At 45.6% G+C, this 50777-nt stretch carries 43 protein-coding genes and 1 pseudogene; 19 read left to right on the top strand and 25 right to left on the bottom strand.

Annotated features, from left to right (window positions below):
• Nucleotides 1–369 precede the first annotated feature (369 nt).
• Nucleotides 370–1389, top strand: a complete 1020-nt coding sequence (locus tag K9J17_16230; GenBank protein ID MCF8278276.1) for a hypothetical protein — start codon at nucleotides 370–372, stop codon at nucleotides 1387–1389.
• Between the two features lie 421 nt (nucleotides 1390–1810).
• Nucleotides 1811–2497 carry a hypothetical protein gene (locus tag K9J17_16225; GenBank protein MCF8278275.1) on the top strand — a complete coding sequence of 229 codons (687 nt, stop codon included), beginning with the start codon at nucleotides 1811–1813 and terminating at the stop codon, nucleotides 2495–2497.
• Between the two features lie 85 nt (nucleotides 2498–2582).
• On the opposite strand, the gene K9J17_16220 is transcribed toward K9J17_16225, so the two are convergent.
• The 11 genes and pseudogenes from K9J17_16220 to K9J17_16170 form a co-directional block, all read right to left on the bottom strand.
• Nucleotides 2583–3023 (bottom strand): GNAT family N-acetyltransferase, encoded by a 441-nt coding sequence (locus tag K9J17_16220; protein ID MCF8278274.1) that lies wholly within the window; start codon nucleotides 3021–3023, stop codon nucleotides 2583–2585.
• Nucleotides 3020–3423, bottom strand: a pseudogene (locus K9J17_16215) (GNAT family N-acetyltransferase). Before K9J17_16215 ends, K9J17_16220 begins: the two are co-directional and overlap by 4 nt.
• A gap of 54 nt (nucleotides 3424–3477) precedes the next feature.
• On the bottom strand, nucleotides 3478–4248 hold the full coding sequence (locus tag K9J17_16210; GenBank protein ID MCF8278273.1) for an alpha/beta hydrolase: 771 nt from the start codon (nucleotides 4246–4248) through the stop codon (nucleotides 3478–3480).
• A 105-nt stretch (nucleotides 4249–4353) separates the two neighbouring features.
• Nucleotides 4354–5829 (bottom strand): type I restriction-modification system subunit M, encoded by a 1476-nt coding sequence (locus tag K9J17_16205; GenBank protein MCF8278272.1) that lies wholly within the window; start codon nucleotides 5827–5829, stop codon nucleotides 4354–4356.
• Entirely contained in the window at nucleotides 5826–7352 is a 1527-nt protein-coding gene (locus K9J17_16200; GenBank protein ID MCF8278271.1) for a restriction endonuclease subunit S, read from the bottom strand. The genes K9J17_16205 and K9J17_16200 overlap by 4 nt, the downstream gene beginning before the upstream one ends.
• Entirely contained in the window at nucleotides 7349–8764 is a 1416-nt protein-coding gene (locus tag K9J17_16195; protein ID MCF8278270.1) for a putative DNA binding domain-containing protein, read from the bottom strand. Before K9J17_16195 ends, K9J17_16200 begins: the two co-directional genes overlap by 4 nt.
• 35 nt (nucleotides 8765–8799) lie before the next feature.
• Nucleotides 8800–9546, bottom strand: coding sequence for a phage Gp37/Gp68 family protein (locus K9J17_16190; protein ID MCF8278269.1), 747 nt, complete (start codon nucleotides 9544–9546; stop codon nucleotides 8800–8802).
• Nucleotides 9547–9551: 5 nt separating this feature from the next.
• Entirely contained in the window at nucleotides 9552–10685 is a 1134-nt protein-coding gene (tcmP, locus tag K9J17_16185) for a three-Cys-motif partner protein TcmP (GenBank protein ID MCF8278268.1), read from the bottom strand.
• Between the two features lie 26 nt (nucleotides 10686–10711).
• Entirely contained in the window at nucleotides 10712–13441 is a 2730-nt protein-coding gene (locus tag K9J17_16180; protein MCF8278267.1) for a DEAD/DEAH box helicase family protein, read from the bottom strand.
• A gap of 276 nt (nucleotides 13442–13717) precedes the next feature.
• The gene (locus K9J17_16175; protein ID MCF8278266.1) at nucleotides 13718–13933 is read right to left on the bottom strand and encodes a hypothetical protein; all 216 of its coding nucleotides are present in this window, start codon (nucleotides 13931–13933) and stop codon (nucleotides 13718–13720) included.
• 20 nt (nucleotides 13934–13953) lie between these two features.
• Nucleotides 13954–14358, bottom strand: a complete 405-nt coding sequence (locus K9J17_16170) for a hypothetical protein (GenBank protein MCF8278265.1) — start codon at nucleotides 14356–14358, stop codon at nucleotides 13954–13956.
• A 58-nt stretch (nucleotides 14359–14416) separates the two neighbouring features.
• Here K9J17_16170 and K9J17_16165 point away from each other — a divergent pair, with 58 nt between their 5' ends.
• From K9J17_16165 to K9J17_16145, 5 genes are all read left to right on the top strand, one after another.
• The gene (locus K9J17_16165) at nucleotides 14417–15376 is read left to right on the top strand and encodes a hypothetical protein (protein MCF8278264.1); all 960 of its coding nucleotides are present in this window, start codon (nucleotides 14417–14419) and stop codon (nucleotides 15374–15376) included.
• Nucleotides 15377–15454: 78 nt separating this feature from the next.
• A complete protein-coding gene (locus K9J17_16160; protein ID MCF8278263.1) occupies nucleotides 15455–15631 on the top strand; it encodes a hypothetical protein in 177 nt (58 codons plus the stop codon).
• A complete protein-coding gene (locus tag K9J17_16155; GenBank protein MCF8278262.1) occupies nucleotides 15591–17168 on the top strand; it encodes a recombinase family protein in 1578 nt (525 codons plus the stop codon). Before K9J17_16160 ends, K9J17_16155 begins: the two co-directional genes overlap by 41 nt.
• A gap of 272 nt (nucleotides 17169–17440) precedes the next feature.
• Nucleotides 17441–18400, top strand: a complete 960-nt coding sequence (locus tag K9J17_16150) for a hypothetical protein (protein ID MCF8278261.1) — start codon at nucleotides 17441–17443, stop codon at nucleotides 18398–18400.
• Nucleotides 18401–18585: 185 nt separating this feature from the next.
• On the top strand, nucleotides 18586–19545 hold the full coding sequence (locus K9J17_16145; protein MCF8278260.1) for a fatty acid desaturase: 960 nt from the start codon (nucleotides 18586–18588) through the stop codon (nucleotides 19543–19545).
• Here K9J17_16145 and K9J17_16140 read toward each other — a convergent pair whose 3' ends face one another.
• Nucleotides 19546–20238, bottom strand: a complete 693-nt coding sequence (locus K9J17_16140; GenBank protein ID MCF8278259.1) for a sel1 repeat family protein — start codon at nucleotides 20236–20238, stop codon at nucleotides 19546–19548. It abuts the gene before it with no gap.
• A 179-nt stretch (nucleotides 20239–20417) separates the two neighbouring features.
• Between K9J17_16140 and K9J17_16135 the strand changes: the two genes are divergently transcribed.
• The gene (locus tag K9J17_16135; GenBank protein ID MCF8278258.1) at nucleotides 20418–21041 is read left to right on the top strand and encodes a YceI family protein; all 624 of its coding nucleotides are present in this window, start codon (nucleotides 20418–20420) and stop codon (nucleotides 21039–21041) included.
• Nucleotides 21042–21128: 87 nt separating this feature from the next.
• Here the strand turns inward: K9J17_16135 and K9J17_16130 are convergent, their stop codons facing one another.
• The 3 genes from K9J17_16130 to K9J17_16120 all read right to left on the bottom strand — a co-directional run bounded on the left by K9J17_16130 (nucleotide 21129) and on the right by K9J17_16120 (nucleotide 27132).
• On the bottom strand, nucleotides 21129–22787 hold the full coding sequence (locus K9J17_16130) for a hypothetical protein (protein MCF8278257.1): 1659 nt from the start codon (nucleotides 22785–22787) through the stop codon (nucleotides 21129–21131).
• A 156-nt stretch (nucleotides 22788–22943) separates the two neighbouring features.
• Nucleotides 22944–25943 carry a tetratricopeptide repeat protein gene (locus K9J17_16125; protein MCF8278256.1) on the bottom strand — a complete coding sequence of 1000 codons (3000 nt, stop codon included), beginning with the start codon at nucleotides 25941–25943 and terminating at the stop codon, nucleotides 22944–22946.
• A 427-nt stretch (nucleotides 25944–26370) separates the two neighbouring features.
• On the bottom strand, nucleotides 26371–27132 hold the full coding sequence (locus K9J17_16120) for a DUF1295 domain-containing protein (protein MCF8278255.1): 762 nt from the start codon (nucleotides 27130–27132) through the stop codon (nucleotides 26371–26373).
• Nucleotides 27133–27448: 316 nt separating this feature from the next.
• On the opposite strand from K9J17_16120, the gene K9J17_16115 reads away from it, so the two are divergent.
• The 3 genes from K9J17_16115 (at nucleotide 27449) to K9J17_16105 (ending at nucleotide 31509) form a co-directional block, all read left to right on the top strand.
• On the top strand, nucleotides 27449–29137 hold the full coding sequence (locus tag K9J17_16115; protein ID MCF8278254.1) for an acyl-CoA dehydrogenase family protein: 1689 nt from the start codon (nucleotides 27449–27451) through the stop codon (nucleotides 29135–29137).
• Nucleotides 29138–29410: 273 nt separating this feature from the next.
• Entirely contained in the window at nucleotides 29411–30703 is a 1293-nt protein-coding gene (locus tag K9J17_16110) for a carboxypeptidase regulatory-like domain-containing protein (GenBank protein MCF8278253.1), read from the top strand.
• 104 nt (nucleotides 30704–30807) lie between these two features.
• Complete coding sequence (locus K9J17_16105; GenBank protein MCF8278252.1) at nucleotides 30808–31509, top strand: carboxypeptidase-like regulatory domain-containing protein; 702 nt, start codon at nucleotides 30808–30810, stop codon at nucleotides 31507–31509.
• Nucleotides 31510–31588: 79 nt separating this feature from the next.
• Here the strand turns inward: K9J17_16105 and K9J17_16100 are convergent, their stop codons facing one another.
• The 10 genes from K9J17_16100 to K9J17_16055 all read right to left on the bottom strand — a co-directional run bounded on the left by K9J17_16100 (nucleotide 31589) and on the right by K9J17_16055 (nucleotide 41910).
• On the bottom strand, nucleotides 31589–33148 hold the full coding sequence (locus tag K9J17_16100; GenBank protein ID MCF8278251.1) for an acyl-CoA dehydrogenase family protein: 1560 nt from the start codon (nucleotides 33146–33148) through the stop codon (nucleotides 31589–31591).
• Between the two features lie 147 nt (nucleotides 33149–33295).
• On the bottom strand, nucleotides 33296–33493 hold the full coding sequence (locus K9J17_16095; GenBank protein ID MCF8278250.1) for a hypothetical protein: 198 nt from the start codon (nucleotides 33491–33493) through the stop codon (nucleotides 33296–33298).
• A gap of 44 nt (nucleotides 33494–33537) precedes the next feature.
• On the bottom strand, nucleotides 33538–34689 hold the full coding sequence (locus K9J17_16090) for an acyl-CoA dehydrogenase family protein (protein ID MCF8278249.1): 1152 nt from the start codon (nucleotides 34687–34689) through the stop codon (nucleotides 33538–33540).
• A 106-nt stretch (nucleotides 34690–34795) separates the two neighbouring features.
• Nucleotides 34796–35251: a YciI family protein gene (locus K9J17_16085; protein MCF8278248.1), complete on the bottom strand. Its 456-nt coding sequence runs from the start codon at nucleotides 35249–35251 to the stop codon at nucleotides 34796–34798.
• Between the two features lie 23 nt (nucleotides 35252–35274).
• On the bottom strand, nucleotides 35275–36135 hold the full coding sequence (locus tag K9J17_16080) for a 3-keto-5-aminohexanoate cleavage protein (GenBank protein MCF8278247.1): 861 nt from the start codon (nucleotides 36133–36135) through the stop codon (nucleotides 35275–35277).
• 325 nt (nucleotides 36136–36460) lie between these two features.
• Entirely contained in the window at nucleotides 36461–37279 is an 819-nt protein-coding gene (locus K9J17_16075) for an enoyl-CoA hydratase/isomerase family protein (GenBank protein MCF8278246.1), read from the bottom strand.
• 9 nt (nucleotides 37280–37288) lie between these two features.
• Nucleotides 37289–37537 carry a hypothetical protein gene (locus tag K9J17_16070; GenBank protein ID MCF8278245.1) on the bottom strand — a complete coding sequence of 83 codons (249 nt, stop codon included), beginning with the start codon at nucleotides 37535–37537 and terminating at the stop codon, nucleotides 37289–37291.
• Nucleotides 37534–39534, bottom strand: a complete 2001-nt coding sequence (locus tag K9J17_16065) for an ATP-grasp domain-containing protein (protein MCF8278244.1) — start codon at nucleotides 39532–39534, stop codon at nucleotides 37534–37536. The genes K9J17_16070 and K9J17_16065 overlap by 4 nt, the downstream gene beginning before the upstream one ends.
• 146 nt (nucleotides 39535–39680) lie before the next feature.
• Complete coding sequence (locus K9J17_16060) at nucleotides 39681–41279, bottom strand: acyl-CoA carboxylase subunit beta (protein ID MCF8278243.1); 1599 nt, start codon at nucleotides 41277–41279, stop codon at nucleotides 39681–39683.
• Between the two features lies 1 nt (nucleotide 41280).
• A complete protein-coding gene (locus tag K9J17_16055) occupies nucleotides 41281–41910 on the bottom strand; it encodes a TetR/AcrR family transcriptional regulator (GenBank protein MCF8278242.1) in 630 nt (209 codons plus the stop codon).
• 386 nt (nucleotides 41911–42296) lie between these two features.
• Here K9J17_16055 and K9J17_16050 point away from each other — a divergent pair, with 386 nt between their 5' ends.
• From K9J17_16050 to K9J17_16015, 8 genes are all read left to right on the top strand, one after another.
• Nucleotides 42297–42824 (top strand): carboxypeptidase-like regulatory domain-containing protein, encoded by a 528-nt coding sequence (locus tag K9J17_16050; protein ID MCF8278241.1) that lies wholly within the window; start codon nucleotides 42297–42299, stop codon nucleotides 42822–42824.
• A 119-nt stretch (nucleotides 42825–42943) separates the two neighbouring features.
• On the top strand, nucleotides 42944–45229 hold the full coding sequence (locus tag K9J17_16045; protein MCF8278240.1) for a von Willebrand factor type A domain-containing protein: 2286 nt from the start codon (nucleotides 42944–42946) through the stop codon (nucleotides 45227–45229).
• Between the two features lie 101 nt (nucleotides 45230–45330).
• Nucleotides 45331–46137, top strand: coding sequence for a hypothetical protein (locus K9J17_16040; GenBank protein MCF8278239.1), 807 nt, complete (start codon nucleotides 45331–45333; stop codon nucleotides 46135–46137).
• Nucleotides 46138–46325: 188 nt separating this feature from the next.
• Nucleotides 46326–46892, top strand: coding sequence for a tetratricopeptide repeat protein (locus tag K9J17_16035; protein ID MCF8278238.1), 567 nt, complete (start codon nucleotides 46326–46328; stop codon nucleotides 46890–46892).
• A 79-nt stretch (nucleotides 46893–46971) separates the two neighbouring features.
• Nucleotides 46972–47688 carry a tetratricopeptide repeat protein gene (locus K9J17_16030; GenBank protein MCF8278237.1) on the top strand — a complete coding sequence of 239 codons (717 nt, stop codon included), beginning with the start codon at nucleotides 46972–46974 and terminating at the stop codon, nucleotides 47686–47688.
• Nucleotides 47689–47695: 7 nt separating this feature from the next.
• Entirely contained in the window at nucleotides 47696–48247 is a 552-nt protein-coding gene (locus K9J17_16025; protein ID MCF8278236.1) for a tetratricopeptide repeat protein, read from the top strand.
• A 5-nt stretch (nucleotides 48248–48252) separates the two neighbouring features.
• Nucleotides 48253–49191, top strand: a complete 939-nt coding sequence (locus K9J17_16020; GenBank protein ID MCF8278235.1) for a tetratricopeptide repeat protein — start codon at nucleotides 48253–48255, stop codon at nucleotides 49189–49191.
• Between the two features lie 22 nt (nucleotides 49192–49213).
• Complete coding sequence (locus tag K9J17_16015) at nucleotides 49214–50497, top strand: replication-associated recombination protein A (protein MCF8278234.1); 1284 nt, start codon at nucleotides 49214–49216, stop codon at nucleotides 50495–50497.
• The last annotated feature ends 280 nt before the right edge of the window (nucleotides 50498–50777 follow it).

Genomic DNA, 50777 nt, shown 5'->3' with positions numbered 1-50777 from the left:
AAAGAAATACAAGAAACCCGAAGTCAAAAAAGTAAGCATCGACAACGAGATCAGCATGGTGATGATGTCCTTCGGCCCGAGTGGCGACCCTGAAGCATCGGTCATCAAAAAGTTGAACCCGCTGAGGTGGTGGAGGTAGTATAGCATCCTCAAGATGAATTGAAAGACCGTCAACTCCTGATCGTCACAGAAAGTGAGCAGTACGCTTTTCTACTTTGGCGCTTTGACTTGAAACAATAGTTATATCAGTTAGTGGATTTTGGTTTACTTGTCCGCGGCTGTCCTGTTGGTGAGTTTGTGCTGAGAAAAGTTGAAATAAAGCAGCTAAAACGCTATTTTTTGTAGCTGTAAGATGTCATCTTAATTAGAATGAAAAAAATAGCACTTATGACAGCTATGCTCGTTTGGAGCAGCTTTAGTTTCAGCCAGTCCGGGACTATCATTCAAAGAAAAGCGATTTTATTTTCACTTGAGGAACAGAGTGACACGATTGATTTTATCGTTGTTGATACTGTTTTAACCCAAAAGAAACCCATTTTCTTATGGTGTCAAGGTTCTCTGCCGATACCCTTATTTTTTGAAATTGAAAATTATGGATATTATTTTTCTGGTGGAGGTGTTTCAAACTTCAACTATGGCAAAATTTCGGAAGATTTCCATTTGGTAATTATTTCAATGCCCAAAACACCTGTTTTGGCGAAAAAGGAACATTTAGATAATAGATACCAGTACGTATCAAGTCAGGAAAAGCCGAATGAGTTTCTGAATGAATATATGGAAGCAGACTATTTGGAGAATTATGTCAGACGAGCAAACTTTGTTTTGAGTTTTTTGAAAAAGCAGGATTGGGTAACGAGCGAAAAACTGGTCGTAGCAGGCCATTCTCAAGGCACCAAAATTGCAACGAAAATTGCAGTGCAAAATAAAGATGTTACTCATCTGGGTCTTTTTGCGGCAAACCCTTTTGGTAGAATAGACCAATACATACGTGAAGCAAGATTGGATGCGCACTTAGGAAAAATAACTTGGGAAGAGGCAGATTCTTTAATGAATGACAATTATGAGTTTTATAAGCAAGTCAATAATACCGACTCGTTAGAAAACAACCCAAGTTTACTATCATGGAAAACATTTTCTGAGACTTTCTATGATGATTGGTTGACATTGGATATCCCAATTTATTTGGCTTACGGAACAGAAGATAGAACTTCAGGTCTATGCGACATTGTACCTCTATTTTTTATTGAAAAAGGCAAGGACAACTTAACGCTGAGAAGACACCTCGGTTTAGAGCATAATTTTTTTGAACTGTTTGATGATGGAAGAACCAACCACGAAAAAGGGCATTGGGAAGAAGTAATGGGGGAGTTTAGGAAATGGATAAAATAAGAAGGTTAAACACTCTGAACTAAATCATAGTACATATCTGGATGCAAGCTTCATATGAAAATCGGTAAATCCATCTGAAGGTTCAGGAAATAAGAGCATTGTTTCGGTCTATCCAAAACCGACAGACGGGAATGTCACGATCAAACTAGATGATACCTTTGAGCAGCTTTCGTTGCAAGTAATTGATGCCCTTGGTCGTGTTGTTCTCTCTCAAGCGTTTTTCTCGGTTAACCGGATTGAAATGCATACGAATATGGCAGCTGTATGCTAATTTCTCCAATTGCAGGCAGCTGATGAAACGCTTGTCAGGATGAAGTTGATAAAGCGGTAATGAGGTGACATTTACCTATTCTTACTACAAAGAACTGAAAAACCACCTTGCAAAGCATTTGTTGAACGAAACACACGAACTAAAATGACGATGAACCGACTGTTTGCATTGCTTGGAGTATGCTTGAACTTGATTGGGATGCAATCATGCACAAAAGAAAGTGACCCACCTCAAACCACGGAATTCAACTTTACTGCACCCGATACTGTGGTTTTTGAGCATAGTGACACGAAAACACTTGAAGTCTCTGTGATGTCTGCTACTGCAATGGATTTTGTAGCAAATCTATCGTGCGATAATTCTTCATTTCAGTATGGTGGAGAAATTGTGATTGCTTCCAATCAGAGTGGAACATTTAATATCCAATTCAACCAATTCGGTGTCGCGCCAGCAAGTTATGATTGCAACTTAACCGTGTCGGTTGCAAACGAGAATAACCTACCACAATCGAAAAGCATTCAACTTAGATATGCGCCTAACTGCGCATACGATTTCAAAGACCATCAGAATGGTCAGATTACCTATCAGATAAACGGAAACCTACAAAATCGCTCAATCGACTGTAGCTACAATAACGAAGGACAGTTGGTGGTAGATGGACTTACAACCTATCAAGTGGTTCTGAATCTGAATTGTAGCGCTGGAACCGTGACCATGGATCCCATTACGAACATTGGGTCTTACATGACTGCCGATGGAACCATTCAAGGGTCAGTCATTCATCTGAACTTTTATAGCGATGGAGCACTGCACGCTGTAGGTAAAATCAGCATTTGAAATTCCTTGGTTCATAAGAACGAATAGGTCCCAGAATGAAGCAGTTATGTCTTCATTCTTATACCCTCTTCACCACTTTGTATTGTCATTGTTTCCTGCAATTGTATTCACAGTGATCAATAATTTGCCTTTCGTCCTTAGGGAAGATAAACGCGGAGTTTTGCTTTTTCCAACCTAATTTTTGATAAAACGCTTCCTTATCGGGGGCAGCAGTGAGCGTAACGAAATCATATCCCAGTAACCTGCTTTGCAATTCATTTACAATTGTCCTGCCAATTCCCTGAAATTGATAATCTGGGTGAACCACGATATCTACAAGTAACGCGTAGTATTTTCCGTCATCGACCGTTCGGCCAAATCCAATAATTTGATTCCCCTTCTTTACGAAACAAGTGACCGAACTTTTCCTGAATGAGTTTTCAACCTCATATTGAGATCTCATTCCCCAATTGACCAATTGAAAAAGTTCTGAAACGCTATCCCATCGGATCAAGGTCAGATCTGGGTTTACTTCAACGTTAATCATTTGAGGTGATTCTCATCCGTCAATAAAAAGCACTCATGGTGTTTGGTCATTCCGATATGAGGATAATAATTAACTGCTTTTGGTGCCGCCAATAGAATGATCGTTGCTGTGGGCGTTTCTTTTTGGTCAATCGTATCAACTCTTTACCGTCACCTTGTTTTTGATATTCATAATCTACCGCAAGGTCAGAAAGGTAAGTACTGTAAGCAAAATCAGTAACAGACCTTGCAACGCCAACTAATCTGTGCGCATGTCTTGCGGTAATAATAAGGTCGGCATTTTCAACCATTGCCTTGATTCTCTCAAAGTCATCTACAGGCTTTCTTTCTCCGAGTGTCGACTTTACGAGCAGTTCTTTAAACTCATTCGGTGAAATATTATTTTCGATTTGATACTTTATCAGATCTTCAAATTGTCGGTGGCTTTCACGTTGGTGCGGTGGTAGGGTATTAGTTCAGTGGGCTTCTAAAAATGATAGTACTAGTTTTTGTATTTGTCTTCTCTCATTTGCGTTTGCATGGTCATCCATGTGATCATGTATGGTGCTTTCCAATTTCACTAGTGTTATTCGGAATTGTTGCATTTCTTCTGCTGTAGGAAGCACTCCAGAATCTGCTGGTTGGTCGGATGACCGAATGGAGAATACTCGTAAACCTTCCATTCTGGGCAATGGCATTCTTCGATTGTCTAGGGTAATGATCGTTTCCACGATACCGGGGTATTTCTGTGGAAACAATGCCGTCATATCTGCTCCGTTCGAATGGCCCATAAGGACAATATTATCGTGGCCTTCAAACTTGTTTTTGAGATGATTAATCACGAACAGTATGTTTTCTACACCACGATCCCAAAATGGCCGTCTAACTTCCTGAGGATTCCCCTGCAAAGGCATCAGACTATCAGTCTGTAATTCGTGCTGAACACTTACTACCAAGTAGCCTTTCGAGGCTAAAAACTCCGTCAGGTAGGTATAAGCCAGATAATCTCCACCTAGATTTCTACCGTAGCCATGGCTGAAAACAATAACCTTATGGTCGTTTGTTTTGACCGATTCATTTGGATGATAAATTGCTACAGGAATTTTTCGATTTCGCTGTTGATCAAACAGCACTACCGTGTCCCCTGTGATTTCAGGTTCACCCTCTCGTAATACGGCAATCTTTTTTGACCCACAACTCGAGATCATAAGAGAAGCTATTGCCAGCGGTAGGAGTACTCTTATCATCTAAAAGGCAACTTATGTCGCTGCGTGCAAATGTCCATTTTTAGCCTTGCACAAAACGATATAAGGCTATGAAAATAGGGCTTTAACTCCTGCGTCTTTTCCGTCTCACTCCCCAACAATCCCAGCAACCTCTCTAAAGCTCTCCAAACCAGCTTCGATGTTCTCAATGATCTCGTTGGCCAATACATCTGGGTCTGGAAGGTTATCAAGGTCAGCCAAGCTCTTATCCTTTAGCCAGAAGATGTCAAGGTTGGTCTTATCGCGGGCGATGATGTCGGAATAAGAGAACTTGCGCCAACGGCCTTCCTCATTGTCTGCGCTGTAGGTTTCCTTGCGCTTGTTGCGATTCTCAGGATTGTAAAGCGTGATGAACTCCCGAAGGTCTTCGAGCTGAAGCGGTTTCTTTTTGAGTGTATGATGCACATTCGTGCGATAATCAAACACCCAAACTTCCTTTGTCCAAGGTTCTTTGGAAGCAGGTTTATTGTCGAAGAAAAGCACATTGGCCTTTACGCCATTGGCGTAGAAAATACCCGTGGGCAAACGGAGAATAGTATGCAGTTCCGTGGTTTTGAGCAGTTCCTTGCGGACGGTTTCACCTGCTCCACCTTCAAACAGCACGTTATCTGGTAATACGACAGCGGCCTCGCCATGGGCGGTGAGCATGGTGCGGATGTGTTGCAGAAAGTTCAACTGCTTGTTGCTTGTAGTGGCCCAAAAATCCTGACGATTGTAGCTCAGGTCTTGCTTTTCCTGCTCGCCTTCTTCGTTGGTGATGGTGAGGCTGCTTTTCTTACCGAAAGGCGGATTGGCCAAGACGTAATCAAAGCGCGTTCCTTCATCTGAAATGAGGGCATCGACAGGCGAAATGAATGAGGAACCATCTATTTCGCCAATGTTGTGCAAGAACATGTTCATCAGACACATTCTGCGGGTGCTGGCTACGATCTCGTTGCCATAGAAGGTCTTGTTCTTCAGAAAAGCCTTCTCCTCTTTATCCAATCGGTTGTTGTCTACAATATGGTCGTAGGCCGCAAGGAAGAAACCACCCGTTCCACAGGCAGGGTCGGCAATGCTTTTTAAAGGTTTGGGACGCACACATTCCACCATGGCGCGGATAAGCGCACGGGGCGTGAAGTATTGCCCCGCACCACTCTTGGTGTCTTCGGCATTCTTCTCTAATAGCCCTTCATAGATCTTGCCTTTGAGGTCGGCACCCATCATGCTCCATTGCTCGCGATCGATCATATCAATGATCTTGAGCAGCTTGGCAGGGTCTTGAATCTTGTTCTGTGCCTTGGTGTATATCTGCCCCAAGGTGCCCGATGCCTGACCCAACTCACGAAGCAAGGTGGTATATTGCAACTCCAACTCGGCACCACGCTTGCCTGTGAGGCTATCCCAATTGAATTCTTTGGGCACGTTGGTTTCGCGGTTGTAAGGTGGCTTGCTGAACTCATCGGCCATTTTGAGGAAGAGCAGAAAGGTAATCTGCTCCAAGTAATCGCCATAGCCAACGCCATCGTCACGCAGTACGCCAGCAAAGTTCCAGACTTTTGATATGATGGATGATTCGGTCATTTCTTTTTGGCTTTTTCTTGTTTAACCCTCCCCAAAAGCACCCCAGCAGGCTCCCAATCCTTTTCTTTTTTGCAGGCGGCCAGTTCTACTTCTGTTAGCAGCCGACCTTCAAATGCCTTTTTAAGGATGCTCTGCCGCAATGCTTCTGCCTTTAGCAGGCTTTGGGTTATGCTTTCCTCCAGTTTATCGCACACCGATAGGCGACTTTCTATTTCTTGGACGATCTGGTGTTGTTCAATTGTGCTGCACATTGGAACAAAAAGCAGCTTCAGTTGGGTGGTATTAACTCTTGGCCTTGTAGCTCCATGCACTTGATTAACAAGCAATGAGTAGCTGATACTTGAAGCCAAATAGTACTGGAGAAACCTGTTAGAAACTAGACTCCAAGGTTTGATTTGGACGCAGTCAGCCTTGTTGATTGCGAAATCAAAGACCTCAGGAAGAATGACCACCTTAGTCTCATCGGCAATGAAAGTTGAGAAGATAATCTCACCAGGATAGACCGTGTGCTGTGAAATAGACTCATACTTCGCTTGATTAACAAACGACCTTTTAGAATCATCGAACATGAGTGATTTGATGTTCTCTAATCGAACGACTCTAATTCCTGCATCAATGTAATCCTCTCCTTTGAGGTGTGAGCCAAATGGACCATCCGAAACTTTCGAGGTTAATTCATACAAATCAGACCACAACCAAGAAGTAGGTAAGTCAAATGGTTGATCAGGTAAATCATCTGAGGATGGTTTCTTTAGCTGCTTCGGCTTACTCGGCTTCTTCCCTTTCTCACTGTTCTTCTCCCAATCCTTTACGGCTTCTTTCCAATCGACCAACTGCTTTTGGTAATGCGCTTCGCGTTCTTCCTTTATCTGTTTCAGTAATTCATCCGCAGTAGGAAGGTCGTTCTGCTTGGCCCGCCACTCCTTGGTCAACTCTCCCTCAAACGCCTGTTTGAGCACCGCTTGCCGATACACCTTCAGTTGATGCTGTGCGGTTTTGAGGTTGGCTATGCCGTTGTCCAACTCGCTAAACAACTGCTCTATCTTGGAAACTATGGCGCGCTGCTCGGGGAGGGGTGGGAGTGGAAACGGTAACGCAGAAAATGAGCTGGTTGAGATTTCTTTAAACGTAGTCCCTCCAGCATTTTTTTCAGCTAACCATTTGATTGATTTAAAATAGTGGTAAACGAATTCGCTTATAACCACTTCTCTGGGAGCTAGACTTTTAAATCCTTGGTTTGTGGTCAACTCATTATGGGCTATGGCCACATATCCGATAGGAGCCCTGCAAGAAAACAAAACAGAGCCCTTGGGTATAAGTCTTGCCGAGGATTTTGCAAGTCCAAGCTTGGATATGCTCTTTTTCCCTTTCGATATATAGGTGTTTGTATAACCCGTCAAATCGGATGGGCTAATCCAACTAAAATCATCTCCCCAGTATTCAGGTATAGCCGTTTTCGGTGTTCCACCTGCTATAACGGTTCCAACATCTTTGATTTCAACCTCAACCCAATCTTCTCTCATTGCTTCACTTTCCAATGGCCGCGTGTGCCGCCAACGCGTTCTATGGCGCCTTTTTCTTTCAATGCATCAATGTGTTTTACAAGCGCAGATAAGTTGATACCTAGTTCTTTTGCAGTGTTCCGCAGTGAGCGTTGTGGTGCTTCTGCCAACATATTCAGCACATTTCTTTGAGCCTCTGTAAGTTCGGGTGTTTGGATTGGACCACCCATTGGACCACCTAATTGACCACCCATTGTACCACCTATTGTACCACCTATTGTACCACCTATTGTACCACCTATTGCACCACCATTTGTTCGGAGCATGGTAACGGCAAAGAAACCATCGGCATGAAAGTCGGCTTCGGGCAATTCGGCTGTCTTTAGTGCCGCTTTAATACGGTTGACGCCCGTGCCCAAGCGCTCAATGAGTTTGACACGGAGAAACAGGTCGGCCAGCAGCGGATTGCGCGCCATGCTATACTTGCCAAAGTCTTTCCATTGCAGTCCCTTGGGTAATCCGCCTGGGCTCGAAATAACCACCTTGTCCGCAAAAACCTCCACCATCACGCGTGCTCCTGCCTCTAAGTAACTGCGATGCGCTACGGCATTTACCAATGCTTCGCGCAATGCCACTTCGGGCAATTCCAACTTATCTGTCCGTTGCAATCCTTTGATCTCGGCAGCCACATTCAAATGCCGTTTCATGAATGCCATGGCAGATTCAACGGACGTTATCAGATCCTGATCAAAATCCTTTCGGTCAAGAATATCCACCTTTTCCGATCCAGCAAACGACACGCAGGTGATTGTTGCCTGCGGATGTATGAAGCCGGGACGCTCGGTAAAAAAGAGAATACCCGCATTATTGAAATAGGTCTTGTTGTCAATGGACTTGACTACCCCAAGACTATGAAGAATGTGCTCACGGTTTTGAAAAGCGTTCTTAATGCCCGACATGGCCAGAAAACGATCAATCAACCGTTCGGAAACGGTGCTTCGGTAATCCACGTCCTTTCTAACTACCTCATCAAACCTGATGCGCCCTTCCGATTCCATGAAATCACGAATCTGCTCCGTGGTCATTTTCTGTGCATTCGGCCCAACACGTAGATAAAAACCTTCGGTGGTTCTGTAAGGCTTTCGATCTCCTTCTGGAACATGCACGATCAGCACATTTCCATTCAACTCAAGGTCAATTCTTACGGGTGGATCGCAACTCTGCGCAGCGGTTTGTATCTGAGAACGCAGGTCGTTATCTGCATTTATTCCCGGAATCGTACCGTCATCATTAACCCCAAGCAAAACCTTGCCGCCACTGGCATTGGCAAACGACACGATCTCTTTTTTGAAATCAGAATTCAACCTACGCTTGAACTCGGTGAAGTATCCTTCACCTTGTGCAATCAGCTGTTGTAGTTCCTCTTGGGTCATTTGGACGCTAAAGTAGACACGTGAAAATGAAAGCTTCAGAGCAGACGATTGTCTGTGCCTAAATACTCGTTGATGGCTGGCATTTCATCCCAGTGTCGTCCCTCCAATTCTCTACCGTTGGCTTTCTTATTCGTTCCTCCCCATTGCTTGAAGAAGAATGCCACGTTAGCAGATTTGCACTGGTCCTTTATATCTAACACCCATTCTTCTTTCATCGGGCGCGGTTTTCTTCCGCTTTCGCCACCTACAATGACCCAATCAATGCCTTGAAGATTCATGTTGGGCAATGCCCCAATAAGCGGTTCGCACGAGAGGAACTTGGTTCTGGCTTTGGTTTGTCTTAGAAGGTCAATCCTGTCAGTCACTTTGCTGTTTTCCACCGAAACACCCATCCAGATGTTATGACTCCAATCTAACCAGCCTTCGCTATCGTAATAGCGTAAAAGGTCTGCACGTTTAGTGAGCACCTGAAAGACGTGTTGTGGGTTCTCTTTCATCACCTTAAACACTCGCTGAATGAATTCAATAGGCACGTCTTTGTGAAACAAATCACTCATGGAATTAACGAATACGACCTTCGATTTCTTCCACGTGTAAGGCGTTTCCAGTTCCTTTTCATGAATACGCACTTTGAAGTTGTCTTTGTATTTCTCAACTCCCATGGCTTGCAATCGCTTACTCATTACTTCTGCATAGCAGAATTTGCAGCCCTGTGAGACTTTATCGCAACCCGTAGTCGGGTTCCAAGTCATCTCAGTCCATTCTATGCTTGATTGTGCCATAACGTTTAGTTTTTCTGGACGATTATTTTGGACGGGTTCTTGTCCCAATCTTGATAATTCAAATAGAAGGCCCCCTTACGTGCTGGGCGACCATCAAGTTGTTCTGACTTAACCTTACCTGATATTTGCATATCCTTAAGAATATCCGCTGCATGTTTTGGCAAATAGCCATTACGTAAGGTAAACTCATAAAGCTCCGCATTGCTCCTTTGTCTTTCCGATAAGAATGTCTCCAAAAGATCAGTCAGCCTAGAGGTATTTGCCGAGTTTTCTGCAACACTAAATAGGTTGAAACCGCCATTAAACTGCCACCCACGTCCTTCTTCCTTGTCTACTTTCCACTTCGCATCCAGCATTTTTTCAAAGCCAAGCATATTACTCGTAAAGAAGAACAGACAGAAAAACTGATTTTTTTCTCTGGAAATCACGAAGCTATCTACATAATGGTCACTTCCAAGTTTGCTACGAAATCCATCCTTTACGGCATTGATAAAGTCCATTCCAGTAGAACTGCTATCTAAAGAATCAATGTCAAGGACTTCCGACAAGAAAGATTTCAAGCTCTCTGGGGTTTCGTTTTTAGCGAATCGATACATGAACTGAGTAGGAAGGAACAGCAAAACTTCGCTTTTGCCACCTTTTAGTAAAGACTGAATATCCTTTAATCTAATCTCCTTATACCCGTAAGGGTCTATGAATGCAAATCCGCGAGACGAACGTAGGTCGGAAAATTCAAGAGCTACTTTTTCAACCAAATCTCTGTAGTCTTCAGAAGAATATTGAATGGTAACTGAATCGTGAGTACTCAATCTTTTCGTTTCGATATTGTCTCTAAGCGCGTCAACTTTTTCACTGTTCAGGTCGTTAAAAACGCAATGAAACGTAGTGTCTCCTCTTCGATTATTGACTACGCGTTCAATTGCTTGGTTAATCTCATTCAAAAAGATTACTGGACTTCCGTTTCCTCCATCTTCATAGATACCTGGACCGCTGAAGAAATCATACAATCTTATATCAGTAATGAAAGACGCGTTAGACAATATGCTTAAGTAGGCTCCCATGTAATGTTGCAGTACCTGCAACTTTACCCCAGAATGTTCCATCAGGGTTTGCTGCGATACTTTTAATTCCTTTCCCATAGTTCCTGAATTACATCGTAATCTATTTACGCCACCAAAACTTCGTTCAATTCTTCAATAATGCCGTTCATATCCTCGCCAAACAATTGCCACATGCGGCCACGGCCGCCCTTGGCATCAAAGGGCGTGTAGTCGAGATCTTCCACATCTATATGAAAGCTGTTTACCACATGGTCTTTCAGCATCCGTAGCCAATCCATCTGTTCTTCTGAGAAGCGATTGTGCTGCCCCGCATTCTGTTTGAATATCCAGTTGCGGAAGTTCTCATCAATGGTGCTGTCAAAGCCTTTCAACTTGCCATCAATGCCGCACACTCTGCGGATGAGTGAAACCAATGCGGTAAGTTCATTCTCCGGCCGTTTGCTTTTCACCTCTTCCAGTTGCACGTAGGCATCCCACACATGGAAGGGCGCCAACAGCGGTCGGTCGGTCTGTAGGAGTTCAAACACCTCGCGTATCATCTTGTAGGTAATTGTTCTACGCTGGTAAGGCTGGTCGTAGAAAATGCTGAGCGCCTGGATTTCGTCCTTGTGGGCGGCCAAATATTCTTCAAAACCCTTTACTAGTCCTTGCGCCCGTTCGGTGGCACTTTTGTCCCATTCGCTACGCGTAACCGTGTCGATATTAACGTGGTCAATAATCTGTTCGTGCTGGATGCGCACCTTCTCGATATACTCGTTCAAAATCCCATTGAAGGAAGATGCCGCTTCGCGGGCCAGTTGTTGCTGCGCCTCATCGTAAGTTGCTGTTTCACCTTTCTGCACCAGTTCTTGTTTCCGTGTTTCAATGGCATCGGGATCAAAGGCATTCAATAGTTCCTTGGTCACCTGCTTCAGGTTCTTTCCACCAGAAACTTCCACCAATTTAACCTGCTCTTTTTCGGTCAGCTGTCTATCCAAACGGATAAGCCTATTGGCCAAGGATAGGAAGAGGTCTTCTTCTACCACACCCATGGTGACGGCACCAAGAAGGTCTTTCATAGGCACCGTGCGTTTGCGCTCCAACGGGCGACTGTCGGTCTTCTTGCTTTTAGTGGCACCAACCGCATCCACAATCACAAAATGGGTTTTGGCCGCAGCCGATTCGGACACGCGTTGCAGGTCGTCCGCATGGATAGACCGTGTGCCGCGTCCCTTCATCTGTTCGAAGTAGCCAAGGCTCTTTACGTCCCGCATAAAAAGCAACACTTCCAGCGGTTTCACATCCGTGCCCGTGGCAATCATATCCACCGTAACCACAATGCGCGGATAGTAAGTCGTACGGAAGCGGTTCAGTACGGATTTCGGGTCTTCATCTGCCTTGTAGGTCACCTTCTTGCAGAAGTCGTTGCCTTCGTTGAATTCTTCCCGCACGATTTTGATGATGTCATCCGCATGGCTGTCCGTCTTCGCGAAAATCAGCGTCTTCGGCACTTCATATTCTCCGTTGCTGTCAATCCGTTCGGGATAGATTTCCTGCATCAGCGCTCTTCGGTATTCCTTGATGATGTTTCGGATCTGACTCACGTTGACAACAACCTTGTCGAGGTCGTTCTTCTTGTAAGCCGTGTCCTCATCTTCCCGCTGCCAGCGTTTGCTACGCGAAAGCTTATCGCGTCTATCCACATACCAACCAGCTTGCACCACCGCTCCATTCTGCGAAATATCTGTTTCGATGATGTAGGTATCGAAAGGCACATTCACGCCATCCGTAACCGACTGCTCATAGGTGTATTCGCTCACCACATTCTCGTTGAAGAAACCGAAGGTGCGTTTGTCTGGAGTAGCCGTCAGGCCGATGAGCGAAGCATCGAAATAATCCAACACTTGTTTCCAAAGATTGTAAATGCTGCGGTGGCATTCATCAATGATGATGAAATCGAATTGCTCAATCGGCACTTTCTCATTGTACGCCACTGGGGCGGGCTGCTTATCGTCCACTTGCTGCTGCATCCACGAGCTCTCATTCGGATTCTCATTCTCCGCACTTTCATCCAATTCCTCTCCTTGCAGAATGGAATAGAGACGTTGAATAGTACTGATGCAGACCTGACTATCCGAAGCGATGTAGCTTGAACTCAATCGCTGCACATTATAGAGTTCCGTGAACTTGCGGTTATCGTCCGTAGGCTGGTACTTCATGAACTCCTGTTCGGCCTGTTCACCTAAGTTGCGTGTATCCACCAGGAACAACACACGCTTGGCGTTGGCATGTTTCAGCAAGCGATAGACGAACGTGGATGCTGTGAAGGTCTTTCCTGCTCCGGTTGCCATCTGAATCAGCGCCTTCGGACGATTGTCCTTAAACGACTTTTCGAGATTGGTAATCGCATCTATTTGAGCAGGGCGCAGCCCCGTGGTGTCCAGAGCTGGCATGTCCAACAGACGCCCACGAAGTGTCTTTTCCTGCCGGAGCCATTCGGCCATGGTTTCGGGCCTATGGAAACTGAAAACTCTTCGGGCTCTCGGCTTCGGGTCACGGTAGTCAGTAAACCGCGTGAGCACTCCCGTACTTTCGTACACAAAGGGTAGCGGCTCGTTATTCAGGTATTTCAATTTCGCCTTAGCATATCCAGTCGATTGCTCCTCAACTGTGGTCATTCTATGGCCTTCATCTTCTTTCTTTGCTTCGATTACACCAACTGCTTTACGGTCTACGAAAAGGGCATAATCAACAGGGCCGACATCCGTCTGATATTCACGAACCACCACGCCCAGACCAGCTGCAAGATTCACCTGCTTTTTGGACTGCACAACCCACCCAGCGCACCGCAGCATTTCATCGATGCGGTCGCGCGCAAGCTGCTCTGGATTTTGGTTGGGGTTGGTCACGGTCCGGGAAATAGGTTTCGGAGGTGAATTTAACAATGCAGATTGCTTGCGGCAATAGCATACCGTAAATTAGCTTCAATTCAAGAAAAGTTGTTGAATCAATTTAATTCGCTTGAAAAGGTTTATAAAACGATTTTAAACTGATACGACCACACCCGTGAGAACAAATCACCAAAAGATGGTTCGTGGTGGCTGACCATAAATCCTACGGTGAACGCATGGTCAGGCTGCGTCTGGTGAATCCTGATTCTTCGCGAATTGGCTCTTGTCATATTCATGTGTCGCCATCACCGCACAGACGATAATTGCTATGATAAGTACGGCCACAAGTAACCATAGGAAACCAGAGCCGCTCCGCGCGGTGGTTGCGGTGGTTGCGGTGGCCGCAGCTGCTGCGGCTATTGTCATTTCCATTGGGGTAATGATGGTGTATTCCATTTTGGTTTGTGATCTGGGGGTTAGTTTAATCTTTGAACTAGGTAGGTTTGTTTATCAGGGAGATAGCGATAAACGAACGCCCCTACTTGAAACCACCTAGTACCATCGCCTGACTGTATTGCTATGAATGGTCCTTTCTGATCGAAGCCAATAAGATCCAGCATTTCGCTAGTTACTTGTTTGGCCCCTTCGGTTGCGTGGTCTCGCATCAGTTCACGCAGAACTCGTTCATTTTTAATGAGGATGCTGCTGAGCTCTCTTTCGTGAGCCCTTAGTTCCGCGTTCGCATCATTGTGGTGTCGGTTTTTACAGGCGATTGAGCAAAAAACCTTGTTCTTTCTACCAATGAACTCTGCTCCGTCTACTGGGCAGATTTTTGAGAATCCTCTTTGGGCAGGTCGCCAATGTGATAAGTTGGTTTTCATTTTGGGTGTAATTTTAAACAAATTTAATAATTTTACCTTAAAGTAATAACACAACTAGATGAAGAACAGGAGCGACATCGATATTTACACTTGGAAATCTATCACGGAGCGGTTAAAAGACTCGGACGCGAACATTGGTGAGATTTTGATGCGACTAAGTGAGAAGCCATATCGGGCAACTGATACTGGTATTCATCCAAAGATTATGGCGGATTGGAAGCGGAATGACCTTCTGATGTCTGAACATATCGCAAATAAGATGCATTGGTTTTCCATTACTGAGTTTGCTTGGATCAAATTGATAGAGAAAATGCGAGCCTTCAATTTTCCCTTAAAGGCAATAAAATCGCTCCGAGATGATATGTTAGGCGGTAGTTCAGAGGAATTGGAGGACGTAATGAATCTAGAATTTCTCTTTCAAGCCATACTTAAATTGGAGGACGGCAAGAACCCTGAGAGAATCCGCGAATACTTGGCGCAGCCTGGAATTAAAGAGCAGCTTCTGGCGCAGATGCCAGCGGGTGTAAGAAGCGGTAATCGATTTGAAACCTTAGTCATGTTCTCACTGACCTTGCAGACCCCCATCTCCTTTCTGATGGATCATTCTGGGAAGGGAATCATTTTCAATCCACTTATGCTTGTAGACGGTTTATACGGTAAAGAGGAAACAGAACGGGTCTTTACAAGCTCTTATGTAAGCATCAGTCTTACGGAGGTTTTAGCCGAGGTACTTACGCTATCCGAGATGGAGATACTCCACAGTAAACTAATGCTTGTTTCGGATACAGAAGCCAATGTACTTCAGGCACTTCGCGAGGATGAATTGAGTTCGGTGATAATCCGATTTGACCAGAATCATGAGATGGATCTTATGGAAATCAAAAAAATGCAAAAGGTTGAACGGGAAACTCGCCTTCTCGAAATGATTTTGAAAAAAGGATATCAAGACATTACCGTCAAGACCCAACACGGAAAGGTGGTCTACTGTGAGAATACACGAAAAGTAAAACTTAAATGACGGTACTGAACACATCAGACCTATTGATACACGTATCTGGCTACTGGAAAAACAGAGCAAGATGCATCGTAATCGATAATGCTAACCTTAAAAGAATGTAGAAAGTTAATTGATCCGAAAGGGAAGAAATACACAGATGAAGAATTGAAAATGGTGCTGGAATTCCATCTGGAATTGGCAACCATCATTGTAAACGAACTTAAACGACAAGAATATGAGAAAGCGAGCAGCATTGATGTCGCGGGTATCCAGTGACGAACAAGCAAAAGGATTCAGCCTCGGTGTGCAATCTGAAGCACTTGAGAACTACTGCCTTCGCAACGATATAGAAATCGTTTACACGTTTAAAGAGGATCATTCGGCAAAGAATTTTGAACGACCAGCCTTCAACACTTTTCTTAATCACGTCAAGAAAAGTAAGGGCGCAATTGACGTCCTTCTATTTACAACTTGGGACCGGTTCTCCCGAAACATCTTGGATGCCTATACGATGATTGATCGTTTAAAAAGGCTCGGAATTATTCCACATGCCATTGAACAGCCAATTGACCCTACCATACCTGAGAACAAGGCAATTTTAGCCATGTTTTTGGTCATCCCGGAGATTGACAATGACAGAAGATCCATCAAAATTCGAGGTGGTATCCGCGCGGCTCTAAAAGCGGGTCGATGGTGCCGCATGGCTCCGTACGGTTATCGTAACACCCGTGATGAGAACAATCGACCTATTATCGTACCTAACCAGCATGCTCCACATATCCGTACGGCCTTCGAAATGGTCTCCAAAGGGATCACGCAACCCATTGCTCGGGAATACCTAAATACCAACGGTGTTCCTATCAAGAAAAGTAGGTTCTCAGAAATGCTCAAGAACCCCATGTACATGGGGAAGATCGAGGTTCCAGCCTTGGAGGATGAGCCTTATCAGTTGATAGAAGGTATGCACGAAGGAATCGTAAGTGAACAGCTGTTCTTCAAGGTGCAGCAAGTTTTAAAAGGTCACGCTCCGAAAAAGCGCATCGCGGTTGCGGTACGCGATGAAGTATTGCCCTTGCGAGGAATTCTACGCTGTTCCAGCTGCAAAGGAAAATTAACCGGAAGCCGTTCACGCTCCCGAAATGGTAATCGTCATGCGTACTATCATTGCAATCACTGCGGTACCGAGCGTTACAGGGCTGAGCGCGCAAATGACACGGTAAAGGAGGTGCTGAACGGCATGACATTTTCCAAACCGAATGCGGTGCTTCATCAGGAACTTGTTAAGCGATTACTTAACGGAAATGAACTGGAGCGCAAATCCAAAGCTGTACAATTGAAAGCAACCATCGCTAAGCAAAATGAGCGTATTGAACGATTGCAGGATAATTTGGCTGACGGTGTAATCACTTCAAACGACTTTACGGAAATGAAAAACAGGTTCTCCGAACTGATGCGCAATGCACTCGAAGAGCTTTCTTCTTCGCAGGGTGACAGTGCTGAAAAATCCGCCTTATTAAAGAAGGCTGTAAGCGTAATCTCTGGTCTTGGAGATTTCTATGGAAATGCAGATTCATTGGCCAAGGTTAAACTGCTTGGTTCGATATTTCCTGAAATGATCGAATTTGACGGAAATAAATGTCGAACCACTAAAATCAACGAGGCCCTCGCGCTGTGTCTCAGTATTGACGCGGGTTTCAGCGAAACAAAAAACCGGACACTCCCTGAAAAATTGGAAGTGTCCGGTTGGGTGGAGCCAACCGGAGTGGAACCAATTACATTTCTGAACCAATTACTGACAATTCAAAATCCTTGAAAAGGCTCGACATTTGTCCCGTTGGGGCTGCTATAGCCAGTTACAATTCTGAGAGGATCACAATTGTCAGTCTGTATTTTAGATGCCAAAATATTTTGCTCTCAAAAAGCGAGCAGCGATAGTTAAATTTGTGCTCAAATCACGTATGGATTCTGTACCCTATTTGTACCTTAGAACCGTAATTAGCTGGAAATCAGTATGCCCAAATTTCTGTATCGGAAAGTAACTTTCTTATCACGAATTCCATTACCTGAAAAACAACGGTATATTTTATGATCAATCTTCGCCAGGAATCAACTTTGACTTCATATGTTCTCATACCATTCGTAACTATACTGATACTCATTTCTTGTGAACGTCCGCAGGAACAAAAGCAGTTGCGAAGTTGGGAATCGAAAAAGCAAGAAATATTAGACAGTCTGACGAGATGTAATTCATTGAAAGATAGCCTATTTTGTCTTACAGGATTCGCATACCGCGATGCATTAAATGGTTCATCAGATGTTGCTCTACACAATGTCGATCCATCAGGCAAACATCCGAAATGGTCAGCTGAAAAGTGGTATCAACTTTTTTCAAAAGACAGCCTCACGGTTTATTGTGGAGGTAGTTCGAATTTCAACGCTTCGCTAATCCGAGAGTTCATGTCAGAAAGCGTTGTTCCTCATGGCTTTTCAATAGGAATTCCCTCCTCTAAAATCGGTCACTACATTTCTTTAATTCTGGTTAAAAATAAAAATTATCACAACCTATACTTAACAGATCCAATGTTCAATTCGTTCTACATCGATTTGAAAGGAGATTTGATTGACCTCAGAACTATGATTTATCTGGCGAGAAAATCTAGAACCGACCTATTCCAAATTACACAACGCATTCAGGACGCACAATATCTGCAAGACAATACTTCGTTGTCGGGTCAACACTCCATTTATGACATGGACTACCCTCATCGATTTATACGAAGTAATAGTAAAGAAAATAAATACATTCTGCTATGCCCTAGGACTTTATCTGATTATCTTGACGATGAATTTGCCTCGACCTACGTGGAAATAGCCAGGTTTCACAACAATCATAAACTTGACTTTAAGCAGCCTGAAGATTTTAAGAACTGCGTTCTATTCATCAAGGACATTTATGGCCCTGCATCAAAAGAAATAAAGGAAGAGGTTGATTACTTTCTTCACTCAGATATTTCAACGTTAGATAGCATTTTTGCAAACCTTTAACCGTGCTTTAGAACATCATCGCTGTTCTGCCAAGACTAATAATCATCTGAATCAGCAGATGTAATTAGCTACCATTCTTTTCCTCTAAATGACTTCATTAAGCGAAGAACAGGTCATAACATTTTAGAGTTTAGCGTGGCTTAACCATCCGTTCGAAATGTCTAATGGAATTCTATTTTTGTGCTATGAGCCAAGCAAGTCTCATTCGCTACAAAGAAGATTACCGAACGATAGGCACGGTGGTGGCTTATGGCGTCTTCTATCCCGTAAGTTGGTATCTGTGGGCTCAATTCGGATGGTTTGGCAAATTAATTCTCGTATTGGTGCATTGCAACTGGCAATTCTTCATTGCCACCATCATACACAACACCATTCATGTGCCCATTTTCCGAAGCATGGCTTGGAATAAAGCTTTTCAATTCCTGCTATCGGCAGTGAAAGGAAATCCTGTAAGTGGTTACGTTCCTGGGCATAACTTGAGTCATCATCAGCATCTTCAAACACCAAAAGATGCTGCTCGCACAACACGTGCGCGCTTCAAATGGAATTTCCTGAACCAACTGTTGTTCTTCTTCCTTCTTGCTAGAGACATCATGAAATCTGAGAAGGCATTCGTTCAGCGAATGAAGGATGTGAAACCGGGTTGGTCGTCACAATACAAGAAAGAGGCAATCTTGGTTGGGACAATTAAAGTAGTGGCGCTTATCGTTGATTGGCAACGGATGTTATTCTTGATTTTCATCCCCAACATGTATTCGCTTTGGGGCATTTTTGGCACCAACTACTGGCAACACGATGGTTGCGATGAAACGCATCCATACAATCACTCACGTTCATTTACAGGAAAGCTCTTCAATTGGATGGCGTTCAACAACGGATTTCACGGCATTCATCACATGTACATGGGTGTACATTGGAGCTTATATCCTGAATATCACGAGCGTTTGGTGAGGCCATACGTTCATCCGAATCTCGATCAAAAATCGCTGTTCCTTTATTTGTGGAAATCGTGTATTTACCCAGGAAAACGCTTGGATTACTTAGGAAATCCAGTCCAACTTCCGCCACAGGTAGAAACACAGGATTGGGTCAGTGATGTTTCCATTGATCCAGAAGCAAAGGTGGCGCTAGGTGCCATTCAATGATCACAGAAAACGTTCCAGTCGATTGACCTGGATGAATTCTTTCGCTTTCAGATTTCCGTGTTCCGCAGCACGCTGCATCCACATAACGGCAAGGCTGTTGTTTTTTGTCACCCCACGAGCGTAATAATACATCCAACCAAGATTGAACTCCGCTTCTGGATGGCCTGCTTTGGCAGCCATTCGGTACCATTTCAACGCTTCTTGGTAATTTACGGTAACACCTTCGCCAGCCATAAACATGTTGCCTAACATGTTCTGCGCATCATGATGGTTTTGCAAGGCCGCTAGCGAGAACCACATGACCGAATTACCGCAACTCGCTCCTTCACAATCGCTGCCGTAATACATCATCCCGAGTGCAAACTGTGCATCCGAAACATCTTGGTGTGCTGCCATCAGATACCATTTTTCTGCCTCCGACTGGTTGCGTGGGATACCTAATCCCTGCTGATAGAGCAAACCAAGATTGTATTGGGCAAATGCAACACCTGCTTCTGCCGACTTCGAAAACCAGTAGATGGCGCTATCTGTGTTCTGTTCCAATCCAACTCCGTTGTAAAAGGCTAAGCCCAAATTGTATTGAGCGCGTTCATTCCCCTTGTATGCCAACTGCTTCAGTTCCGGCACTGTCTGAGCCACAATAAATCCTGCGTTCAGGAAACCAATGATAAACAACAATCCGATCCTTCTCATGTAGCAGCAATTACGCTGCAAGATGACACATGAACCGTTCTACAAACATGACAGTTGTCTGTTGAACGCATAAGATTCATCAGTATCAGATTTTTTTTCAATTGCGATTGAACCTTTATTGACCTTCAATGTTTAAACATCAATAAGTACATTTGTAACCAAATCAATCAACAATTATTATGAAAAAAACACATTTACTATTGACAATTGCCGCATCAACAAGTCTTTTTCTTGCCAGCTGTGGAGGAACACAAGAACCAGTTGCTGAGACAGCACCAGTAACAACTGTAGAATCCGTCACCAAAACGATTGACCCCGCGACCAGTACAGTGAATTGGGTGGGAAAAATGATCGGCATCAAAGCGCATAATGGAACCATCAATCTTCAAGAAGGATCTTTAACCTTGGAAGGCGATAAAGTAACTGCCGGAAGCTTCGTAGTTGACATGAGCAGCATCACGCCATTGGATGATAATTATGCTGCACCTGGAAGCGCACAAGGAACGAGAGAAATGCTGGTAGGCCATCTTTCTTCAGGTGATTTCTTCGCAATTGAAGAAAATCCAACTGCTACTTTTGAAGTGACTGGAACTAATGAAGATGGTTCTGTGAACGGAAACCTGACGCTTCGTGGCAAAACGAACGCAGAAACCGTAACCAATGTGGTTGTTGCAGACGGAACCGTTACTGGTACCTTGGTATTTGACCGTAAGAAATATGACGTGGCTTGGGATAGTCCAATGAAAGATGCGGTTCTTTCGAACGACATCGAACTTCAAATCGAATTGAAAGTTGCTGGATAAGTAGCTTTTGGTGTATGAGAGAGGGCGTCCGACTTAGTCGTGACGCCCTTTTTCATTTTGTAGGGGCGTATGGCCATACGCCCTTACTCAAAACGTGAAGTGAACTCCGGCAATGAAGCTGAAACGCTGCACCGTGTATTGATTCCATATCTCGTAGCGCATGGCAGCAATGTTTCTCAGGTCCACGAAAGCCCCGATCCACTGCTTGTAACGGTATTCAGCCCCGATGCTCACATCAGCATAACCGCCCATTTTGATGGGTTCAACATGTGTGCCGAGGCTGTCTGTTGCATAACCTTTTGCTAAGCGAGTTCCAGCAGCGGTGATGGAAGCCTTGAAAATGAACTTATCGTTCACGTTGTAGTTCCCAGCGAAATTGAAGGTGAACGGAGCCTCGTGCCACGCCTTGATGCTGTCGTTCTCGAAATGGAACAAGCGATATTGAGCAGTAGCTTGCACGAACAACTTCTCGCTCATGCTGTAACTGAGCGAACCTCGGAAGCGCGTGATCCGTGTGTCGTGATATTCGGGCAAGAAGCGCATGCCCGTTCCATCCGAAGTATCATTGACGAAGAAGAGTTGGTTCTGCGTGATGATCTCGGCCACATTCACATCAAAACCGAGAATTTTGAAGATGTTTCCCTTGAATCCACCGACCACGTTCAGGCGTTCGTAGCTATTCTGACGAAGAATGTTGGTCTGGGCGTAGGGATTGATCTCTGAAATGCTGCGCAAACCGTTGCGCTCTACCTCACCCGATGCGTTCACATAGAACCGAACCATGTCCTGAGCTAGGAAATAATGGAAGTTGAGGATGGGTGCTAGAATGGGTGTGACCTTGGTATTTCTACCGTCCACAAAAAGCCCGAAACCAGCGTCAACTCCCCAGCGTTCGCGCTTATGCATGAACTTGCTTTCCAGACCGAAGATCACATTATCGTCAATGCCAATAGGCGATTGATTGTGGTACACATCCAAACCAGAGCGCACGTTCACCTGACTTTTCTTGATCGGAATGACCACGCCACCGTTCAGATTGGCCCTTCCTTCCTGACTTTGAAAACGGTCGAGCGTGTGGCTGTAAGAAACCTCCGCGAAATCGAAGATCTTGGGCTGTTTACCCTGCTGGGTTCGCAAGGCCACCGTTCCTTTCACATGATGGAAAAGTTGCTGAATATCCTTCTTCGGAAACTGAAATTCAGAGGCATCATAGCCATAGAAGTAGTTCTGATCGAGGTCGTATTCGATGTCTGCCGACAACACGTGCATCTTCATGAAGTACTTCCCAAAAGCGGAAACCCCTGCATCGGTAAATCCGAATGGTTTTCCGTCCAACTTGGCGAATGAAGCATGGTACCGCGCAAAACCTCCTGCTTGGTATTTCTTGTTCCGAAGACTGGAAAACGAAGCCTCTGCATAGGGCATGGTGTAATTCCCGAAACCGAGTTTTAGGTAGCCGTTGTAGAGTTTCGGTAGCGGCTCCTTCCCAAGATTGACGGCCTTCAAGGGCTCCATTGTCATATCGAGGTTCGGTTCTTTGGGCAGTACCTCATAGTCCATTTCTGGAACAGCTGTTGATTCATTTTCCAACACCGGCTGCTCGCTCAATTTCTGTGCATCGCGCGTGGTCGGGCGGTAGTCTTTCCGTACCGTGAACTTCAGACTGTCTGGTAATTTCTCGCCTTCTTGCGCTTGAATAATCAGCGAAGCGAGCATTAAGATCACACTCAGTTTTAGGGTTTTCATGGTTGTTGGTTTTAGGTTGATTACAAAATCCTCCGACTTCACCGCTTGCGCGGTTCAGCCACATCCTTTACAAGGAGGACGGGGTTCAGTCCCCCTTTCAAAGGGGGTGCCGAGGAACGAGGCGGGGGATTTCTAGTTTTCATTTCCAATTCTTGATTATTCCGCTTTACTAAATGCCTCAAACTTCTCTACCTGCCGCATCTTCGCTTCTGCCTCTTTCTTGATCTCTCCTGAGTAGTTCTCCACCACATTCTGAAGCGTGAGTTTGGCTTGGAATAGGTCGTCCTCCTTCATGTAATTGTCGGCAAGAAGCAGGAAGGACTTCCCGACCCAATCCGTGTAATTCGCAAAGCGGTTGACGATCTCGAACACGGTTTCCTTGCTCTTGGCGTAGTTGCCGTTCTTGAACTGGATCTGCGCGATATGGAACATCGCTTCTGCCCCAAAGGCATTCGGAGAATTGGCCACCGTTTCGTGGAATTTGTCCAAGGCCAGTTCGTCATTTCCCATGCCGAGGGCGCATTTCGCAGCGATCAAGCGCGCTTCGCCTTTGGTGTTGGCCTCCACCCTATCCGATTTCAACACCTTGCTGGTGTATTCATCCGCCTGACCGAATTCCTTCAGCTCGAAATGCGTGTGCATCAGTCCAACGCGTGCTTCGAGTTTGTTCTCTGAACGCTCCGCAATTTCCTCCAGCAGCGCATACTTCGCCTGCGCCTCCTTCGTCTCGCCCTGGTACATGTGTATCTGAGCAGCCGAGACCAGTGCCCGTTCGGTGTAGCTCGTTTTGGAATACTCCAACACATAATTGAAATCCTTCAAGGCCTCTGGGTATTTCTTCAATTGCAGCTCCGCTTCGGCCTTGTAGAAATGCGCATCCATGGCGAAATAGCCATTCGGGAACTTACCCAAGTATTTCCCGAATTCCTGCGTGGCATTGATGTATTCACCGCGTTGGAACATGAGCTGTGCCGCCTCGAAATAGGAGGTATCCAAGGAACCTTTGCTCGCATCTGGAAAACTGTTCTTGGCCAAAAACTCCTCGAACACCTTCACCTGTCCATTCTCCACATAGATCTTCTGCACCTTTTGCAGGGCTTCGGTCGCTTCCGATGTTCCAGGGAAATCGGTGGCCACGCGCTTGAAAAGCGGCAAGGCGTGTTCGTCATCGTTCTTATTGTAAAGGATAAGTCCCTTGTTCAGCATGCTGCGGCTGACGTACTGCGACTTCGGATTCTCATTGATCACGCGGTCAAACCACGCCACGGCATCATCTGCATCACCCGAAAAGAAGTAGGTCTCCCCTATCTCATACTTGGCATCGACCACAAATTCTGAGTTCGGATAACCCGAAATCAGCGACTTCAGCTTGCTGATCTTCGAACTCGATTTACCCTGAAATCCGTGGCACATCGCCACTTGGAAGAGCGCATAATCCGCCTCCGCACCGCGCATGTCGATGGCCTTGTTGTAATAGGCAATGGCCTTGCCCGTGTTCTTCTGCACGTAGTAGCAATCGCCCATGCGCAGGTAAGCATCATTGATGCGCGCATTGTCGTGGTGCTCCAAGCTCAGGAATCCGATGAAGGCGTTGATCGCCTCCGTCTCCCGTTTCTTCGCCATCTGTGCGTATCCGAGCCCGTAATGTGCCAAGTCGTAAACCTTCGTCTTGTCGGAAGATGGGGCGGCCACATGACGCTCGTACAGATCAATAGCCTGATCGAACTGCCTCAGATTGGCATGCGCCTCCGCTTGCCAGAACATCGCTTCGGCAGCAGCCAAACGGTCGTCTGTGGTTTCGGAAGCCATCTCAAAAAAGCGAATGGAACGTTCATAATTCCCGTCATTGAACAGTTCAATGCCGCGTTTCAACGCAGTCTGCTGATAGATCATGCGATGCTCCGAAGTCTTCTTCTTGATCTTATCGAGCGTAGCCAAGGCACCTTCAAAATTCTGGGTACTCAGATGTACTTTCAGGATGAGTTCCTGTGCTTCGTCTGCCCGTTCGCTGCCCATGTGTTCGTCCACGTATTTCTCGAAAGCCGCAATCGCCTCCCCGTTCGGGTCGTAGCTCAGTTCGAAGGAAAGCTTCGCATAATTGAAGATGGCCGTTTCCTGCAATTCCTTGTCAAAATCGAGGTCGGAAGCTAGCTTGAAAGCATTGCGTGCCGCCATCCTGTCGCCCGATTGCAGGTAGGCATCCGCCATCTGGTAATAGGCCATTTGCGCCATCGGGTCCTTCTCCTTGCTGCACTGCTCAAAGTACATCGCAGCCTTCTCAAACTTCCCTGCCTTGTAGCTCGCATAAGCCAAACGATACACCTCCTCGCGGTCCCAATTCAGCTTCGTGTATGCCTCTTCCAAATAGGGAACCGCCATCGAGAATTCGCCCATCTGGTAGTAGGCATCGCCAATCATCTTGTGAAGGTTTCCCTTGCTGAAATCGTTGAAATCCTTCCCCATCAACCGCTCCCCGTAGGCCACCACCTCCTCGTCCTTTCCCTGCGCCTGTAGGATCTGCAGCACATACAGCGGCACGATCTTCCCAAAAGTGGCATCGCCTTCTAGCAGCGAAAACCGCTCATAGGCTGCGTCATAAGCCCCATTTAAGAACAAGATATAGGCCGTGTAGTAGGTAATGGGCGCGTAGTACGGCCCCTCAATGTCCTCGTCCACCAACTCAAATTCGTGCAAGGCCTTGCTGTGGTCGTTAGCCTGAAAATGCGCGTAACCCAACTTGAAATGGAACTCCTCCTGCTCTGCCTTTGACAGCTTGGAGGCATCGGCCTTCGCGAACCACTTGATGACCTTGCTGTACTTCTTCTTGCTGAAGGCATAGCGCCCCAAATGGTAGTAGGCCATCTCCACCTTGGCATGCTCCGGATGCTCACTCACGAAGCGCTCCATCAGCACATCGCCATCCTCATTGAACAGTTCCAGTCCGCAGAGCGCGCGGTAGTATTCGGCATTCTCGCGCTCAATGCTCGAAAGCTTGGTGCCATCTTCCAGCGCCTTATTGAAACGCTGTTGTGCTGCGGCATACTTCTTCTTTTGCACGTGCTCCAAGCCCGCGTTGTAATCGCGCAAAGCATCGGCATCTACGCTGATGGTTTGGGCGTAGGTGCTGCATGAAAGTAAAAGCGCAAGAAGAATCAAGCCCCTTTGCAGCGTTTGACCCCCTCCCCGCTGCGCGGTACTCCCCCTCTCGAGGGGGAGGATTGGAGCTTTGAGTAAACATCGGATCAGGGTGCCAGCTCCCCTCCTTCGTAAGGAGGGGTGTCCGCCTAAAGCGGACGGGGTGGTCTGCGTTTCGGGTGTACGGAAAAGCGCCTTGATTTTCATAGCAAAGGAGTTAGTTGAACAAGAAGATTTCGGGTAATGGTCTTGCGGCTTTAACGCCCAGCTGTTTGGGGCTATTGTCCGAAACGTGCTTCAAACTGGGCTTTCGAGCTAAAACTTATAGGATGTGAAACAAGCGGTGTAGTTCCAAGTTCAAAGTGTAAGGTTCAAAGTTGCGCCACCCGTTCGACAGGCTCAGGGTAAACTTTGAACTTGGAACCTTACACTTTGAACTTTGAACTCATCAATACACAAACGGAATCACCCGCTTCCTGTCCTTAGGGTAATCGGGGAAATTGTCGAGGTAGAACTGATGGTGATCCTTGGCTCTCGGAACGAGGTTGGCGAAGGTCCAAATGGCGAAGGAAGCCGCAGGCAGGTTCCAAGCAAGAATGGCAAAACCGGTCCATTCAATGATCTCGCCAAAAAGATTGGGCGCACTTATGTAATTGAACAGTCCGCCACGCGGAATGACGTAAGCGGTTTCGCCCGGCTTGCGCAGCTTCATCAGTTTTTCGTCTGCCCACAGGTTGATGCCGAAACCGAGCAGAAACAGCGGCAATCCTATCATGAACTGCCAACTCGAAAACCACGCTTCGGTATACGAACTCATTTCGGCCAAGTAGAATCCATTGAAACCAGCATTGAAGAGATTGAAGAATATGGCCGAAAAGACAATCGATATCGGCATCAATTTGTTTCCACTCTTTATCCGAAATGGAAAAATGAAGCTGCGGTTGAGGTAATGCATCAGCCACAATCCGCCAATGATCCACGTAACCGAATTGACCTTCGAACCCATCAACAGCGATAGAAGAATGAGCAGAAAGGAGGGTGCTTCCATCAGCAACCACCCGAATTTGTTCTTGATCATCGGTCCCCAGCTCGTTTTACTATGCCGACCGAATGGCGCGGTTACAAATTGAAGCAGCACGAAAACGCCACACGCCAAGGCGATCCATGCCCAGACAAACAGTTCGAAATGGGATGTAAGGAATTCAATCATAGCATTTCTTCTTTTAATCCCCCGTATCGTTCCTCGGCACCCCCTTTTAAAGGAGGTGGCCGACCAGCGGAAGGTCGGAGGATTTATTGCCGAACATAGCTTTTCAATTGAAAGGATGCCTTGACATAATTCGAGCACGTCATTAAATACGCGCGTCATTGCGAGCGAGGCACGAGCGTGGCAATCTCCATCAAGTTAGTACCAACCGACCGAAGGGAACACATCGAGGAACGAGATAATCCAAAAGAGATTGCTTCAGTCATTCTTCCTTCGCAATGACGCTAGACCCTTAACTTAGTCGCACAATTCGCAGCCAATGAAGAAGCACACGCCCTATTCCGATTTCATTCAGCAGATACCGCAACTCGGAAACGAATTTGATGACGACACCTTCCTGAACGATTACCTGGAAACGTATATGCCAGCACAAACATTGGCAGAGATCAAACCCGACCTTAAGCGTTTCGGAGGAAGAGTGGGGCGTGATTTTCTGGTGTGGGCGCGCGATGCGGAAGTGAACGAACCAACACTCACACAGTTTGATGCTTGGGGAAACCGTGTAGATGAGATCAAGGTCTCGGACGGTTGGAAACAACTGGAACGGGTGGCTGCGGAAGATGGCTTGGTTGCCATTGGATACGAACGCGAGCAAAAGGAATATTCGCGCTTGTATCAGTTCGTGAAACTGTACATGTACACCGCTTCTTCGGCTATTTATACCTGTCCGTTGGCGATGACAGACGGAGCAGCGCGCTTGATAGAAACGCACGGAGATGCATTTCTGAAAGGCGAAGCCTTTGAAGGATTGACATCGCGCGATCCAAAGAGATTCAAAACGAGTGGGCAATGGATGACAGAAAGAACCGGTGGTTCGGATGTGTCGCGCTCCATGACCTTCGCCTACCCAGATGGCGAGCATTTTGAATTGAAGGGACACAAATGGTTCACTTCGGCCATTACGGCTGATATGGCCTTTACGCTTGCTTCTACCGAACAACCAGAGAACGGAAAACGCGCGCCACTGTCAGTGTTCTACCTGCCCATTAGAAAAGCAGACGGAAAGCTAAATGGCATTGAAGTGGAAGCACTGAAAGACAAACTCGGCACCAAAGCATTGCCAACAGCGCAGTTGGAACTGACAGGCGCCAAAGCGCGTTTGGTGGGCGAAAAAGGCAAAGGCGTGAAAACCATTGCCACGCTGTTCAATATCACGCGGATCTACAACACCATCAGTGCCACTTCCTACATGCGCAGGGCATATTCGTTGCCGAAAGCCTATGCAGAAATGCGCGAAGCATTCGGAAGCAAAATAGGCCAGCATGTGTTGTACGAAAAGAGCTTGAAGAAGCTGGAGATCACCTACCAATCGAACTTGATATTGGCACTTTTCCTTACGCGCTTATTGGGCAAGGAAGAATGCAACATGGCTTCAGAAACGGAGCAATCATTATTGCGTCTCCTAACACCCGTTGCCAAATTGTACACAGCCAAACAGGCCATCAAATCAGCTTCGGAATACGTGGAAATGTTCGGTGGTCTGGGCTACTTGGAAGACAGCGGTATTCCATCCATGTTGCGCGATGCGCAGGTACTCAGCATTTGGGAAGGAACGACCAACGTGCTTTCATTGGACATGCTTCGCGCTGCAGAAAAAGAGAACGGACTGAATGCTTTTGCCATTTATTCCAAAGAGCTGATGAAGCAGGAATATCCAGCTTCGCTGAAAGATTCCCACGCTAAAGTTGCCGCCAAGCTGAACACATTCCTTGGCTTTGTTTCCAGCGTGAAATCTGCCGAAGACATGGTGGCTTACTCACGCGATGTGGCCTTCTATTTGGCTGAATTGACCATCGCGCTGCTTTGGTTGGATTTCCTCCGATTGAATCCCGAGAAAGAGGAATACACACAAACCCTCAACTACTGGCTCACATTCAAACTGAACGATGCTTCGCTGAAAGAAGCTGAGGTTTTGGGGTTCGTGAAGAAAGAGGCGATAAAGTCGTAGAACCGTTTACGTTTTAGCATCGTTTCGAACTCAAAAGAGTTCTCATTACAGCGCTTAGAACTGTAATAATTGAGCCGTTTTACCAAATGGCCTCCTTGGTAATTTACATCCACATCATTCAAGTACAAACCACCATGGACTGCAGTTCAAGGTGCGGCCCTTAGACATGAAACTTATGCCATTACAATGAATTGACAAAGGTTTTTTACATGACGAACTTTAAGGGAAAGATGGCGCGCATCTGTTTTACTAACCCTTTAAAAATTAGAAATCATGAAAAAAACTCTACTCGTTTTACTAAGCGTCATCAATCAACTGTTTATGACCACTATCACCTTGGCACAGTTCGCGTCTAGTTCTGAATACGGGAAAACCCAGTTTCAATTTGATGCTGGAGAATCGCTGAATGGCAGCAAAGACTTGATTCAAGACTACGAAACCCTTGTAGAACTAACTACCGGAAAAGATGGCTTATTCTGTATTCAAAACTTATCTGGTGGAAAACTTCACGTCTCGGCAATGGGAGAAGGCTACGTGGCATTTGTTGAGTTCTCCAAAGTCATTTCCGTATCTGGGTCTTTGTCTGACATTACGCTACCATTTCCTCTGATTTCATCCAGAGGTTTGGGTAGAATTCAGCAAAATCGGGTAAAACCAAACTCGTTCGTTTCTGATGGCAGGATTGACATCATTGCTGGGGTGCTTCGAAATTCAGAAACTGATGTTCCCATTCCCAACGCCAAAGTGGTTTTGAGATTGTCTGGCGAATTCAACCCAAACAAAACGTCACGGTTGTCGGGACAATATGATTTGCTGAATATTCCGCAAGGTGACTATGATCTTTTTATTTCTCACGCTGGTCGGGATTTGAAGGGACAACTGATTGGAGTAATTCGAGACAAAGAATCAGGTGAGCCGCTACCATTCACAAATGTTGCCGTACTTAAAGATGGAAAGGTGATTTCAGGGGCAGCAACAGACTTCGATGGTGGCTACAAGATTGTTGACCTAAATCCTGGAACATACGACCTTAAAGTTTCTTCTGTCGGATATACTAGCGAGCAGCATCAAATCAATATTAAGTCGAGCAAAATATCGTCTGCCGATTTTAAGCTGCAGCCAGGCATTCTTCTTAGCGAAATAGTTGTGGAGGCCTTTTGCTGCCCATTGATTGAAAAAGATGGTAGTTGCTGTAAAAAGACGGTTACTGGAAGAGACATTCTAAACATTTGCGGTCGAGGTAATTCCTGTTGCCGTAGGGTTACAACAATGGTTCTGGAGGATTCTCTGGAAGCTGAAAAACCAAAACTGCTGGAGGTTGAACCATCTGTTTCCATTTTCCCAAACCCTGCCAGTTCGCTCATCAATCTCGAACTGCATGATCTGAAAGAAGAGCCACTGAGCCTTAGGATCTTGGACAGCAGCGGAAGAATTGTGCTAGAACAGAAACAGCTTCCGTTGAGCAGACTTTCCATTGCGTTAGATGGATTGAGTGATGGCGTGTATTTCGCTTCGGTGCAGTTGAAAGACAAATTTCTGACAGAGCGATTTGTGGTGGCAAGATAAAGTCGATGTCCAAAAAATTGCGGGAATTGGCAATTGCCAACTCCCGCAATTGACCAAATCGAGTTGATGTACAATAGATAGTTGCTAAATTGGTTAAGCAAATCATGAAAAGTTCCATTCATATTCTGTCCATTTCGTTCTGGCTAATGCTGGTTTCATCCTCATGTTCAGCGCAAGACGGCTTCACCACCATTCGTGGTACAATCACCGATAAACTGACCAGTGATCCGATGATTCTGGCTAACGTTGTGCTGTTCGAAGGTGAAAAGCAAATTGGAGGAGTTGTAAGCGATTTTGATGGACGTTATAAGTTCTGTTTAGAAAAGATTGGGACCTACAAATTGAAAGTGTCTTATGTGGGATATGAACTAGCCGAGAGCATGGATATTGAAATTGCGGAAGACGAAGAAAAGACAGTTGACCTAGTGATGAAGGGGGGAGTTGAATTACCTGAAGTTGTAGTGGAAGCTTCTGTTGACTACCGTATCATCAGCTGTGGGTTCGGGGTAGAAACGATTTATGGAAGCCGAATTACAACTGAGTTACCAAAAGAACCTGTGATCTCAAATTTCGGCCTCTACCCAAACCCAGCTTCATCTCAAATAACGCTCGATCTTTTGAATCTGAAAGAAGAGCCACTGAGCCTAAGGATCTTGGACAGCAGCGGAAGAATTGTTCTAGAACAGAAACAACTTCCGTTGAGCAGACTTTCCATTCCCTTAGATGGATTGAGTAATGGCGTGTATTTCGCTTCGGTGCAGTTGAAAGACAAACTTCTGACAGAGCGGTTTGTGGTGGCTAAATAGAAACTGAATCAAACAAAAGGGCGCGAAGAATAATCTTCGCGCCCTTTGCTTTTACTCCGCGTCTCAGCGGTTAGAACAATTACCCCATAATGGTTCCAAGCTTCATGGCCACGCTCATGTCGCCTTTCACCTTGATCTTTCCGCTCATGAAAGCGTTCATTGGGTTCAATTCGCCTTTCAGCATGGCTGTTAGGTCTTCCATTGCAACATCAACGGTACACTGAGCTTCAGTAGCATCGTTGGTGGTTACCACGTTGCTGTCTCCCGTTCCGTTCAACATTACATTCTGCTCACCGAAGTTGAACTTCAAGGTGTTTCCTAGCGGCTTAGCTGCTGCTGCTTTCTCTTTAATTGCACTCTCAATTGCTTCAAAACTCATGACTGGTTTTTTATCGTTTGTATTAGGATTAGTTTCTGTCTTTTTAGCCTCAACTGGCTTTGCCTTTGCTTGCGCTGAGCCTGTCGAAGTGGGCGCTGAAGATACTGATCCAGCGCGTTGATACGAAGTATCGTCTATGACCATTTTGGCAATAATCTCGCGCATGATCTCGCTCGAACCTCCACCGATGGTTCCCACACGGCAATCGCGATAGGCACGCGCCATCTTGTATTCTTCCATGAAGCCGTAGCCACCAAAGCTCTGGAGGCATTGCGTCATCACTTTTTCGGCCAATTCGCTGGTCAATAGTTTTGCCATCGAACACTCTTTCACGATGTATTCGCCCGCATCATGCATTCGGCAGCAATGGTAAACGAACTGCTTGCTTGCCTCCACTTCCGAGATCAACTGCGCCATTCTGTGACGCAACACTTGGAACTTGTTGATGGACCGTCCGAACGCCTGACGCTCGCTCATGTATTGAAGCGTGTACTGAATAGCCCATTCGCACGAAGCGAAACCAGCGATTGCTCCAACCAAACGTTCGGTTTGCAAACCGCCCATCAGGTAATAGAAACCCTGACCTTCATCTCCGATCAGGTTCTCGACAGGAACTTTCACGTTATCGAAATGCAGCTCAGCTGTATCGGATGCGTGCCAACCCAATTTCTTGAGTTTGTTGCGCGTTACTCCTTCCGAATTCAGATCGATGATGAGCAAACTCACACCAGCCGCGCCCATGGCAGGATCGGTTTTCACAACCGCCACAACGAAATCGCCATAAACACCATTCGTAATGAAGGTCTTCGAACCATTCACCACATAATGGTCGCCATCTTTAATGGCTTTGGTCTGAATGTTCGCCACATCAGAACCGGCTCCAGGCTCCGAAATTCCGATACAGGCGATCCACTCGCCTGATATCACTTTCGTCAGATATTTCTCTTTCAAGAACTCCGAACCGTGCTTGTAGATATACGGAGACGACATGTATTGCTGCACCGCAGGCAAGATCATGAATCCTCCACTCTCGCACTTCGAAATCTCTTCCATAAAAATGACCGAATACATGAAATCGGCATCAATTCCGCCATATTTCTCCGAGTAATTCAATCCGAAATAGCCCATCTCACCGAACTTCGGCCAAAGATCCTTCGGCATCCGCTGCTCCTCTTCCCATTGGTCAATATTCGGCATCACCTCACGGTCAAGGAAATCCCGTAAACCCTGTCTGAATAATTTGTGTTCTTCTGTAAACATTTTTTAAGCTGTTAGGTATTAGGTTTTAGCAATTAGCTTGCTACTTGTTCATTCTTTATTTGGGCGTTCCCCTGCGGGTCGGGCTTTCCGCGCTGCACGGCAGCTTGCTTCAATCCCTAACGCGGGCGGCCTCATCACTTTATTTCATCATCCTGGTCCCATTCCATCTCTAAATATGATTTCCATACTAACTTGATATAGAATAATTGAGGTTACTACTGCCAGAAGCAACGCAACAATTACCCTTTTCCACTTGGCCCAGTCAGTCAATTTCCAAACAACCGGAACCGTAACCAGCGGTGTTAAGAACATTGAAATCCAAGTTATTTTACCAATCAAATCCATTTTCAAAACACATTCGCTAATCCGCTAATTTCCTAATCAACTAATTAGCTATACTTCACCTCATCAATCGCCATTTTGGCAATGATCTCCTTCATTATTTCACTCGTTCCGCCACCAATCTGTCCAAGTCGGCTATCTCGGAACATTCTTGAGGCTTGGTAATCTTCCATATAGCCGTAGCCGCCTAAAAACTGCACGACTTCAAAGGTCACTTTATCGGAAAGCTGCGTAGCTAAAAGCTTGGCCATGGCCGCTTCTTTCACGATGTATTCTCCTTTGGTGAAACGGTCACAGAGATAATACACGAATTGCTTTTGCATCTCAATCTCCGCAGCCAACTGCGCTACGCGATGACGTAATTCTTGGAACTTCGTCAACGGTCTTCCGAAAGCTTCGCGCTCTCGCATGTAATCCAAACCATATTGAAGTGCATATTCCGAACCAGCCACACCACCAATTGCCATGATCAATCGCTCCAACGCAAACTGCTGCATGATGTAGTAGAAACCTTGGTTCTCCGCTCCGAGCAAAGCGCTGGCTGGAACCCGCATTTCATCAAAGGCCAATTCAGCCGTATCAGAAGCGCGCCATCCGAGTTTATCCAATCTCGTAGCCGATAATCCTTTCGTGTTCCGATCAACGACAAACATGCTGATGCCAGCCTGTTTCAACTCAGGTTCCGTTTTGGCGGAAATGATGAGGTAATCGCTTAGCACACCATTCGTAATGAATGTCTTGCTTCCGTTGATGATCCAATCGTCACCATCCTTCACAGCAGTTGTCCGCATAGAAGCCACATCCGAACCTCCGCCTGGCTCCGAAATGGCCAAACAACCGAATAGTTCACCTGCAATTCCAGGAACCAGATATTGTTGTTTCTGTTCTTCCGAACCTTCGTTGTTCAAATGCGCCAACGACAGATACGAATGTGCTCCAAGTGCAGCAGATGTTCCAGCAGAATTAACTTTCGCCAACTCCTCCAGCAGAATGACATCATAGAAGAAATCCAAGTTCAGTCCGCCATATTTCTCCGGAAAACGCAGCCCGAAATAGCCCATATCTCCAAATTTCTTCCATATCTCACGAGGCGGATTTCCAGTCTTCTCCCATTCATCCACATTCGGCACGACTTCCTTCTGCAAGAAATCGCGCAGCGACTGGCGGAACTGATTATGTTCTTCGGTGAAATAGCTCATATCATTTTTTCTAACCGCAAAGGCGCAAAGTTTCTTTCGCAGAGTTCGCAAAGCATAATTCTCAGCGCTCTTTGCGACATCTTAGCGTCTCCGCGGTTCAGTTTTCTCATGGCTTTTGCTTCCAAATCTTATCGTGATTCTCCAAATAAACAGGCAATGCTGCCGAACCATACCAATCGTACATTTCCACTTCAAAAACACCCATTGAAATGGACGGATCGCCTTTCATCAATTCTTGTGCTTCTTCTTTCGAAGCCACATCAAAAATGAACAGCCCGCGGTAGTCGTTGTCGTTCTTCCCGTACGGACCAGCAACCACTAACTTCTTCTCTTCCGCCAACTTTGCCATGTTCGAGAAATGACCTGCAAAACAACTGTCGAGAACGGCCTTATCTTCAATCTTGGCAGGGCCCGTTTTCAGCACCGCGAAAATGTAGCTCTTCATGCCATAATCATCGGCATTCAACTCCTTCGCCAACGCCTCATCATAGTTGGGATTGTTGTTCTGCGAAAAGCAGAAAAACGGTAAAACGAGAAAAGATAAAATTGTCAGTGTTCTCATCGCTAATCGCTAACTCCTAATACCTAACTCCTCAAAGGAATATCCAAGGTCTCTCTCGCCTCAGCAATGCTTGCTACCTCACGCCCCATCATTCGGGTGAGTTGTGCAGCTGCAGCGATCAATTCGCCATTGCTCTTCGCCATTTCGCCTTCTGGCAGATAGAAGTTGTCTTCCAACCCAGCGCGAATGTTCCCACCGATCGTAATTCCAGCGGCCAGACTTGCCCACTGCTGACGACCGATGCCAATCACCTGCCAGTCAGAACCTTCAGGAACCGTTCTACTTTGGTGCAGAATATTGGCCGTACTGTGCGGCAATCCGCCCAAAACGCCCATCACGAAACTGAAGTTGTACGGCTTTTTCAGAATGTCCATATCAATAAACGGCATCGCATTATTCACGTGGCCGTTATCAAACACTTCCATCTCAGGACGCGTACCCGCTTCATTCATTTTCTCCAAGTAAAATTGAATGTCCGTAAACGAATTCTGGAACACGAAATCATGGTAAAACTTCTTCGCTTTCGAAGAATAGATACCATAATTCATACTCCCCATATTCAGGGCTGCCATGTCAGGTTTCAGCGCCACAATGTGCGCAATTCGCTCCTCTCGTGTTATGTGAATAGCGCCCGTGCTGAAGTTGATGATAGCATCTGGCGTGCGCTTTTTCACCTCTTCCATAATACGCGCATAGGTCTCCACATCGTACGCAGGCGTGCCATCGTCATTCCGCGCGTGGATGTGTAAAATACTCGCCCCAGCTTCCACCGCTCTGCGACCTTCCTCGGCAATTTCTTCTGGTGTGTAGGGAATGTACGGACATTGCTTCCTGTTGGCGAGAACGCCCGTCAGAGATGCTGAAATAATCACTTTCTTACTCATATCTATTTCTTCAGTTATTAATGTTTTTGGGTTCAAATTCGAAATCCTAAACTCTCAAATTCGAAACCGTTTCGTGCTTCTTTATTTAACTCCGTTGAACTTACGTTTCGTTTTTAGTGCTTTATCATTTGGGCGTTCCCCTGCGGGTCGGGCTTTCCGCGCTGCACGGCAGCTTGCTCCAATCCCTAACGCGGGCCTCATCACAATTCCACACGTCATTGCGAGCGGAGCCTGCGGAGCGTGGCAATCTGTCAGCAAAAACGAGATTGCTTCGTTCCTCGCAATGACGCGTTCTGATATCTGATATCTCATATCTGACATCTCACTACTCATTACTCCATTTAGGTTCCCGTTTCTCCCTGAAAGCCATAATGCCTTCCTGCGCATCCTTCGTTTGAACCGTTTTCATCAGCATGCCTTGAAGGTAGCTGTGTTGCGCTTTCGTGTCGACACTTCTGATGTGCTGGTACGCTTCCAATCCCATGCGAATGGCCGTAGGCGAATTATCAAGAATGACATCAATCATTCGCTGAACCGTGTCAGCCACTTTTCCGGGTTCCGCAATATGGGTTACCAATCCCCAATACGCTGCTTTTTGAGCGTCAAGCGTATATCCTTGAATACACCAATCCAGCGCCTTCCGTTCTGGCATGACTTGTAGCAGCGAAGCCATTACCTGAAAAGGGAATAGGCCGCGTTTCACTTCTGGCAATCCAAACTTGACATTCGATGCGGCAACCACCTGCGTGCAGCCAGCTAATAGCAAGAAAGCACCTGCAAACGCATCACCTTCCACTTGCGCAATGCAGGGTTTATGCAATTGATTGAAAAGCTCTCCAATCAAAATTTCTCCATCCGCTTTCGGAACAGTTGTGTTCGTCTCTCCACCACCCGTCATGAATGCTTGCAGATCGGCACCAGCGCAAAAAACATCTCCGTTGGCCTTGATCACCACCGCCCAAACGTCTTTGTTCTGCTTGGCGTAGGTCAGCGCAAACGCCAACTCGTTGGCCGTTACAGGATGCAAGGCATTCTTCTTCTCTGGACGATTAAGCGTAATCGTCAGTACATTATCGGTATGCTCCACTTCCAAAAACGCGAAAGTGTATTCGTTGAGTTTATTGAGGTCTTCTTGGTTGAACATTGGCTTTTTCTAATCGGTCAAAAACTGTAAATCCGATTTATTAATCATCAGACTATTCTTTATTGCATTATGATTTTCTAATCCAAAATCATCCAAATTATCGTCAAACTGAACCAAAACCTTGTCGGCTCCAACTTCACTATCCAATACTTCACCTGTTTTTCCAACTAGTTTCCAATAGTTTTCGTTTTCATCGACAGAAGTAGGCGAACTCTGCGTTCCAAGAAAGGACTTCAATCTTACCCGAAGATTACTCATTGTTCCTTCATTTTAAGCAGCAATTTACCTGCTTCCAAGTCCTCTTCCACGCTCACGTAAACGTCTTCTACTGTTCCGTCTTCATCAGCACAAATGGTATTCTCCATTTTCATGGAAAGTAGCACCAAAAGTCCGTCTCCACTTTTCACCTCTTGTCCGGGTTCTACCAGCACTTTTATCACCTTTCCAGGCATCGGACTGATGTAACCGCCTTTTACTTTCTCGGCTTCCTTCAGCGGGAAACGTTCCTTTCTCGTCAGGTTAACCGTTCCATTCTGCGCATGCTGCACGAAATAGTCGTTTCCACTTTTCACAACCGTAAAACGTTCTTGAATGCCGTTCAATTCCAGAAGAATTTCGTCTTCGGAAACCTGTTGAATGTGAACTTGGTAGTTATCTGAAGGAGATTGCTTCGCTCCTTCGTCACTCGCAATGACGGTGGTATAATTGGTGTCGTGGTATTTTACTAATATCTCTTCTTCGCCATTCAAGAAAGTCTCTTGTTGTGGCTGGTAGAAGTTGTTCCTCCAGCCACTTGGTAAGTTCTGAAGTAATGTTCGTTGGCTGTCCCGTTCCGCTTTATCAAATGCAGAAGCGGCAAGTGCCGCCAATTCAACTGCATCTTGCGATTGCGCCTTCTCATAACTGAATTGCTTCTGCAAGAAATGCGTGTCGTACTTCCCAGCTTGGAAATCAGCATTCGCCAAAATGGCTTTCAGAAAATCCTGATTGGTGGTCAGACCAAGGCAATTGAGGTTAGCCAAAGCCGCACTCATTTTCCGCTGACCTTCGGCCCTATCCTTTCCGTGCGTGATCAGCTTCGCAATCATCGGGTCGTAATGCGTAGAAATGACCGAGCCGCTTTCCACACCTGTTTCAATCCGCAAACCATCAATTTCTGGCACTTGCCATTTGAGGATTTTTCCTGTTGCAGGCATAAAATTATTGTCGGCATCTTCTGCATACAAGCGACATTCGATGGCGTAGCCGTTTCCTTGAATGTCTTCTTGCGTCACAGAAAGCGGACGACCTTCCGCCACTTCAATCTGCATTTGCACAAGGTCGAGACCCGTGATCTCTTCCGTTACGGGATGCTCCACTTGCAAGCGTGTATTCACTTCCAAGAAGAAGAATTCGTTCTTATCGGATAGGATGAACTCGACTGTTCCAGCGTTATCGTACTTCAAGGACTTGGCCGCACGAACTGCTGCTTCGCCCATTTGATTGCGAAGTTCTTCGCTCAAAGCTGGCGATGGACTTTCCTCAATAATCTTCTGATAACGCCTTTGGATGGAACACTCACGTTCCAAAACGTGAATGGCGTTTCCGTGCTTATCACCAAAGATCTGGAACTCAATATGCCGTGAGGTTGGGAAGTACTTTTCGATGATCAATTCATCGTTCCCAAAACTGGAAAGTCCTTCGCGCTTAGCACCTTCGATGGAAGCTTTCAATTCCTTTTCGGCCTCCACGATGCGCATGCCTTTTCCACCACCACCAGCTGCAGCTTTCAGCAAAACAGGGAAACCGATTTTCAAGGCTTCAGCAGAAAGTCGCTCTAAGGATTGGTCTTCGCCTTGATAACCAGGAATGACTGGCACTTCGTGCTTGCGCATAATGTCTTTCGCCTTGGATTTTGAACCCATCGCGTCAATTGCTTCCGGCCGCGGACCGATGAAAATCAATCCTGCATCTTGCACTTTTTGGGCAAAACCAGCATTCTCCGAAAGGAAACCAAAACCAGGATGAATGGCATCTGCCCCAACTTTTTTGGCCGTTGCAATGATCTTGTCCTGATCCAAGTAGGAAGTCGCGAGATCATTTCCGCCAATATGGACGGCCTGATCGGCTTCTCTTGTGTAGGGTGTTCCGCTATCGGCATCAGAATAAATGGCCACACTTCGGATGCCCATTTTCTTGCAAGTGCGAATGATGCGAGAGGCAATTTCGCCTCGGTTGGCGATGAGTATTGAGTTTATGGAGTTGACTGAGTTCATCAGTTGACGATTAGCGAATTAGCGAATGAGGGTAATATGCGAATGACATTGGAATGCGGATGACACGAGTCGCACGGATATTCGCGGATTGTTGAAACATATTATTGTTTCGGATTTGAGTATTTAGAATTTCGGGTTTCATGTCTTTACATTCTGAAAATCCCATAACTATCAGTGCCTTTGATCGGGGCGTTGTTCACGATGGCCAAGCACATTCCTAAATAGTTTCTGGTATCACGCGGATCGATAACGCCATCATCCCATATCTGCCCGGAAGAGTACCATGCATCCGATTGTTTCACCGCTTCATTGACCATGTGATCGCGAAGCATTTTTCCTTGCACTTCATCATATTCGCCACCTGCTTTCTGAACCGCCTGCCGCTGGATGATCTCCATCACGCCTGCGAGCTGTTCGGGTCCCATGACGGCTATGCGCGCATTCGGATAAGAGAACAAAAAGCGCGGTTGATAGGCGCGGCCCATCATGGCGTAATTCCCGGCTCCGTAACTCGCGCCCATCATAATGGTAATGGCCGGAACTTCCGAGTTGGAAACGGCATTGATGAGCTTGGCTCCGTGCTTGATGATGCCGCCCTGTTCGTAGTCCTTTCCGACCATAAAGCCAGTGATATTCTGGAAGAAAAGCAAAGGCACATCGTTCTTATTGCAAAGCTGAATGAAGTGCGTTCCCTTGTTAGCGCTTTCCGAGAAAAGCACGCCATTATTGGCGATAATTCCAACGGGATAACCGTGAATATTGGCCCAACCGCAAATGAGCGTTTCGCCATAATCTGGCTTGAATTCGGTGAATTTTGAACCATCAACCGTTCGGGCGATCACATCCCGAATGTCGAATGGGATTTTGACATCTGGCGGCACAATTCCGAGCAATTCCTCCTTGTCGTAAACAGGCTCATCGGCCAATCCTTCGGGTTGGAAATGCGTTTTTGCGGGTTTGAGTGTCGCGATCAGGTCGCGTGCAATTCGAATTCCATCCAATTCATCTTCCGCCAGAAAATCGGAAACGCCCGAAATGGTCGAGTGCATTTTGGCACCTCCGAGCGTTTCGTCATCCACCACTTCGTTCGTGGCCATTTTGACCAATGGCGGACCAGCGAGGAAAACCTTTGCCTGATCCTTCACGAAAATCGAATAATCAGACATTCCAGGAATGTAAGCGCCACCAGCGGTGGAGTTACCGAACACGACCGAAATGGACGGAATTCCTTTCTTGGAACGTCTAGTAATGTCGCGGAAATTGGTTCCTCCGAGGTTGAATATCTTAGCCTGATCGGGAAGATTGGCTCCCGAACTTTCCACCAAACTGATGCTTGGCAATTCGTTTTCCTCAGCGATTTCGTTCAGTCGCATTGCTTTCTGAAGTGTCGGAAAATCGATGGAACCGCTTTTGTTTGTGCCAACATTAGACACGATCATTACCAAACGACCACACACAATACCGATGCCGCCAACGGTTGTTCCGCCCGTTCCGAAACCTTTTCCGCCTAATCCTGCCAAGGGCAGCAATTCCAAGAATGGACTGTCTTGATCCAAAACCAGATCAAGGCGTTCCCGCGCCAGCATTTTTCCTTCCGAACGTGCCTTGGCGATGTGCTTTTCCTGTCCTTGAAAGCGGCTTTCTTCCAAATGGCCGTCAAGCTTTTCTAGCAGCTTCAGCATGCCTTCTCGGTTATCCTTAAAGACCTGTGTGTTCGTGTTTATTTTCGATTGAATTGTCTGCATTTCAATTCGCTATTACTTCTTCGTTAAAATCAATCTTATTGAAATTGGCGAGGCCTTTTTCGGTCAACAAAGGAATGGTCAAATTCCAAATGGCGCTTCGTGCTTGGTTGTAAAGATTTCCTTTTTGATCACGCAATTCCCGTTGCGCTAGCCAGAATGTGATGATCATCCACACCGTTTCAGCCAATTGCTGGTATTGTCCCAAACGTGCTTCAGACTTCATGTTCCCAGAACCAACCGAGTAATCGATGATGGCTTTGATATATCTGATCTGGTTCTTGAACTGTCCACGCATGATCTCTGCCAAATGCGGATAGGCTCTACTCACTTCCAGAATGTCCTGCTGTAGAAATCGGTAGCGTTCATACAATTGAAGCAACGGCACCATCTGTCTGTGAATGTTATCAATGGAAGGGATCATCTGCACCGAATCGAGCATCACATTCCGCTCTTCGATGATGCGGTCGTGAATGGCTTCCATCAACTCCTCTTTCTTTTTGAAGTGATAGGTGAGATTTCCGAGACTCATGTCCAGCTCATTCGCAAGGTCGCGCATGGTCACACTTACAAAGCCTTTCGCATTGAATAGCTCCACAGCAGTTGTGATTATTCGCTCCTTAGTAACCGACATTAGTACAAGAAAACCATTATTGATTGCAATAATAGTACAAGTGTACTAATTATTTCAAATTGAATCTTGAAAATCGAGAGATTTTTCAGGAACCGTGAAACAAGATTATTTGCTTGAAACGTAATCAACACACGCAATCTCAATCACGGAAACGGTGCTTATTGCCAGTTTGGACCTGTAATTAACACCTGTGTTTTAAATATGAGCTTATTGGTGATTATTAGCATTCCTGTTTTAGTTCAAAATGAGTGTCAACCAAACTAAAACCCGTACTCGTAGACTTGAAATTTATCGCTTTACAATGAATTGATTATCGCGATTGACTTGAGGAACTTTATAGAATGGATGGCGCGCATCTGATTTATGAACCCTTAAAACTCAAAGTCATGAAAAATCTAGTACACATTTTAATGGGAGTTCTTGGTCAATTGCTGATTACTTCCACAACGCTGGCTCAAGTACATGCTGGAGCCATTTTCGGTACCGTGGTCAGCGAATCGAAAGAGGCTATTCCATTATGCACGATCCTGTTGATGAAGAATTCGCAAATTTCAGCGGGCATCATCACCGATGCTGAGGGAAATTTCATTCTGGGCAATGTAGAATCAGGGCTTTACGACCTAAAGATTTCCAGTGTCGGGTTCTCATCTAAGTATATCCGAGATATTCGAATTGATGGAAACGAGGTCAGCATACCACCAATTGAAATGCGCTGGGGCGTTCAACTCAGTTCTGTGATCTGTTCAGCCTATCGCCCTTATTGCATCAAACCATGCGGCTTTGGTTGTATCTGTGAATGCTGTGTTCCTCCATCTGAATTTCACGGAAAAGAACCCGCAAACCATTCCGGTGCCATCGTATCTGTTGATACAACAAGCTTCCTGGCCTTGACGAGTTGGCGTAGCAAGAAATAACCTTCGGTCTTGGGAAGACCTCATCTTCCCCAAAAAACATTTTCGAAACTGACCTGAACATCGGACGGCAAAAGCCTTCCTCAGGACGGTCACATCTCAAACCCTAAAAAATATAAGTCATGAAAAAGCTCATTCAAATATTACTCGGCATTATCAGCCACTTGATGATAACATCATTGGCGTTGGCCCAAATAGGAACTGGAGGGATTTACGGAATCGTTACAGACGAAAAGGGTGAACCAATACCTTTCGCGAGTGTATTAGTTCTTCAATCCGGTCAACAAATAGCTGGCATGGCGACCGATTTTGACGGCCTGTACAAGATACGTGGACTTCAGCCTGGTCCTTACAACTTAAGAGTATCAAGCGTTGGTTTTCAAGCTGAAGAGAAGCAATCAGTTATCGTAAAAGCCGAACAGAACATTTCGGTAGACTTCCATCTGCAGACTGGCATCAAACTGGACGAAGTTCAGATTGTCAACTATATGGTTCCGCTGATAGAAAAAGATGGTGGCTCTGCAATGACCGTAACTAGCAATGGTCTGTTTCCTTACAGACATGGTGGTGGAAACCTCCTTTCAGGTGACAACACTTCTAGCTCATCACGAAGAAACTCCAAGAATTCCATTGTCTCTGGATCAAACATCCAGAAGATGGCAGGTCGTGGAGCAGCATCCGTAGTAACTACGGTTGCTGGAGTGCAAAACAATGACGGTTCAATCGGTTTAATCCGAGGTTCACGCGATGGCTCAACCAGCACTTACATCGATGGCGTGAAAGTCCGCGGAAGCTCATCGCTTCCACAAGCGGCTTATGAACAAGTTCAGGTGCTGACAAGCGGAATTCCAGCACAATTTGGTGATGCCAATGGTGGAGTTGTCTCTATTACAACTAGCGCTGGATTCCGAGATCTAAGAATTATTTCTGCCCGCGAGGATAATTCAAGTAGGAAAAAGAAACATCTGAAGCCAGAAGGACTTACCGCAGGCTATGATCTGTACAGGCAACAATCATTCAAAAATGTATTTGCAGAACCACTTTCGACTTTCTCTATTGATGTGGATGCGGCTTCATACAGCCAGATCCGAAGAAGCTTGAATATGGGCTCATTACCTCCCGTGGAAGTTGTGAGAATTGAGGAAATGATCAACTACTTCAAATACGACTATCCTCAACCTGAAGGTGAAGACCCTTTCAACATTATAACAGAAGTAGCTGACTGTCCTTGGAATTCGGCAAATAAGTTGGTGCACATCGGTTTGCAGGGTAAAGAACTTCAAATGGAAGAACGTCCGAAGAACAACTTGATTTTTCTGATTGATGTGTCAGGCTCCATGTCAGACCAAGATAAACTTCCCCTTCTGAAGCAATCACTGCGACTTCTTGTGAAGGAGTTGGAGGAAACCGACAAGATTTCGATTGTGGTCTATGCTGGTGCTGCTGGGCTGGTGCTACCTTCAACTTCAGGCGACAAGAAACAGCAGCTGCTTGAGGCTATTGATAGGTTGAGTTCAGGAGGTTCTACTGCAGGCGGTGCAGGCATCGAACTTGCTTACTCTATTGCCGAAAAGGAATTCATCAAGAAAGGAAACAACCGCGTGATCCTTTGTACAGATGGCGATTTCAACGTGGGCGTTTCTTCGGATGAAGGATTGGAAAAACTGATTGAGAAAAAGAGAGAATCTGGTGTATTTCTTACGGTTCTAGGATTTGGGACCGGAAATTTTCAAGATCAGAAAATGGAGAAACTGGCCGATAAAGGCAACGGCAACTTTGCCTACATCGACAATCTTCAAGAAGCTCAAAAAGTATTGGTGCAGGAATTCTGGGGAACGCTTTTCGCCATTGCCAAGGATGTAAAGATCCAAGTTGAGTTCAATCCTGGGAATGTGTTGGCATATCGACTTATCGGATATGAGAACAGACGTTTGGCAGCAGAAGACTTCAACGATGACCGGAAAGATGCTGGCGAATTGGGTGCTGGTCATACGGTGACAGCCCTCTACGAAGTGATTCCTGCAGGAAGCATTCTACCCGATGGCCGTCCATTGGTCGACACGCTGAAATACCAACTTGCTAAGCCCGTGCTTGCAGCTGGAAATGACGATGAGCTATTGACCGTCAAACTGCGATACAAAAAACCTGATGGAGACGTGAGTAAACTTTTGATCAAACCGTTGGCAAACCAAAGTGCCGAACTTGACTCAAGTTCAGTCAATATGCGGTTTTCAGCTGCGCTTGCTCAGTTCGGAATGATCCTATTGGACAAAGAACTGGAAAAAGCCCAACGGTTAGGGCAAATCCAAAGAGTCATTGACATGGCCGAAAAAAGCAAAGGAAGTGATGAAGACGGCAGACGGGCTGAATTCATTCGACTTGCAGAGTTGGCGATGGTAATGGAATAAAGAGTTGTTTGGTTGGGTGATGGGAAGGCTGCTTTCGGGCAGTCTTTCCTGTTTCTGTAAAACGGCAAAGAATCCGATGAAATTTGAACCTTTGCAGCAACATGAGAAACACGATCATCCTTCTTTTAATCGCAATCATTTCCTTCGGTTGTTCGAATAAACTTTACGAAAGCAATTGGAAGAAACCACAAACCAAGTCTTCTGCTTTTCGCTTTTACCATGCCGATTCGAAAATCAGATACAATATTGAGAACGATGAAAAGAATCTTTACGTCTCTTTTGATGTGATGGACCAACTCACAATCCAAAAAATCCTTACAACTGGACTGCGACTTTTCATTGACGGAACCGCGAAGAACAAACAGAAGAATGAAATTCAATTTCCGGTCTATTCAGATAAAGTTCCGGTTTCAGAATTGGAAGAATATGGCAACGATTACGACCAAAGCATACTGCTTGGCAGAGAAAGACTTGATCAAATGATCCCGACTGACGGATATGTAAAATTGGGTGACGTTACCACTCCTATTTTCAATAAGGTAGAAACGAAAGGAATTACGGTTTCATTGAGTTTTGACAGCACGCGTTCATTGGTCTATCGCGCCATTATACCTGTTGAGCTTTTCACAGCACAAGAAGACGTGATTTCTGTTGGCTTTGAAACTGGTGGATATGAGTTTCCTCAGAATGACCGTGCACTTTCTCAAGCAGATGTGACACAGGCAAACCAGGGAGTTACTGCAGGCGATAGGGCGATGGGAAGGACAAACTCTTCTGACCCTTACGGTATGAACAGCCCAACAGGAAGCACTGCCGCTGGAATGGCCATGCGTAACTCAACTTCCTACAACAAATACGCTGACCCCATCAGATTTTGGGTAAAGGTCAAACTATCAAAAAACGAATGATCTCGATTGAGTAGTGCCGATCAGTTTGCATTAGTCAAGCTCCAATTTCCTATTCCGTAGAACACTGAACTTTAAGAATTCGGAAAAACGTGTAGCGAATCCATTGCTGACAAAATGCTTGGATTCGAATTTGTAATACTTTTACCGCTGTGCGGTATTTGTTCACTCTGTTGATTACTTTCTCTTGCGTGTTTGGTCAAGCCCAAACAGCGCAGGAATATTATCGTAAAGCCGAAACCAAAGCCAAAACCCAAGATTTTAGAGGGGCGCTTAACGACCTGAACAAGGCCATTGAACTTGACCCAAGATACATTAAGGCTTTCAACTATCGAGGATATGTGAAAGATGAATTGGACGATTACTACGGTGCATTGAAAGATTACAATATCGCTATTGCTCTAAAAGGTGATTATAGCGATGCTTATGCCAATCGAGGTCGAGCTAAAAGAAAATTGAATGATTTCAGTGGAGCCATCACTGATTACACAACTGCCATTGAATTGAATCCAAGCGACAAGGATTCGTACTTGGGCAGAGGTTTAGCGCTCAAGGAAGTGAAGAACTACAACGCAGCCATCAAAGACCTTGACACGGCTGCCAAACTCGACCCTGCTTACGCAAAAACGTATACTCTACGAGGTGAGATCAAATTCTTGAAAGGCGACATCAACGGTGCTTGCGATGATATTCTAAAAGCTCAAAAACTGGGTTATATGGTAGCGATGGCGTCATATTCTGAATATTGTGAACATTAAGCTGAACTATTCGGCTTAAAAAAACTCCAGTTCATTTATTCAGTTGAGTATTTTTGGCCGCTCAAAAGCCAATTTATTCATGAAGCAACTCGTACTTGTCATCAGTTTTGCCCTCGTTTGCACACTTACCTATTCTCAAACAGCCGAAGAGTCTTTTAAAACTGGGCTTACACAGTTGGAATCTAAAAATTATGCTGAAGCAATAGACGCATTCAACAAAGCCATTGCTGGAGATAAAGAAAACACCACTTACCTACTAAAACGTGGCGAGGCGAAATACGGTTCAGGAAAAGGAATTCTAGCCATTCAGGATTTTAATAAGGTCATTCAATTGGATGAGGCGAATAGTGCCGCATACGCTCTGCGAAGTGCGATTTACGTAGACATGAAAGACTACAAAAGTGCCATTGAAGACTGCAAGAAGGCTATTGAATTAGACCCAAAGAACGAACTGGCATACGTGCGGATGGGCGATGCATATTTCTTTCAACAACCGGCAGACTACATAGAAGCGATGAAATCGTACAACTATGCCATTAACATTAATGAGAAAAACAAAACCGCACTTCATAATCGTGGTTTCGCCAAGCGTGAACTAAAGGACTACTATGGTGCCATTGACGATTTTAACAAAGCGATTCTAATAGATGCTGAATATGGCTCTGCATACATGAACAGAGGCGTATGCAAAAGCCTGGTAGGCGATAATGCAGGAGCCTGTATAGACTGGTATTTGGCAGGCGAAATGGGACAAGCCGAAGCGAACGATTACATTCAGTCGCGCTGTAACCAATAATTTGAACATGAAAAGTGCCGAACAGTTTATTACCGATGGTGATCTGAAGTTTGAATCCAAAGACTTCGATGGCGCGGCAAATGACTATTCGGAGGCGTTGAAGCTTGATGCCAACAACTCTGATATTCTTTATAACAGAGGTTTAGCCTATTTTTTCGCTAACGAAATAAGTGCTGCATATTCCGATTTCACGGCCGCGTTGGACATCAATCCCAATCACGAAGACGCGTTATTCAATCGAGCACAAATAGCAACAATTCTTGGTTCGTTTGAAAAAGCAATTGAAGACCTGGATCGTGCGATTCAATTGAACAATGAAGATTGTGAACTGTACACAAACAGAGGAGTTGTGAAGCTGCAATTGAAAAACCATCAAGGAGCGATTGATGATTTCACGCGTGCGCTAGACGTGAATCCATCTGATGGCAAGGCGTTTTTCAACCGAGGAATTACTTACCTGCAATTGCACAACAATGAAAAGGGAATTCAGGATCTGGCTAGAGCTTACGAAAATGGTGTGATGCGAGCGAAAGAAGCACTCTTAGCACTTCAGAATTAATAGATATGGCGCTCACCAAGAAGCCCTTTTCCTACTTCATCCTTCTAGCAATTGGGTTGGTTTTCCTTGGCCATTTCAACGCAAACTGTCAAACATCTAAGGACAATTTTATTCAAGGTCTGCTTCACACTAACAGAGGTGAAGATGAGAAGGCGCTCGGTTTCTTCAATAAAGCGTTGGAGTTGAAACCAGACTATTTCGAAGCGTACATCATGCGCGGTTCAACTTACATGCGACTTGCCGATTATATGAACGCCATCATTGATTTTGACAAAGCGCTGGAGCTGGATCCAACGTTGATAAAGGCGTACAATTACCGCGGTTTCTGCTACGTAGAGAGAAAAGATCTTCGGAGAGCAATTGCAGATTTCAGTAAAGTAATTGAACTGAAACCCGACTATCCGAATGCATATGAAAGTCGGGCACACGCAAGAAGCCTCAATAACCAGCACGAATTGGCTTTACCAGATTATGATCAGGCCATCAGTATGGTTCCCGAATTCCACGAAGCGTACAACCACCGAGCATGGACAAAACTTGCTTTGACAGATACTGCTGGCGCAATCTCAGATTTCACTAAAGCCATTGAATTGAGTGAAAACACAGCCACATATCACGATGATCGAGGTCAAATCCTTCTGCTGCAGGGAAACGACAAGGATGCTGTCAAAGATTTCAGCAAAGCAATAAAACTTGACCCTCAGTTTTCGGATGCTTTCCTTCATAGGGCAAAAGCAAAGATTGAATCTGGCAAACCAAAAACGGCATGCAAGGATCTTGCAGCAGCGGCAGAACTGGGAAGCAAAGAGGCAAAAACACTTGCAGACGTTCATTGCGTGGAAGAAGAGCAGGAATCACAACCTGAAGAGGCGGAAAAAGAGCCGAAGGAAAAGAAAGCTAAAAAGCCTGCTAAAGAATCGGAATCAGATTCCGAGGAGAAATAAGCACAACATTACTGAAGCTCACATGAGTCTTGAATCACCGTTAGCCGAGCGTTTAAGGCCCGCTACTTTAGACGAGTATGTTGGGCAAGCACATTTGGTGGGTAAAAACTCGGTATTGAGAACGGCCATCGGTTCTGGTCAAATCCCTTCGATGATTCTTTGGGGACCTCCAGGAACTGGAAAAACAACTTTGGCCAATATCATTTCGGCCACAATGAATCGGCCGTTCTTCAACCTCAGCGCCATCAACTCTGGTGTAAAGGATGTGCGTGAAGTGATTGACAAGGCAAAGAATCAGGGAATGTTTTCGCAAAATGGCAAGCCCATTCTATTTATCGATGAGATTCATAGGTTCAGCAAATCGCAGCAAGATTCGCTACTTGGTGCTGTGGAAAAGGGCTTGGTGACATTGATAGGTGCAACTACCGAAAATCCGTCTTTCGAAGTGATTTCAGCACTATTGTCCCGGTGCCAAGTTTACATTCTCAAATCGCTAGAACGCTCTGATCTCGAGACACTGATGGAAAAAGGGCGTCTCGAAATGGAAAGCTCTACGAACAAAAAAATAAAGATTGCTGAAAGCGAGGCGATGCTGCGGTTTTCAGGAGGCGATGCCAGAAAATTGCTGAACAATCTTGAATTGATTGTCAACTCCAATTCGAATAAAACCGTCTCGATTACCAATGCTTTTGCCACAGAATGTCTTCAAAACACCATGTCCAAGTACGACAAGGAAGGAGAAAATCATTACGATGTGGTCTCAGCGTTCATTAAATCAATGCGTGGCAGCGACCCGAACGCATCCGTTTACTGGTTGGCGAGAATGATTGCTGGAGGAGAAGACCCGAAATTCATTGCAAGACGTATGCTTATATTGGCGTCTGAGGACATTGGCGCTGCAAATCCTACTGCTCTCGTGCTGGCCAATGGATGCTTTCAGGCCATTAACGTTATTGGTTATCCGGAAGCAGAAATAATCTTATCGCAGACAGCTATTTACCTCGCGAATTCTCCAAAAAGCAACGCAACCTACAAGGCAATAAAAACCGCTAAACAACTGGTGGCCGAATCTGGAGACCTGAATGTTCCGTTGCATTTGCGCAATGCTCCTACCAAATTGATGAAACAAATTGGATACGGGAAGGATTACGACTATGCTCATGATCACGAAAACAACTTCGTGAATCTTGAGTACTTGCCGTCCGAAATCGCTGGAAGCAGACTCTACGAACCACAGAACAACGCCCGCGAACTTGCTGACCGCAAACGGCTAAAAGAACTTTGGAAAACCAAGTACGGGTATTAACAAATCAATCACCAACCTTAGTAGTTCTGTAAGCACAACCCAGATTCTCACAAATTCCTCTCGCAGGAATTGAATCGGCCGAAGCCGCGTTATTTTTTACTTTTGGACATAGCTGATGAAGAGTTTATTTTCTGCCGTTTTTCTCTGTGTAATTATTGGCTTGACCATCTTTTCGGGATGCAAGGAAGACCTTTCTCAAGCCCAGTGGGATGTCGATATTTTGGCTCCTGTGGTCAAAACCAGGCTGACCTCCGCTGACCTGATTCCCGATTCGTTATTC

It is taken from the genome of Flavobacteriales bacterium (assembly GCA_021739695.1).
GTDB lineage: Bacteria > Bacteroidota > Bacteroidia > UBA10329 > UBA10329 > UBA10329.
The sequence above is the reverse complement of the archived record's forward strand: the minus strand, read 5'-3'. Positions and strand labels throughout refer to the sequence as shown.

Bases quoted from the DNA above. Each gene is read 5' to 3' on its own strand.
- K9J17_16230 (MCF8278276.1), top strand. From the start codon at position 370: ATGAAAAAAATAGCACTTATGACAGCTATGCTCGTTTGGAGCAGCTTT.
- K9J17_16225 (MCF8278275.1), top strand. From the start codon at position 1,811: ATGAACCGACTGTTTGCATTGCTTGGAGTATGCTTGAACTTGATTGGG.
- K9J17_16220 (MCF8278274.1), bottom strand. From the start codon at position 3,023: ATGATTAACGTTGAAGTAAACCCAGATCTGACCTTGATCCGATGGGAT.
- K9J17_16210 (MCF8278273.1), bottom strand. From the start codon at position 4,248: ATGATAAGAGTACTCCTACCGCTGGCAATAGCTTCTCTTATGATCTCG.
- K9J17_16205 (MCF8278272.1), bottom strand. From the start codon at position 5,829: ATGACCGAATCATCCATCATATCAAAAGTCTGGAACTTTGCTGGCGTA.
- K9J17_16200 (MCF8278271.1), bottom strand. From the start codon at position 7,352: ATGAGAGAAGATTGGGTTGAGGTTGAAATCAAAGATGTTGGAACCGTT.
- K9J17_16195 (MCF8278270.1), bottom strand. From the start codon at position 8,764: ATGACCCAAGAGGAACTACAACAGCTGATTGCACAAGGTGAAGGATAC.
- K9J17_16190 (MCF8278269.1), bottom strand. From the start codon at position 9,546: ATGGCACAATCAAGCATAGAATGGACTGAGATGACTTGGAACCCGACT.
- tcmP (MCF8278268.1), bottom strand. From the start codon at position 10,685: ATGGGAAAGGAATTAAAAGTATCGCAGCAAACCCTGATGGAACATTCT.
- K9J17_16180 (MCF8278267.1), bottom strand. From the start codon at position 13,441: ATGCTGCGGTGCGCTGGGTGGGTTGTGCAGTCCAAAAAGCAGGTGAAT.
- K9J17_16175 (MCF8278266.1), bottom strand. From the start codon at position 13,933: ATGGAATACACCATCATTACCCCAATGGAAATGACAATAGCCGCAGCA.
- K9J17_16170 (MCF8278265.1), bottom strand. From the start codon at position 14,358: ATGAAAACCAACTTATCACATTGGCGACCTGCCCAAAGAGGATTCTCA.
- K9J17_16165 (MCF8278264.1), top strand. From the start codon at position 14,417: ATGAAGAACAGGAGCGACATCGATATTTACACTTGGAAATCTATCACG.
- K9J17_16160 (MCF8278263.1), top strand. From the start codon at position 15,455: ATGCTAACCTTAAAAGAATGTAGAAAGTTAATTGATCCGAAAGGGAAG.
- K9J17_16155 (MCF8278262.1), top strand. From the start codon at position 15,591: ATGAGAAAGCGAGCAGCATTGATGTCGCGGGTATCCAGTGACGAACAA.
- K9J17_16150 (MCF8278261.1), top strand. From the start codon at position 17,441: ATGATCAATCTTCGCCAGGAATCAACTTTGACTTCATATGTTCTCATA.
- K9J17_16145 (MCF8278260.1), top strand. From the start codon at position 18,586: ATGAGCCAAGCAAGTCTCATTCGCTACAAAGAAGATTACCGAACGATA.
- K9J17_16140 (MCF8278259.1), bottom strand. From the start codon at position 20,238: ATGAGAAGGATCGGATTGTTGTTTATCATTGGTTTCCTGAACGCAGGA.
- K9J17_16135 (MCF8278258.1), top strand. From the start codon at position 20,418: ATGAAAAAAACACATTTACTATTGACAATTGCCGCATCAACAAGTCTT.
- K9J17_16130 (MCF8278257.1), bottom strand. From the start codon at position 22,787: ATGAAAACCCTAAAACTGAGTGTGATCTTAATGCTCGCTTCGCTGATT.
- K9J17_16120 (MCF8278255.1), bottom strand. From the start codon at position 27,132: ATGATTGAATTCCTTACATCCCATTTCGAACTGTTTGTCTGGGCATGG.
- K9J17_16115 (MCF8278254.1), top strand. From the start codon at position 27,449: ATGAAGAAGCACACGCCCTATTCCGATTTCATTCAGCAGATACCGCAA.
- K9J17_16110 (MCF8278253.1), top strand. From the start codon at position 29,411: ATGAAAAAAACTCTACTCGTTTTACTAAGCGTCATCAATCAACTGTTT.
- K9J17_16105 (MCF8278252.1), top strand. From the start codon at position 30,808: ATGAAAAGTTCCATTCATATTCTGTCCATTTCGTTCTGGCTAATGCTG.
- K9J17_16100 (MCF8278251.1), bottom strand. From the start codon at position 33,148: ATGTTTACAGAAGAACACAAATTATTCAGACAGGGTTTACGGGATTTC.
- K9J17_16095 (MCF8278250.1), bottom strand. From the start codon at position 33,493: ATGGATTTGATTGGTAAAATAACTTGGATTTCAATGTTCTTAACACCG.
- K9J17_16090 (MCF8278249.1), bottom strand. From the start codon at position 34,689: ATGAGCTATTTCACCGAAGAACATAATCAGTTCCGCCAGTCGCTGCGC.
- K9J17_16085 (MCF8278248.1), bottom strand. From the start codon at position 35,251: ATGAGAACACTGACAATTTTATCTTTTCTCGTTTTACCGTTTTTCTGC.
- K9J17_16080 (MCF8278247.1), bottom strand. From the start codon at position 36,135: ATGAGTAAGAAAGTGATTATTTCAGCATCTCTGACGGGCGTTCTCGCC.
- K9J17_16075 (MCF8278246.1), bottom strand. From the start codon at position 37,279: ATGTTCAACCAAGAAGACCTCAATAAACTCAACGAATACACTTTCGCG.
- K9J17_16070 (MCF8278245.1), bottom strand. From the start codon at position 37,537: ATGAGTAATCTTCGGGTAAGATTGAAGTCCTTTCTTGGAACGCAGAGT.
- K9J17_16065 (MCF8278244.1), bottom strand. From the start codon at position 39,534: ATGAACTCAGTCAACTCCATAAACTCAATACTCATCGCCAACCGAGGC.
- K9J17_16060 (MCF8278243.1), bottom strand. From the start codon at position 41,279: ATGCAGACAATTCAATCGAAAATAAACACGAACACACAGGTCTTTAAG.
- K9J17_16055 (MCF8278242.1), bottom strand. From the start codon at position 41,910: ATGTCGGTTACTAAGGAGCGAATAATCACAACTGCTGTGGAGCTATTC.
- K9J17_16050 (MCF8278241.1), top strand. From the start codon at position 42,297: ATGAAAAATCTAGTACACATTTTAATGGGAGTTCTTGGTCAATTGCTG.
- K9J17_16045 (MCF8278240.1), top strand. From the start codon at position 42,944: ATGAAAAAGCTCATTCAAATATTACTCGGCATTATCAGCCACTTGATG.
- K9J17_16040 (MCF8278239.1), top strand. From the start codon at position 45,331: ATGAGAAACACGATCATCCTTCTTTTAATCGCAATCATTTCCTTCGGT.
- K9J17_16030 (MCF8278237.1), top strand. From the start codon at position 46,972: ATGAAGCAACTCGTACTTGTCATCAGTTTTGCCCTCGTTTGCACACTT.
- K9J17_16025 (MCF8278236.1), top strand. From the start codon at position 47,696: ATGAAAAGTGCCGAACAGTTTATTACCGATGGTGATCTGAAGTTTGAA.
- K9J17_16020 (MCF8278235.1), top strand. From the start codon at position 48,253: ATGGCGCTCACCAAGAAGCCCTTTTCCTACTTCATCCTTCTAGCAATT.
- K9J17_16015 (MCF8278234.1), top strand. From the start codon at position 49,214: ATGAGTCTTGAATCACCGTTAGCCGAGCGTTTAAGGCCCGCTACTTTA.